49 protein-coding genes (1 of these 49 running past the window's edge) are annotated in these 57671 nt (G+C 57.3%); 23 read left to right on the forward strand and 26 right to left on the reverse strand.

Annotated elements, in window-relative coordinates; all coding sequences use genetic code 11:
* Positions 1 to 497, forward strand: a 497-nt coding sequence (locus BMY49_RS03830) for an ATP-binding protein (RefSeq protein ID WP_244154909.1), incomplete at its 5' end; no start/stop codon positions are given.
* A gap of 52 nt (positions 498 to 549) precedes the next feature.
* On the opposite strand, the gene BMY49_RS03835 is transcribed toward BMY49_RS03830, so the two are convergent.
* From BMY49_RS03835 to BMY49_RS03845, 3 genes are read right to left on the reverse strand one after another with little or no spacing between them, the layout of a single operon-like run.
* Positions 550 to 3747 carry an efflux RND transporter permease subunit gene (locus tag BMY49_RS03835; RefSeq protein ID WP_074210781.1) on the reverse strand — a complete coding sequence of 1066 codons (3198 nt, stop codon included), beginning with the start codon at positions 3745 to 3747 and terminating at the stop codon, positions 550 to 552.
* Positions 3748 to 3761: 14 nt separating this feature from the next.
* Positions 3762 to 5027: an efflux RND transporter periplasmic adaptor subunit gene (locus BMY49_RS03840; RefSeq protein ID WP_089674911.1), complete on the reverse strand. Its 1266-nt coding sequence runs from the start codon at positions 5025 to 5027 to the stop codon at positions 3762 to 3764.
* Between the two features lie 21 nt (positions 5028 to 5048).
* Positions 5049 to 6269: a TolC family protein gene (locus BMY49_RS03845; protein ID WP_089674913.1), complete on the reverse strand. Its 1221-nt coding sequence runs from the start codon at positions 6267 to 6269 to the stop codon at positions 5049 to 5051.
* A gap of 251 nt (positions 6270 to 6520) precedes the next feature.
* On the opposite strand from BMY49_RS03845, the gene BMY49_RS03850 reads away from it, so the two are divergent.
* On the forward strand, positions 6521 to 7351 hold the full coding sequence (locus BMY49_RS03850) for an SIMPL domain-containing protein (protein WP_089674915.1): 831 nt from the start codon (positions 6521 to 6523) through the stop codon (positions 7349 to 7351).
* On the opposite strand, the gene serS is transcribed toward BMY49_RS03850, so the two are convergent.
* Positions 7293 to 8570 carry a serine--tRNA ligase gene (serS, locus tag BMY49_RS03855; RefSeq protein ID WP_089674918.1) on the reverse strand — a complete coding sequence of 426 codons (1278 nt, stop codon included), beginning with the start codon at positions 8568 to 8570 and terminating at the stop codon, positions 7293 to 7295. The two genes, BMY49_RS03850 and serS, sit on opposite strands and share 59 nt — an antisense overlap.
* 241 nt (positions 8571 to 8811) lie before the next feature.
* On the opposite strand from serS, the gene BMY49_RS03860 reads away from it, so the two are divergent.
* The 3 genes from BMY49_RS03860 to ydiJ all read left to right on the forward strand — a co-directional run bounded on the left by BMY49_RS03860 (position 8812) and on the right by ydiJ (position 13957).
* Positions 8812 to 10065: a dicarboxylate/amino acid:cation symporter gene (locus BMY49_RS03860; protein ID WP_044628133.1), complete on the forward strand. Its 1254-nt coding sequence runs from the start codon at positions 8812 to 8814 to the stop codon at positions 10063 to 10065.
* A gap of 111 nt (positions 10066 to 10176) precedes the next feature.
* Complete coding sequence (locus BMY49_RS03865; RefSeq protein WP_054644970.1) at positions 10177 to 10767, forward strand: DUF4202 domain-containing protein; 591 nt, start codon at positions 10177 to 10179, stop codon at positions 10765 to 10767.
* A gap of 88 nt (positions 10768 to 10855) precedes the next feature.
* Positions 10856 to 13957, forward strand: a complete 3102-nt coding sequence (ydiJ, locus tag BMY49_RS03870; protein ID WP_089674920.1) for a D-2-hydroxyglutarate dehydrogenase YdiJ — start codon at positions 10856 to 10858, stop codon at positions 13955 to 13957.
* Positions 13958 to 13999: 42 nt separating this feature from the next.
* On the opposite strand, the gene trpC is transcribed toward ydiJ, so the two are convergent.
* From trpC to BMY49_RS03895, 5 genes are all read right to left on the reverse strand, one after another.
* Positions 14000 to 14803, reverse strand: coding sequence for an indole-3-glycerol phosphate synthase TrpC (trpC, locus tag BMY49_RS03875; protein WP_058577633.1), 804 nt, complete (start codon positions 14801 to 14803; stop codon positions 14000 to 14002).
* Between the two features lie 8 nt (positions 14804 to 14811).
* Entirely contained in the window at positions 14812 to 15831 is a 1020-nt protein-coding gene (gene trpD, locus BMY49_RS03880; RefSeq protein WP_089674922.1) for an anthranilate phosphoribosyltransferase, read from the reverse strand.
* Between the two features lie 36 nt (positions 15832 to 15867).
* Entirely contained in the window at positions 15868 to 16473 is a 606-nt protein-coding gene (locus BMY49_RS03885; protein ID WP_058577632.1) for an anthranilate synthase component II, read from the reverse strand.
* Positions 16474 to 16559: 86 nt separating this feature from the next.
* Positions 16560 to 19376 (reverse strand): formate dehydrogenase subunit alpha, encoded by a 2817-nt coding sequence (gene fdhF, locus BMY49_RS03890; RefSeq protein WP_089674923.1) that lies wholly within the window; start codon positions 19374 to 19376, stop codon positions 16560 to 16562.
* Positions 19373 to 21109 (reverse strand): NAD(P)H-dependent oxidoreductase subunit E, encoded by a 1737-nt coding sequence (locus tag BMY49_RS03895; RefSeq protein ID WP_089674924.1) that lies wholly within the window; start codon positions 21107 to 21109, stop codon positions 19373 to 19375. The genes fdhF and BMY49_RS03895 overlap by 4 nt, the downstream gene beginning before the upstream one ends.
* Positions 21110 to 21400: 291 nt before the next feature.
* Here BMY49_RS03895 and BMY49_RS03900 point away from each other — a divergent pair, with 291 nt between their 5' ends.
* Positions 21401 to 22318: a metal ABC transporter solute-binding protein, Zn/Mn family gene (locus tag BMY49_RS03900; protein ID WP_089674925.1), complete on the forward strand. Its 918-nt coding sequence runs from the start codon at positions 21401 to 21403 to the stop codon at positions 22316 to 22318.
* Positions 22319 to 22321: 3 nt separating this feature from the next.
* Here the strand turns inward: BMY49_RS03900 and BMY49_RS03905 are convergent, their stop codons facing one another.
* Positions 22322 to 22990, reverse strand: coding sequence for a phosphoglycolate phosphatase (locus tag BMY49_RS03905; RefSeq protein ID WP_062359144.1), 669 nt, complete (start codon positions 22988 to 22990; stop codon positions 22322 to 22324).
* A 134-nt stretch (positions 22991 to 23124) separates the two neighbouring features.
* Between BMY49_RS03905 and BMY49_RS03910 the strand changes: the two genes are divergently transcribed.
* Positions 23125 to 24423, forward strand: coding sequence for an NAD(P)/FAD-dependent oxidoreductase (locus BMY49_RS03910; RefSeq protein ID WP_062359145.1), 1299 nt, complete (start codon positions 23125 to 23127; stop codon positions 24421 to 24423).
* 183 nt (positions 24424 to 24606) lie between these two features.
* Here BMY49_RS03910 and rpe read toward each other — a convergent pair whose 3' ends face one another.
* Positions 24607 to 25305: a ribulose-phosphate 3-epimerase gene (gene rpe / locus BMY49_RS03915; protein WP_044628197.1), complete on the reverse strand. Its 699-nt coding sequence runs from the start codon at positions 25303 to 25305 to the stop codon at positions 24607 to 24609.
* A 218-nt stretch (positions 25306 to 25523) separates the two neighbouring features.
* Between rpe and cysP the strand changes: the two genes are divergently transcribed.
* The 5 genes from cysP to BMY49_RS03940 all read left to right on the forward strand — a co-directional run bounded on the left by cysP (position 25524) and on the right by BMY49_RS03940 (position 30076).
* Positions 25524 to 26561, forward strand: a complete 1038-nt coding sequence (cysP, locus tag BMY49_RS03920) for a thiosulfate ABC transporter substrate-binding protein CysP (protein WP_044628198.1) — start codon at positions 25524 to 25526, stop codon at positions 26559 to 26561.
* Positions 26562 to 26570: 9 nt separating this feature from the next.
* Entirely contained in the window at positions 26571 to 27425 is an 855-nt protein-coding gene (gene cysT / locus BMY49_RS03925; protein ID WP_044628199.1) for a sulfate ABC transporter permease subunit CysT, read from the forward strand.
* Positions 27425 to 28252, forward strand: a complete 828-nt coding sequence (gene cysW / locus BMY49_RS03930; protein ID WP_044628200.1) for a sulfate ABC transporter permease subunit CysW — start codon at positions 27425 to 27427, stop codon at positions 28250 to 28252. The genes cysT and cysW overlap by 1 nt, the downstream gene beginning before the upstream one ends.
* Positions 28249 to 29343: a sulfate/molybdate ABC transporter ATP-binding protein gene (locus tag BMY49_RS03935; RefSeq protein ID WP_044628201.1), complete on the forward strand. Its 1095-nt coding sequence runs from the start codon at positions 28249 to 28251 to the stop codon at positions 29341 to 29343. The genes cysW and BMY49_RS03935 overlap by 4 nt, the downstream gene beginning before the upstream one ends.
* 139 nt (positions 29344 to 29482) lie before the next feature.
* Positions 29483 to 30076 carry a YajG family lipoprotein gene (locus BMY49_RS03940; RefSeq protein WP_044628202.1) on the forward strand — a complete coding sequence of 198 codons (594 nt, stop codon included), beginning with the start codon at positions 29483 to 29485 and terminating at the stop codon, positions 30074 to 30076.
* 9 nt (positions 30077 to 30085) lie between these two features.
* Here BMY49_RS03940 and BMY49_RS03945 read toward each other — a convergent pair whose 3' ends face one another.
* From BMY49_RS03945 to BMY49_RS03955, 3 genes are all read right to left on the reverse strand, one after another.
* Positions 30086 to 30718 (reverse strand): thiopurine S-methyltransferase, encoded by a 633-nt coding sequence (locus BMY49_RS03945; protein ID WP_044628259.1) that lies wholly within the window; start codon positions 30716 to 30718, stop codon positions 30086 to 30088.
* Positions 30719 to 30754: 36 nt separating this feature from the next.
* On the reverse strand, positions 30755 to 31390 hold the full coding sequence (locus BMY49_RS03950) for a TIGR04211 family SH3 domain-containing protein (RefSeq protein WP_054644975.1): 636 nt from the start codon (positions 31388 to 31390) through the stop codon (positions 30755 to 30757).
* Positions 31391 to 31475: 85 nt separating this feature from the next.
* Positions 31476 to 31805, reverse strand: a complete 330-nt coding sequence (locus BMY49_RS03955) for a DUF1820 family protein (protein WP_009100748.1) — start codon at positions 31803 to 31805, stop codon at positions 31476 to 31478.
* A 589-nt stretch (positions 31806 to 32394) separates the two neighbouring features.
* On the opposite strand from BMY49_RS03955, the gene BMY49_RS03965 reads away from it, so the two are divergent.
* Complete coding sequence (locus tag BMY49_RS03965; protein ID WP_058577626.1) at positions 32395 to 33147, forward strand: TlyA family RNA methyltransferase; 753 nt, start codon at positions 32395 to 32397, stop codon at positions 33145 to 33147.
* Positions 33148 to 33150: 3 nt separating this feature from the next.
* Here the strand turns inward: BMY49_RS03965 and mscK are convergent, their stop codons facing one another.
* On the reverse strand, positions 33151 to 36471 hold the full coding sequence (gene mscK / locus BMY49_RS03970) for a mechanosensitive channel MscK (protein ID WP_089674926.1): 3321 nt from the start codon (positions 36469 to 36471) through the stop codon (positions 33151 to 33153).
* Positions 36472 to 36669: 198 nt separating this feature from the next.
* Between mscK and BMY49_RS03975 the strand changes: the two genes are divergently transcribed.
* The 4 genes from BMY49_RS03975 (at position 36670) to BMY49_RS03990 (ending at position 38787) form a co-directional block, all read left to right on the forward strand.
* Positions 36670 to 37701 (forward strand): phospholipase A, encoded by a 1032-nt coding sequence (locus BMY49_RS03975; protein WP_089674927.1) that lies wholly within the window; start codon positions 36670 to 36672, stop codon positions 37699 to 37701.
* A 75-nt stretch (positions 37702 to 37776) separates the two neighbouring features.
* Positions 37777 to 38109: a DUF883 family protein gene (locus tag BMY49_RS03980; RefSeq protein WP_044628207.1), complete on the forward strand. Its 333-nt coding sequence runs from the start codon at positions 37777 to 37779 to the stop codon at positions 38107 to 38109.
* Positions 38109 to 38513 carry a phage holin family protein gene (locus tag BMY49_RS03985; RefSeq protein WP_054644976.1) on the forward strand — a complete coding sequence of 135 codons (405 nt, stop codon included), beginning with the start codon at positions 38109 to 38111 and terminating at the stop codon, positions 38511 to 38513. Before BMY49_RS03980 ends, BMY49_RS03985 begins: the two co-directional genes overlap by 1 nt.
* Positions 38488 to 38787: a YqjK family protein gene (locus BMY49_RS03990; protein WP_054640867.1), complete on the forward strand. Its 300-nt coding sequence runs from the start codon at positions 38488 to 38490 to the stop codon at positions 38785 to 38787. Before BMY49_RS03985 ends, BMY49_RS03990 begins: the two co-directional genes overlap by 26 nt.
* Before the next feature lie 88 nt (positions 38788 to 38875).
* Here the strand turns inward: BMY49_RS03990 and BMY49_RS03995 are convergent, their stop codons facing one another.
* Positions 38876 to 40060: a BaiN/RdsA family NAD(P)/FAD-dependent oxidoreductase gene (locus BMY49_RS03995; protein WP_062359149.1), complete on the reverse strand. Its 1185-nt coding sequence runs from the start codon at positions 40058 to 40060 to the stop codon at positions 38876 to 38878.
* Between the two features lie 196 nt (positions 40061 to 40256).
* On the opposite strand from BMY49_RS03995, the gene BMY49_RS04000 reads away from it, so the two are divergent.
* Together BMY49_RS04000 and BMY49_RS04005 are read left to right on the forward strand one after the other, a co-directional pair.
* A complete protein-coding gene (locus tag BMY49_RS04000) occupies positions 40257 to 41324 on the forward strand; it encodes an efflux RND transporter periplasmic adaptor subunit (protein ID WP_054640866.1) in 1068 nt (355 codons plus the stop codon).
* Entirely contained in the window at positions 41324 to 44464 is a 3141-nt protein-coding gene (locus tag BMY49_RS04005) for an efflux RND transporter permease subunit (RefSeq protein WP_089674930.1), read from the forward strand. The genes BMY49_RS04000 and BMY49_RS04005 overlap by 1 nt, the downstream gene beginning before the upstream one ends.
* Positions 44465 to 44532: 68 nt before the next feature.
* Here the strand turns inward: BMY49_RS04005 and BMY49_RS04010 are convergent, their stop codons facing one another.
* On the reverse strand, positions 44533 to 44946 hold the full coding sequence (locus tag BMY49_RS04010; protein ID WP_228168693.1) for a DUF3617 domain-containing protein: 414 nt from the start codon (positions 44944 to 44946) through the stop codon (positions 44533 to 44535).
* A gap of 153 nt (positions 44947 to 45099) precedes the next feature.
* Between BMY49_RS04010 and BMY49_RS04015 the strand changes: the two genes are divergently transcribed.
* Positions 45100 to 45309, forward strand: a complete 210-nt coding sequence (locus tag BMY49_RS04015; RefSeq protein WP_054644977.1) for a CPXCG motif-containing cysteine-rich protein — start codon at positions 45100 to 45102, stop codon at positions 45307 to 45309.
* A 16-nt stretch (positions 45310 to 45325) separates the two neighbouring features.
* Here BMY49_RS04015 and BMY49_RS04020 read toward each other — a convergent pair whose 3' ends face one another.
* The 4 genes from BMY49_RS04020 to BMY49_RS04035 form a co-directional block, all read right to left on the reverse strand.
* Positions 45326 to 46168 (reverse strand): ABC transporter permease subunit, encoded by an 843-nt coding sequence (locus tag BMY49_RS04020; protein WP_089674932.1) that lies wholly within the window; start codon positions 46166 to 46168, stop codon positions 45326 to 45328.
* Complete coding sequence (locus BMY49_RS04025; protein WP_062359153.1) at positions 46165 to 47076, reverse strand: ABC transporter permease subunit; 912 nt, start codon at positions 47074 to 47076, stop codon at positions 46165 to 46167. Before BMY49_RS04025 ends, BMY49_RS04020 begins: the two co-directional genes overlap by 4 nt.
* Positions 47077 to 47107: 31 nt before the next feature.
* The gene (locus tag BMY49_RS04030) at positions 47108 to 48289 is read right to left on the reverse strand and encodes an ABC transporter ATP-binding protein (RefSeq protein ID WP_044628216.1); all 1182 of its coding nucleotides are present in this window, start codon (positions 48287 to 48289) and stop codon (positions 47108 to 47110) included.
* 95 nt (positions 48290 to 48384) lie between these two features.
* Positions 48385 to 49488 carry a polyamine ABC transporter substrate-binding protein gene (locus BMY49_RS04035; protein ID WP_054640865.1) on the reverse strand — a complete coding sequence of 368 codons (1104 nt, stop codon included), beginning with the start codon at positions 49486 to 49488 and terminating at the stop codon, positions 48385 to 48387.
* A gap of 357 nt (positions 49489 to 49845) precedes the next feature.
* On the opposite strand from BMY49_RS04035, the gene ahpC reads away from it, so the two are divergent.
* Positions 49846 to 50409, forward strand: a complete 564-nt coding sequence (gene ahpC, locus BMY49_RS04040) for an alkyl hydroperoxide reductase subunit C (protein ID WP_044628218.1) — start codon at positions 49846 to 49848, stop codon at positions 50407 to 50409.
* Positions 50410 to 50624: 215 nt separating this feature from the next.
* Positions 50625 to 52181 carry an alkyl hydroperoxide reductase subunit F gene (gene ahpF / locus BMY49_RS04045; protein ID WP_062359154.1) on the forward strand — a complete coding sequence of 519 codons (1557 nt, stop codon included), beginning with the start codon at positions 50625 to 50627 and terminating at the stop codon, positions 52179 to 52181.
* Positions 52182 to 52285: 104 nt separating this feature from the next.
* On the opposite strand, the gene BMY49_RS04050 is transcribed toward ahpF, so the two are convergent.
* From BMY49_RS04050 to hemA, 5 genes are read right to left on the reverse strand one after another with little or no spacing between them, the layout of a single operon-like run.
* Positions 52286 to 53041 (reverse strand): HesA/MoeB/ThiF family protein, encoded by a 756-nt coding sequence (locus tag BMY49_RS04050; RefSeq protein WP_089674934.1) that lies wholly within the window; start codon positions 53039 to 53041, stop codon positions 52286 to 52288.
* Between the two features lie 4 nt (positions 53042 to 53045).
* The gene (locus BMY49_RS04055; protein ID WP_089674936.1) at positions 53046 to 53546 is read right to left on the reverse strand and encodes an Lrp/AsnC ligand binding domain-containing protein; all 501 of its coding nucleotides are present in this window, start codon (positions 53544 to 53546) and stop codon (positions 53046 to 53048) included.
* Between the two features lie 30 nt (positions 53547 to 53576).
* Positions 53577 to 54440, reverse strand: coding sequence for a peptide chain release factor N(5)-glutamine methyltransferase (gene prmC, locus BMY49_RS04060; RefSeq protein WP_089674938.1), 864 nt, complete (start codon positions 54438 to 54440; stop codon positions 53577 to 53579).
* On the reverse strand, positions 54440 to 55528 hold the full coding sequence (prfA, locus tag BMY49_RS04065) for a peptide chain release factor 1 (RefSeq protein WP_044628223.1): 1089 nt from the start codon (positions 55526 to 55528) through the stop codon (positions 54440 to 54442). Before prfA ends, prmC begins: the two co-directional genes overlap by 1 nt.
* On the reverse strand, positions 55525 to 56835 hold the full coding sequence (gene hemA / locus BMY49_RS04070) for a glutamyl-tRNA reductase (RefSeq protein ID WP_089674940.1): 1311 nt from the start codon (positions 56833 to 56835) through the stop codon (positions 55525 to 55527). Before hemA ends, prfA begins: the two co-directional genes overlap by 4 nt.
* 228 nt (positions 56836 to 57063) lie before the next feature.
* On the opposite strand from hemA, the gene BMY49_RS04075 reads away from it, so the two are divergent.
* A protein-coding gene (locus tag BMY49_RS04075) for a tetratricopeptide repeat protein (protein ID WP_058577616.1) crosses the window boundary here: on the forward strand, positions 57064 to 57671 show its beginning. The gene runs 1186 nt beyond the window's last position; the window shows 608 of its 1794 coding nt (coding positions 1-608); it begins with the start codon at positions 57064 to 57066; its stop codon lies beyond the right edge, outside the window.

Here is a 57671-nt window from a genome sequence, read left to right on the forward strand (position 1 = left end):
TTGACAAATCCCTGAAATACCGGATGAGCAAAGCAGACATATCAGGCAGACAGATGGGACGGACGTGCATGCCGGTTGAAATCACGGCAAGTGTCATCACCGTTATGGAAAAAATCTTCCCTGACACGGTTTTTCGCCTCCACACCAACTTACCTGAAAACTTCAGCTGGCCAATGGAGCGACAGGATCTTTCAGAGCTACTTGGCAATTTACTCGAAAATGGCGGGAAGTGGTGCCAGACAACCGTCGACGTTACAATCGCCCGCACGTCATCAGGACTCTCCATAGAAGTAGCGGACGATGGCCCCGGAATTTCTCCCGAGGCGGCAGCCACTGTCATGAACAGGGGTACCAGGCTGGATGAAACGGTCGCCGGTTTTGGGCTCGGATTGTCCATCGTGTCCGAGATTGTCGAAGACAACCTCGGACAGATGAACATGGGTACCTCAAAAAACGGAGGAGCCAGCATTGTCATTCTACTGCCACTTCCGGATTAGAAAACCTCCAGAAAGGCAACCGTCGATGACGCAGCGCGGCTTCTCCCATTTTTTACCGTTGGATATCACTCACCTTGGCTCTTGAAAAGCGACCGAACAGAACCGGCAAAACAAAGAGTGTCAGGAAAGTTGCAGTCACGAGACCACCTACAATCACGCTGGCCAATGGCTTCTGGATTTCCGCACCCACGCCCGTCGACAATAGCATCGGTATCAAACCGAGTGCCGAGGTTATTGCTGTCATCAAGACAGGACGCAAACGGGAGACGGCACCTTCAAACACCGCAGTATCCACGTTCAACCCATCCTGTATTCGCTGATTGATGCTTTCGACCATTACGACCCCGTTAAGCACCGCCACACCAAACAGTGTGATAAATCCAACGGAACTGGGCACCGAAAGATACTGGCCGGAGATCCAGAGTGAAAAGACGCCACCAATAACGGCAAGCGGCACGTTGACCAGAATCAACAGCGCTTGACCAACCGAACTGAAAGCAAAGTACAGCAACAGCGCGATCAGGCCCAGAGATACAGGTACCACAATGGTCAATCGCTTCTGAGCTCGTTGCTGGTTTTCAAACTGACCACCAATATCCACCGAATAGCCGGGGGGAAGGTTCACTTCTGTCGCGATGGTATCCTGAATATCGGCAACCACACTGCCCATGTCACGACCCTGCACATTAGACTGAATGACCACACGGCGCTGAACGTCGTCGCGGCGCACCTGGGGCGGGCCGGACTCAATAGACACATCGGCCACATCGCCGAGTCTCACCCAGGCTCCGGAAGGCGCCTGCAACCTGAGATCAGCAATGGCATCCCGGTCTTCCCGGAAACGTTTGGCCAGGCGCACATAGATATCGTACCGCTCATTTCCGTTGATGATCTGGCCCGCGGCGGCACCACCCAGTCCGTCCCGGACGACACTCATCACATCAGACACGGCGAGTCCGTACCGGGAAAGTGCCTGACGGTCTGGCTGAACCACCAACTGCGCTTCACCGGCAATCTGCTCCATGGCCACGTCCCGGGTCCCCTGAACAGTTCGGACCGCCGCTTCGATCTGTTGGCCTTTCTCGGCCAGCACCTTGAGATCCGGGCCAAAGAGTTTGATGGCCAACTGCGCGCGGACACCAGACAACAATTCGTCAACCCGAGTTGCAATAGGCTGAGAAAAGTTAAACAGTAGCCCCGGGTGCTGTTCGAGCTTCGCCTCAAACAGGGCCTGCAATTCATAGCGATTACTGGCGCTGGTCCACTCGGCTGTTGGCTTGAGGCCAATGTAGATTTCGATGTTGTTGACGGGCTCCGGATCGCCGCCTATTTCCGCCCGCCCCGCCCGGGACAGCGCGTAGGTCACCTCTGGAAACTCCATCAGCATGGCCTCCAGTTTCGGCGCCACTTCAAGCGCCGTATCGAGGCTTGATGAAGGGGCCAGGGTCACCCGGAGGTTAATCGTGCCCTCTTCCAGTTCAGGCACGAACTCCGTGCCCAGTCGTGGAACAATCAGCGCCGCCAGTACAACAAGAACCGCCGCCGCGCCAACAACCACGCGGCTATGCTTCAGTGACCAGGCAAGCCCCATGCGATAGAGCTTTTCCAGGGGTTTTAGAATGAAGCTTTCCCGCTCCCGGATACCCTTACGGAACATGTATGACGCCAGCGCGGGTACAACCACCAGAGCGACGATCACAGCGGACACAATGGCCAGCATGATGCTGATCGCCATTGGCTGGAACAGCTTGGCTTCCACACCTTCAAAGCTGAACAGAGGCATGAAAACGACCAGGATAATCGCCGTCGCGAAAAAGATCGGCCGCGCCACTTCCCGGCCCGCTTCCTGCAGTCGAAGTGCAATGCCACGATCATCGTGCGATGCATCCAGCGGATCGGGGTCGCCTTCAGCCAACTCATTCCGGTGGGCGTCATGCTCAGCATCGGGATGGGTCAGATGCTTGAAAATGTTCTCAACCATAACAACAGAGCCATCCACCAGCATGCCAATTGCCACAGCAATACCGCCCAGAGACATCAGGTTGGCCGAGAGACCGAACCAGGCCATGATCATCAGGGCAATACCGATGGAAATCGGTATTGAAAGCAGCACCAGCGTTGTTGCCCGCAGATTCATCAGGAACAGGGCAAGCACAATCGCAATAAACACAAAAGCCAACAAAAGCGCATTGGTCACCGTCTCTACGGCCTTGGTCACCAGATCCGCCTGGTTGTAATAGGGCTCAAAACGAACCCCACTCGGAAGCGCCTGATTTATGCGATCAATGCGGGCCTCGATGCCGTCGATGGTGGCTTTTGTGTTGGCCCCCATTCGTTTGAGTACAATGCCAGAAACCACTTCACCCAGTTGTTCAACCTGACCGGCTTCATCCTTCCGGGTCATGGTTACCGCACCCTGGCGAATTTCAGTGCCCAGCGCTACCTCGGCGACATCGTTCACTGTCACTGTAATGCCATCACTGGTTTTAACGGGCACCTGACGGATCTGCTCGAGCCCCTGCTCGCCATTACCCAGCCAGCCCATACCGCGAATAACCAACTGCTCCTGCCCGCGGCCCATATACCAGCCCCCAACATTGGAGTTGTTGTTCTCCAGGGCTTCCATGACATCGTTCTGTGATAAGTCATAGGACAGCATTCGCGCCGGGTTCAGGTTAACCTGGTACTGGCGGACCTCTCCGCCAAACGACAGGATTTCCGTAACCCCTTCAGCCGGTATCAGCAACAGTTTGACCAGCCAGTCGTGCAAGCTGCGCAATTCCATTGCGTCGTACCCCGAATCCGGGTCCGCTATCAGCAAGTACTGGTAGACCTGGCCAAGACCGGACGTATTCGGCCCCATTTCAGGCACCCCGACCCCGTCCGGAATCAGCTCCCGCGCGGCCTGCAACCGCTCGAAAACCAGTTGGCGCGCGAAATAGATATCCGTGCCCTCTTTAAAGACCACGGTGACACCAGACAACCCGGTTTTGGAGATGGACCGAACCTCCTCAACATCCGGCAACGCATACATCACCGCTTCAATGGGATAGGTGATCAGCTGCTCGACTTCCTCAGCCGCAAGTCCGGGCGCCTCTGTATTAACAGCGACCTGGACGTTTGTAACGTCGGGGAAAGCATCAAGATTCAGTTTTGGTATCTGAAACGCGGCCGTGGCGATAAGCACTGCAAGCGCAATAAGAACCAACAGGCGGTTCTGAACCGCCAAGTCGACTACTCGGTTGAACATAATGGCTCCCGGAATCAGTGGTTGTGCGGATCAAAGCCGCCTTTGGCAATCTCAGAGGCCACAAAAAATGCGCCCCGCAAAACGACTCGTTGGCCCGCAGCCAGGCCGGAAACCTCACGGAGCCCGCCAATTGAGCGGCCCAGTTCCACTTCCACGGGTTCATACTCGCCTTCGGCCTCTTCCACATAGACCGTCCAGTCGCCGTCCGCGCCACGCATCAATGCAGTCTCCGGCACGGCAAGCACCGGCTCGCTGGTCTTAAAACGAAAATACACATCTGCGAACATTCCTGGATGAAAACGATCTTCAGGATTGTCCAGCTCAAGCCTGACAATCCGCGTGCGGGTCACAGGATCAATGGTGTGGGCTTCCTGGGACACCGTTGCCACGCCCACACGACCCGCTGCCCTGACTTCGGCTTCCGCGCCCTTCTCTAGAACAATGTCGGAGCTTGCTGGCAGATGGGCTTCTACCCAAAGCTCACTCTCATCAGCAAGAGTCACCAGCGGCTGGCCAGCCTCAACTCTTTGTCCTTGCTCAAACTCATCGGTCAGTACTGCACCATCCACGCGAGCCCTGAGCATGTATTCACCGAGACTATCCACCCCGCTGGCCTTCAACGCACCAATGTCATCATCGTTCAGCCCGTAAGCAAGCAGAGTCGCCCTTGCTGCTTCAATGTTGGCTTTCGCTGTATTGAACCGCTGATCGCCAACCACGGAACGACCCAGCCCGCTGATTCGCTTCCATTCAGGAAAAGCTTTCCTGTAATCCGCCTGCGCCTGTGCCACCGTCTCACTGAACAGGGTTACCAGCGGCTGGCCCTTGGTTACGTGCTCACCCAGTTCCACGTGACGCCGCAGCACCACTGAGGCAACCCGGGGGGACACGTGATAGCTGGTATAGCCGTTGGTCAGCAGCTCACCGGGAGCGTAGATTTCATAGTCAACGCGCTTGCTCTCAAGGGTTGCTACTTCAATGCCGGCGAGCTCTTTCTGTTTGGCATTGATGCTTGCGGTGGCCGCTTCTTCATGGCCACCGTTCTCGTCTTCGTGGCCGTGCCCCCCTTCCTCTTCATGATCACCTTCCTCCTCATGCTCACCTTCTTCACCATGATCTTCCTTATACTCGCCCTCCTCACCGGTGACTTCCTGATGATCGTCGCCACTGGCAGCATGATCATGACCGGCTTCCTGATGAGCATCTTCCTCTGCCTGTACAAAAGAAAGTGGGGCTGTAAGCAACGTCAATGCGAATACAGAAATCAGAGTTTTTTTCATAATGAATATCCAGTTTCCAGACTAGTATTGGAAGAGGGTGATCAGTTCGCCAGACTGGCTCAAGAGCTCAATCAGACCCAACTGCGCCTGCTTTTCCAGTTCAATACCGGTTTTCAGGCTCTCCGCGCGCTGGCCCAGCGCCTGGAGATACTCAGAGGTGGAGAGGTCGCCGACCTGCCACTGCTTCTCAAGCAAATCAGCACTTCGCTGTACACGCCCCTGGGAGAGTTCTGTCCATCGGCTGAGTTGGGTGTCGTATCGCTTCCAGGAAGCGCGAGCGCCTGCCAGGTCATATTGTTGTTTCCGGTAGAGCGCCTGAAACCGCGCTTCGGCCTCCAGAGCCCGTCGATTCGCGGCCCGGATTTCAGCGCTGTAGTTATTACGGACGTTCAGAGGGATCGAGAATGTCAGGCCAACCAGGTTCTCACCGCCATCACGCCCTCCGCTCAGCCCGACCGTGGGAGATGCCGCCGCTCTGCGACTGACCACCTCGGCTTCGCTCCGCAGCACCTGCCACCTCGCGCGGGCAGCAGCAATTGACGGATGATCCAGCAAATTGTCGTTATCGACCCTGGAAGCAAGAGCCGGCCAAATGTGCCCGGGGATCCCCCCATCCTGAGGCCGCCAATCCGGCAGAAGCTCTCTGACCCGGGCTTGCGCCTGATCAACCGCAGCCTTTGCCTGGGCGAGTTCACTGAGCTGCTGAGAAAGGCTTAAAAAAAGCAACTCTGCATCGGTACTCCCCAGGTCGCCCGCCTGCTGGCGTTGCTCAACCTGCTCCAGCAAGGCATTCAGACGGTGTTGCTGGGATTCCGCAATTTCTTCGGCACGCGTCGCCGCGCGCCACTCGACAAGCGCAAACAGCGACTCGGACGTTTGTGCCAAAACCGCCTCGTTCAAATCAGCTTCAGCGGAAAGCCTGATCAGCTTTGCCTTGTCCTTTAGCGCACCCTGTTGATCAGACCAATCGATCGTTTGTGATAGCCCTGCCACAAAGTTGTTGTCACTGCCCGTTCTGTCTGCTCCAACAGACAGCTCCGGGTTATACAGCGGTTGTTCGCTTGCCTCAGCATCCTGATTCCGGGCTGCCGCCTGCTCTGTCGCCGCCATAACATCCGGATGTTTGCTTATCTGGCCAGTGAGCCAATTTGTCCAATTCACAGTCTCCGCTTGACCGAACAGAGGAATGGACAATAGTACTGAACACAGCAACGCTCTGGGCGAGTGCTTGCTTGCCTTCATCGACTTTCTCCCGAAGGGGTAAATAGCCACAATTCATGGGCGCGAGGCGTCCATGACAAAGTAGGAACAGGCTAGGATAGTAAGTGAAAAGGTTAAAATGAACTTGAATTCGAAGCGTCATCCACAAAAAGCAACTGTTTTCCGTCTACTCTTTGCCAGCGAACTTTATGGCAACCTTTCCTTCCAAACAGCGATACACAATATTAGTTAGCCTACTCTGCTCATTGGCTCTCTTAGCAAGGAAGTGACCTATGAATACAGCAACGCAACACTTTAAACGCCTCCGCTACGGCCTCGTGGGTAGCGCTTTGTTTGCCCTATTGACTACCCCTATGGCTTACGCCGCGCCGCCTGCTCCGCCAAGCCTTCACGTTCAGGCGCAGTCATGGGTGGAAGTTGAACCCGATAAAGCCACGCTCTCTGCACGTTTGTGGGAAAACACCCCAGCGGTTTCAACCTTAGAAGACACCGATAGCGAAGCCCTGGGCAGCGCCCGCGAGCGGCTTGAGCAGCGTGCCAGCGAGCTGATTGCCGCCATGGAAGAGATTGGCATTGAGCAACGCGCCATCAATGCAGGCTCCCTGAACGTGTATCCTGAGCATGTCGCAGGCCCGCGCAACGACAACGGCGAACAAGAGACGCTGATGCGCACCCGCTTAGAACGCCCCTTCAGCGTTGAGCTAACTAATATAGACCAATTAGGCGATGTGCTGGACGCTTTGATTGACGCTGGTGTAAATGCGTTAGATGGTGTGCAGTTTGACCTGCAGGATCGCGACGCCGCCACCGACGAAGCACTGACAAAAGCGTTAGAAAAAGCCCGCCATAAAGCCGACCTTATGGCGAGCACGCTAGATGTCACGCTTGGCCCTGTTCAACACATTGAAGAGACCCAAGCGCCGGTTTTTCAACCCCGCATGATGGCCATGCGCGCCGAAAGTGACGCTATGGGCAGCGGTTCAGCCAGCGACTACCGCCCCGGCACCATTCGCATCGATGCCGGGGTGAACGTCGAGTGGGCGCTTAGAGGGCAAGACGCTCGAGGCCGCCTAGATAGGGCTGCAGGGGAGCCGGAACAGTAATCGACCCATCCGCCTGCTGGTGGTTTTCGAGCACCGCCAGCAGGCAACGCCCTACTGCTAAACCCGAACCATTGAGCGTATGCAGTAGCTGAGGCTTTTTGGAATCAGGGTGGCGGTAACGGGCTTGCATCCGACGCGCCTGGAAATCTTCGCAGTTAGACACAGAGGAGATTTCCCGGTAGGTGTTTTGGCTCGGCAGCCACACTTCCAAATCGTAGGTTTTTGCCGCGCCAAAGCCCATGTCGCCCGTACACAGCGTCACCACCCGATACGGCAACTCAAGCGCCTGCAGAATGGCTTCTGCATGGCCGCGCATCTCTTCCAGCGCTTCATAGCTCTTCTCCGGCTCCACAATTTGCACCATCTCGACTTTATCGAACTGGTGTTGACGAATCATGCCACGGGTATCGCGCCCATAAGCGCCAGCTTCCGAACGGAAACATGGAGTATGCGCCGTGAGCTTCATCGGCAGCGCAGCCAGCTCGACGATCTCATCACGCACGAAGTTGGTCAGCGGTACTTCTGAGGTGGGAATCAAGTGGTACTCCCGCTCGTCGTTCAGCTTGAACAGATCCTCGCCGAACTTGGGCAGCTGGCCCGTACCCATCAGCGAATCGCGATTCACCATGTAAGGCACATAGCACTCTTCATAGCCGTGCTGCTGGGTTTGCGTATCCAGCATAAACTGCGCCAGCGCGCGATGCAGGCGAGCGATGGGCCCGCGCATCACTGCAAAGCGCGCGCCGGTCAGCTTGGCCGCCAGTTCAAAATCGAGATAGCCGGACTTCTTACCCAAATCCACATGGTCCAGCACCTCAAAGTCGAACTCACGCGGCGTGCCCCAGCGGTGCAGCTCCACGTTATCGTCTTCGTTCTTGCCTTCCGGCACGCTCTCATGGGGCAGGTTGGGAATACCGCTAATCGCGTCATCCCACTCAGCCTGTACCTCGGCCAGCTCGCGCTTAGCAGCATCCAAACGGTCACCTAAGTCGCTCACCTCATCCAGCAGCGGCTGGATATCTTCGCCATTGGCTTTGGCCTTACCAATCGCTTTGGAGCGCGTATTCCGCTCGTTCTGCAATTGCTCGGTCTGGGTTTGCAACTCACGACGGCGCGACTCTAGCGCCTGCAGTGCCGCTTTATCGAGTTCGAAGCCCCGGCGGGCCAGTTGTTGCGCAGTTGCATCAAGATCGCCGCGCAGCAGTTTCGGATCGAGCATGAGTTATCCCTTGGCCAGAATTCAGTGAAACACGGCAATCAAAGGCCGTGGCAAAGGGGCCTATTGTAGGCAAAAGCGCGAGTTGGGGCTATGGCAGCGCACCACCATGCTGAACTTAGTCGTTGACGGGTATGCACCATGACCCTTACGCATATCCCCCCTTATTAGCCAAAAGTGATAGAGTGCCCGCCGCTTTAAAGCAAGAATCACTAACAACGGGTTATAGAAAAGGAGAAAGTTTATGCAGGAGACCGCAACGCAAGAAAAATTTGGTTGGTGGCGACGTATCGCTCTATGGCAGAAAATCCTGGCAGGTTTGGCGCTCGGGGTGTTGGCAGGCGCACTGCTCGGCGAAACAGCGAGTGTATTTAAGCCACTGGGCGACATCTTCATCAACGCCATTATGATGCTGATTGTGCCGCTGGTCTTTTCGACGCTGGTGGTGGGTATTACCTCCATGCGCGATCCACAGAAGATGGGCCGTATTGGGGCTCGCACCATTATCCTTTACTTGGTGACCACTGCCTTTGCCATCAGCATTGGCCTTGTGCTCTCTACCCTGCTGCAGCCTGGGGTGGGTGTCGGGCTAAGTTTCGACGCTGAAGTCTCGGCTAACGAAGCACCATCGCTAATGTCGATTCTCATTAATCTCGTGCCGCGCAATCCGATTGATGCCCTGGCTAATGGCAACATTATGCAGATCATTGTGTTTGCCATTGGCTTGGGCATCTCGCTAACGCTTATCGGTGAAAAAGGCGAGCCGGTGATGAAGGTCTTCGATAGCTTCGCGGAAGCCATGTATAAACTCACTGGCCTCGTGATGGCGTTTGCGCCATTCGGGGTGTTTGGTTTGATTGCCCATGTATCGGGCCAGTATGGCTTAGAAATTTTGCTCCCACTCGCCAAACTGATCGGCGTGGTCTATCTCGCCAGCATTTTACATGTGCTTGTTATCTACTCTGGCTTTATTTCTCTGATGGGACGTTTGAACCCGGTGCGCTACTTAAAAGGCAGCCTGGATGCCATCGTGGTGGCGTTTTCTTCTGCTTCCTCAGCAGGCACCCTGCCCGTCTCAATTCGCTGCGCACAGAAAAACCTGGGCGTATCGGAAGGGGTGTCCGGCTTTGTACTGCCCGTAGGCGCCACCATCAATATGGATGGCACCGCACTGTATCAAGGCGTGGTGGTGCTATTTATTGCTCAGATGACCGGCACTGATTTGAGCATGATGGATTACGGCATGATCGTAGCCACCGGCACGCTGGCCTCGATTGGTACTGCAGGCGTTCCTGGTGCAGGCCTGATTATGCTCTCCATCGTGATGGCACAAATTGGCCTACCCCTTGAAGCTATTGCCGTGGTTGCGGGTATTGACCGCATTCTGGATATGGCGCGTACCAGTGTTAACGTCGCAGGCGATCTGATGGTCACCACGCTGGTAGGTAAAAGCGAAGGCGAACTCAACGAAGAAATCTACAACACCAGCCGCTCTTAATAATCGATTAGGCTATCCCTCGCGCCCGCTGCCCTTGGTAGCGGGCGCTTTTTTATACCGAACTACAAGCTGCTAGGATGTCACTCTGACCACTGAACCAAGCGAGCCGATATGTCTTCTGCCTTTGAACACACCCTTGCCGCTATTGATGCGCTCCATGCTCAAGACCCACGGCCAACCACTCTCGCAGATGGCACTTCTCATCCACAAGAGCTTATCTATGCCCAGCGTATGAGCCGGTGGCTAGAGCGACTGCAGGAGGCGCCGAGCGAACTGTTGCGCATTGCCGTGCGCGCCCAGCACCTGCAGCGCTGGCAGCTGCCGCGAAGCGATTACCCAGAAGGCCGTATTGGCTACTTAACTTGGCGGCGGGACCAAAGTGCCCAGGCTGGTGATACCACGGCGGCACTCATGGAAGAGGCGGGCTATTCCCAAGAGGAGGCCAAACGCGTCGCCAGCATGATTCGCAAGCAAGGCCTGGGGCGCGATAGCGATGTGCAAGCCCTGGAAGACTGCGCCTGCCTAGTGTTCTTAGAAAACTACTTCGCCGATTTCTCCCGCAAGGTGGAGCACGACCACATGGTGCGCATTGTGCAAAAGACCTGGGGCAAGATGTCGCCGCAGGCGCATGCGCTAGCCCTGACGCTGCCCATGAACGACGCCTGTGCAACGCTCGTCAAAGAGGCGTTAGACAGCCACTGAGATGCCCCATCAAGATGCACCGCCGCAGTAGCTGCGGTAAAGTAGCGCTATCCCCTACCCGCTTCTAGCAGTGACGGCTTAACCCCCTATGATTGCATCCCTGGATTCTCGCACGGCCCCTTTTGAACGCCTGAACAGCCGCTATGTACGTTTTCTCGACGTCCTCCGCGCCCGCGGGTTTGAAGGCGAAATAGCACCGGATTACGCCAACCGCACCGTGCTGGCGACGGATAACTCGATTTACCAGCGCCTTCCCCAGGCGGCGGTGTTTCCCAAACACGCCGAAGACTTAGAGCGCCTTGCCAAGCTCGCCTCCGAGCTGCCCCACCGGGATATCGTCCTCACCCCGCGGGGCGGCGGCACCGGCACCAACGGCCAGTCGCTGACCGATGGCATCGTGGTGGATGTCTCTCGCCACATGAACCAAATCATTGAGATTGACGTGGAAGCCCGCCGGGTGCGGGTACAGGCAGGCGTGGTCAAAGACCAGCTCAACGCCGCGCTGAAGCCCCACGGGCTGTTTTTCGCCCCTGAACTATCGACATCGAATCGCGCCACCATTGGCGGCATGATCTCCACCGACGCCAGCGGCCAAGGGAGCTGCCAGTACGGCAAAACCCGCCACCACGTGTTAGAGCTGGATACGATTCTGCTCGGCGGGCAGCATTTACACAGCCGCCCGCTGAGCGCCGATGAGGAGCAGCAGGCGTTAGCGCAAGCAGGTGTGCTGGGTAAAGTGCATCAAACCGCCGCGACGATTATCGACCACCAGCGCGAACTGATCGAGGCGACGTTCCCGCCGCTCAACCGCTGCCTGACCGGCTACGACTTGGCCCACCTGCGCGAAGATGGGCGGCTCAACCTGAATAGCCTGCTGTGCGGTTCGGAAGGCTCCCTGGGCTTTTTGAGCGAAGCCGTGCTCAACGTCTTGCCGATTCCCAAGCACTCTACGCTAGTGAATGTTCGCTACCCGAGCTTTATGGCTGCCTTGCGGGATGCCAAGGCGCTGATGACCGCCAGCGCATCGCCCACCTCCATTGAAACCATCGACGACACCGTGCTGCAACTAGCGATGGAAGACTTCGTTTGGGACAGCGTGGCAGAATTTTTCCCGGCGGGCAGCACGCCCATTCAGGGCATCAACCTGATCGAGTTCAACGATGATGACCCCGAACAGCTCGCAGGGCGTGTAAAAGCGTTTACCCAGCACCTGAGCCAGGATGCCACCGTGGAGCGGCTAGGCTACACCCTGGCGGAAGGCCGCCCGCAGATTCAGAAAGTCTACGCCATGCGCAAACGCTCGGTGGGCCTGCTGGGTAACGTGCAGGGGGAGAAACGTCCGCTGCCGTTCGTGGAGGACACCGCCGTTCCGCCGGAACATTTGGCCGACTTCATTACCGAGTTCCGCGCCGCGCTGGATGCACGCAAGCTCTCCTACGGCATGTTTGGCCATGTGGATGCGGGGGTGCTGCACGTTCGCCCGGCGCTGGATATGAAAGACCCCGCCCAGGAAGCGTTGATTCGCGAGATTTCTGATGAAGTCGCTGCGCTCACCCAGAAGTACGGCGGGCTGCTGTGGGGCGAACACGGTAAAGGCGTGCGCTCCGAGTACGGGCCGAAGTTTTTCGGTGAGCTTTACCCCTGCCTGCAGCAGGTCAAGGCGGCGTTCGACCCGCACAACCAGCTCAACCCTGGCAAGATCGCGTCACCTTCTGAAAGTACCACGCTGATTGCGAAGGAGAGTGACCCGGAACTACTCACCGTCGATGGTGTTCCTATGCGCGGCCAGCTCGACCGCACCATTGACGAGCGGGCCTGGCAGGCCTATGACGCAGCGGTGTACTGCAACGGCAACGGCGCTTGCTACAACTACGATGTGGACGACCCCATGTGCCCCTCGTGGAAGGCCACCCGCGACCGCCGCCACTCCCCTAAAGGCCGCGCCAGCTTGATTCGTGAGTGGCTGCGCTTGCAGTCGCAAGCGGGCATCGACGTGGTGGAAGAGTCGCGCAAAAAGAAAGCCGAGCGCACCTGGGGCTTTATCAAAAGCTTCCCCAAGCGGGTGATGAACACTGTTAGCCGCCAGCAGCACCACGACTACTCCCATGAAGTCTACGACGCCATGGCGGGCTGCTTGGCGTGTAAGTCCTGCGCGGGCCAGTGTCCGATCAAAGTCAACGTACCGCAGTTCCGCTCACAGTTTTTAGAGGTGTATCACGGCCGCTATCTGCGCCCGCTACGCGACTACGTGATTGGCGGCACTGAATTTATGCTGCCTGCGTTAACCAAGATGGCTCCGCTGTATAACGCCGCCCTTGGCCAGCGCTGGGTAGAGCAACTCATGCAGAAAGGGCTCGGCATTAGCGACTCCCCCGCGCTATCTCGCGCTAGCGTGAAAAAGCAGCTGCGCGCCTGGGGCGTTGCGGAAGCCACGCCCACATCGCTTGCGCTACTCACCGAGCCGCAGCGGGCCAACAGCGTCGTGATTGTGCAAGACGCCTTCACCACCCACTTTGAAGCCAAGCTGGTGATGGATGTGGTAGAGCTACTATCGCGGCTAAACTTGCGCGTGTTCGTCATGCCGTTTTCCGCCAACGGCAAGCCGCTGCACGTACAGGGCTTTTTGGGTGCATTTGAGCGCACGGCAGAAAAGCAGGCCAAACGCCTTCGCGCGCTTAGTGAGTTCGAGGTGCCCATGGTAGGCATCGACCCAGCCATGACGCTGACCTACCGCCAGGAGTACGTTAAAGCGCTGGGCGGCGATAAGGTGCCGAACGTACTGATGCTGCAGGAGTGGCTAGCCACCCGCGTCAACACCCTCGCCCCCGGCCAGCTAACGCTCAAAGACCCAGGCTTTAAGCTGCTTTCCCACTGCACCGAAAAAACCAACGCGCCGGGCAGCCCGAAAGCGTGGCAGCAGGTGTTTGCGGCGTTTGGTTTAGAGCTTGAGCTGATGGCTACCGGTTGCTGCGGCATGTCCGGTACCTACGGCCATGAGACCCGTAACGTCGCTACCTCCAAAACAATCTACGCTCAGTCGTGGCAGCCCCAGGTCGAAGCAGAGGAGAACAGCGGTAAGCTACTGGCCACCGGCTACTCCTGCCGCAGTCAGGTGAAGCGCTACTCAGCGCAAACCCTGCCCCACCCGCTGCAAGCTCTGCTGACCAGTATCAAACAGGCCAGCCGCTAACGCGGCTGGCCTGCTGGGGCTTGCTGATATCCGTGTGGGCGTTTAGAAAAACAGCCGCTTGAGGGCCAAACCAGGGTCCTCTTCGCGCATAAACGCTTCACCGACCAAAAAGCCATTGACCTCGTGGTCACGCATTAGCTCTACGTCATCACGCGTGTGAATGCCTGACTCGGTGATCACGGTCACGCCTTCAGGGATACGCGGCAGCAGATCCAGAGTGGTATTCAGGCTGGTATCAAAAGTGTGTAGGTTGCGGTTGTTAATACCCACCAGCTTTAGGTCCAGCGCCAGGGCGCGCTCTAGCTCCTCTGCATCGTGAACTTCCACCAGCACATCCATCCCCAATGCGTTGGCCTGCTGGTGCAGGTCGCGCAGCTGAGCGTCATTGAGCGCCGCCACAATCAATAGGATGCAGTCCGCACCGATGGCGCGCGCTTCAGTGACCTGATAACCGTGGGTAATAAAGTCTTTGCGGATCACCGGCAGGTCGCAGGCATCGCGAGCGGCAATCAGGTAATCCTCATGGCCCTGGAAGAAGTCGGCATCGGTGAGCACGGAAAGGCACGCTGCGCCGCCCTGGGCGTAGCTTTTGGCGATATCCGCTGGGTGAAACTCTTCACGCATCACGCCTTTAGAGGGCGAGGCTTTTTTCACCTCGGCGATGACTGCCGCGTCGCCTGCCGCAATACGCTGATTCAATGCTTCAATAAAGCCACGGGGCGCACTCTGCTTCTCCGCTAGCGCTAGCAGATCCGCTTCAGATACTGCTTGCTGACGCTCAGCGACTTCCTGGTCTTTACGGGCCAAAATGCGCGTTAAAATAGTCGGCGTTGCCTGGTCACTCATTGGAAGTTTTACCCTTTAAAGACGCTAGTAAAGTGCGAAAGCTCTCTGAGCTTTTCAAGCGGTAGTTTGGAGGCCTGGGCATCCTGGGCCACCATCACGCCCTCTTTCAAGCTATCGGCCACGCCCGCGCAGTAGAGCGCCGCCCCGGCGTTGAGTGCCACCATATCTGCCGCCGCTCCTTCACCGCTAAGTGCGGCTTTCACCAAACGCAGGCTATCTTCCGCGCTGGATGCTTTAAGGGTGGCGAGGCTTTGGCGCTCGATGCCCAGGGATTCCGGCGTAATGGTGTACTGGGTAATCTCGCCCTCTTTTAGCTCTGCCACCAGAGTGGGCGCTGCCAGAGAGATTTCATCCAGTCCATCTTCAGAATGCACCACCATGACATGGCGGCTACCCAGCTTGCGCAATACCTCGGTCATCAGCGGCACCAGCTCCGCAGAATACACGCCCAACACTTGATTGGGCGCGCTGGCGGGGTTGGTGAGCGGGCCAAGAATATTGAACAGCGTACGCACGCCCATTTCCCGCCGTGGCCCAATGGCATAGCGCATGGCGGGGTGGTGGTTAGGTGCGAACATAAAGCCAACGCCGACCTGCTCAATACAGCGCGCCACTTGTTCAGGCTTGAGGTCGAGATAGATGCCGGCAATATCGAATAAATCGGCGCTGCCAGAAGAAGAGGAAACGCTGCGATTGCCATGTTTAGCCACATGGGCACCGCCAGCGGCGGCCACAAAACTAGACGCCGTGGACACATTAAACAGGTTCGCGCCATCGCCGCCGGTGCCGACGATATCCACCACGTTCTCGGTGTGTAGCTCGACGCGTTTCATTAAATCGCGCATCACCTGGGCGGCGGCGCTAATCTCTTCAGCGCTTTCGCCTTTCATGGCCAGCCCCACCAGCAGGCCGCCAATTTGCGCGTCGGAGGCTTCGCCGGTCATGATTTGGCGCATCAGTGCGTGCATCGCATTGAAAGAGAGGTCTTCGCGGCGCATCACCGCGTTAATTGCGTCTCGCATTTGCATGAGCAGGAAAGCCCCTAAAGCGTATGAATTTGGCGATCAGCCGCGTTGTAAAAAATTGGCCAATAACGCATGGCCCTGGCGCGTGAGTATCGACTCAGGGTGAAACTGTACCCCTTCCACATCAAGGGTACGATGACGAAAGCCCATGATCAGCCCGGGCGTTACGTCATCCTCGGCGGTCCAGGCGGTCACTTCCAAGCAGTCGGGCAGGCTCTCCTGCTCAACCACCAATGAGTGATACCGCGTCACTTCCAGCGGGTTTTCCAGCCCGCTGAACACGCCCTGCCCACGGTGTACCACGGCCGAGGTTTTACCGTGCATCACCTGGGGTGCCCGCACCACTTTGCCGCCGTACACTTGGCCGATGGCCTGATGCCCCAGGCAAACGCCCAAAATAGGCAGTTTGCCCGCAAAATGCTCGATGGCCGCTAGCGAAATGCCCGCCTCGTTGGGCGTACACGGGCCGGGCGAAATCACCAGATGGGTAGGCGCCAGGGCGTGCATTTGCTCCAGGGTAATCTCATCGTTGCGGTAGGTCACCACCTCGGCATTCAGTTCACTAAGGTACTGGACGATGTTAAACGTGAAGCTGTCGTAATTATCCAGCATCAACACCCGTTGCACTGCCTGCGCTTGCGCCATCGCCCCGCTTACTCCATCACATAAATAAAACCGCACAGGCTAGATGATACCCCAACCCAGACGCTCCTTGCAGGGGCAGCACACGCTTAGTGGGGCTGCGACACTGCTGCCCGCTCCAGTCGGCAGGCGGCGTACTTGAACTCGGGTATTTTGCCGTAGGGGTCCAGGGCCGGGTTGGTGAGCAGATTGGCGGCGGCCTCGGCATAGGCAAACGGCACAAACACCATCCCATCGGGGATTTTATCGTCCACTCGGGCGGTCAGCGTAATCGTTCCACGCCGCGTGGTTATGGTGAGCTTCTCGCCCGGCGCCACCCCCAGGCGGTTGAGTTCGCCCGGTGAGAGACTGGCAACCGCCTCTGGCTCTAGGGCGTCGAGGACCTGGGCACGCCGCGTCATGGAGCCCGTATGCCAATGCTCCAACTGGCGACCGGTGGTCAGTACCGTGGGGTAATCATCATCCACCGGCTCGTCCGGCGGTAGCGGGCGCGTGGGGGCGAATTTAGCCAGCCCGCCAGCGCGCGGAAATGTGTCGCTAAAGACCACGTCCTGGCCAGGGGCATCCTCGGCTGGGCAGGGGTACGTGACGGAGTTCTCCCGCGCTAGCCGCTCCCAGCTAATGTGGTTGAACGAGTGCATGCCCTGCTGCATTTCGGCAAACACTTCTTGCGGGTGTTGATAGCGCCAACCCAGCCCAAAGCGGTTAGCGATCTCTTGGATGATCCACCAGTCCGGCTTAGCTTCTCCTGGCAGCGGTAATGCCGCCCTGCCCAGCTGTACTTGGCGGTTAGTGTTGGTCACGGTGCCGTCTTTTTCGGGCCACGCAGAAGCAGGCAGAATCACGTCGGCGAACTGAGCGGTTTCGGTGATAAACAGATCCTGCACCACCAAATGTTCAAGCTTACCCAGCGCGGCGCGGGCGTGGGTAAGATCCGGGTCAGACATCGCTGGGTTTTCACCCACAATGTACATACCGCGCACCTCGCCTGCGTGAATCGCATTCATCACTTCCACCACCGTCAGCCCAGGCTCATCGCTCAGCGGCGTGTTCCATAGCTCTTCAAACGCGGCGCGTAGCTGGCTATCGCCTACTGGCTGGTAGTCCGGCAGCACCATGGGAATCAGCCCCGCATCCGAGGCACCCTGCACGTTATTTTGGCCGCGCAGCGGGTGCAAGCCCGTGCCGGGGCGACCGGTATGGCCGCAGGCCAGTGCCAGCGAAATCAAACAGCGGGCATTGTCGGTACCGTGGGTGTGCTGAGAAATACCCATGCCCCAGAAAATCATCGCTTTCTCGGCGTTGGCGTAGCGGCGCGCCACCTCACGAATAGTGTCGGGGGCTACGCCGCACAGCGCGCTCATGGCGTCCGGTGTGCTGTGAGTCACGCTCTGCTTGAGCGCTTCAAAGCCTTCGGTGTGGGCGTCGATGTAGGCTTGGTTATACAGGCCTTCCTCGATGATCACGTGGAGCAACGCGTTGAACAGCGACACGTCTGCCCCCGGTGTAAAGCGCACACTCATGCTGGCGTAAGCGTCCAGCGACTGCCCGCGAGGGTCGAGAATGATGATCTCAGTACCCCGCTTGGCTGCCTGCTTGAAGAACGTCGCCGCCACGGGGTGATTCACTGCCGGGTTGCAGCCGGTAAGGATCACCACATCAGCCTCCAGCGCCTGCATAAACGAAGCGGTCACCGCGCCAGAGCCTAAGCACTCCATCAGCGCCGCAACGGAGCTGGCATGGCAAAGCCGCGTGCAGTGATCCACGTTATTGCTGCCAAAACCGGTACGCACCAACTTCTGGAACAGCCACGCCTCTTCGTTAGAGCATTTGGCACTGCCAAAGCCCGCCAATGCTTTGGGGCCTTGCGCCTGCTTAATCGCCATTAGGCCACCCGCCGCGATTTCCAGCGCTTCGTCCCAGCTGGCTTCGCGGAAGTGGCTAAATGGATTGGCAGGGTCAAAGGTAGAGTCGAGCGCCTTAGGAATACCCGGTAAGCGTATCAGCGGCTTGGTCAGGCGTGTCGGGTGGCTCACGTAATCAAACCCAAACCGGCCTTTCACGCACAGGCGGTTCTGGTTAGCGGGGCCATTGCGTCCTTCCACATAGGCCAGGGCATCGTCGTTAATATGGTACGTCAGCTGGCAGCCCACCCCGCAGTAGGGGCACACGGAATCCACCTGCCGCTGGCTTTGAGAATCGCCCTGACCTGCGGCATTGACCACGGTGGCGGGCATCAACGCGCCGGTAGGGCACGCCTGCACGCACTCGCCGCAACCAACGCAGGTGCTTTGGCCCATCGGGTCGGCAAAATCGAATACCACGGTGGCGGCGGCGCCCCGCTGCGCCATGCCGATGACATCGTTACTCTGCACCTCGCGGCAGGCGCGCACGCACAGGTTGCAGGTAATGCAGGCGTCCAAGTTAACGTGCATCGCCGGGTGGCTGGTATCTGGCTGGCTCACCTTTGGCGCAGCCGCTGCATGGTTGACGGCTGCTTTACGGCGTGGCGGTAGCCACGACTTAACGGCCGCTTCGTCGACCGCTAACTGGTCGGCTACTTCCCAGAAGTGGCTGGAGCGGTCAGGGCTTTGGGCGCGGCTGGGCTGGTCGGCCATCAGCAGTTCCAATACCGTTTCACGCGCTTGTGTGGCACGGGGCGAGTGGGCGCTGCTTACCACCATGCCGGGTTTGACCTCGCGGATACAGCTTGCAGCCAGCACTCGCTCGCCTTCCACTTCCACCATACAGGCACGGCAGTTGCCATCGGCGCGGTAGCCGGGGGCATCTTTAAAACAGAGGTGGGGAATAGTCTCTCCGGCACGCTTGGCCACCTGCCAAAGGGTTTCTCCGGGGTAGGCAGTGACTTCTTGATCATCCAAGACAATAGTGAACGAAGCGGTCATGGTGCACTCCCTTCAGCGGCATCGCTGACGATAATCTGCTGTTGCGCGAGCGCAGGGCGGAAATCCTTGAGTAGCCCCAATACAGGATTTGGAGCCGCTTGCCCCAGGCCGCAAATCGAGGCGTCCTGCATCACCTGCGCCAGCCGAGTGAGCGCCTGCACATCCCATGTGGGTTGCTCTAGCAAGCTGAGCATTTTCTCGCTGCCTACCCGGCAAGGCGTACACTGCCCGCAGGATTCATCGGCAAAAAAAGCCAGCAGGTTGGTGGCCACCGCCTGAAGATTGTCTTGCTCAGAGAGCACGATAATCGCCGCTGACCCAATAAAACTGCCGTGCGCCTGCAGCGTGTCGAAATCCAGCGGCACATCGGCTTTACTGGCGGGCAGAATGCCACCCGAGGCGCCGCCGGGCAGATAAGCGACCAGCGTATGCCCTTCCGCCATGCCGCCCGCATACTCCTCTATCAACTCGCGCAGCGTGATGCCTGCTGGCGCCAAGTACACGCCGGGCTTGTTCACTCGCCCGGAGACAGAAAAACTGCGCAGGCCTCGTCGACCATTGCGCCCATGCCCAGCAAACCACTCAGCCCCTTTGTGCCAAATGGCAGGAATCCAATAAACGGTTTCAACGTTATTGACCAGCGTGGGGCGGCCCAACAGCCCCTGCTGGGCTACGTAAGGCGGGCGGTGGCGCGGCTTGCCGGGCTTGCCTTCCAAGGACTCGATCAGCGCCGACTCCTCACCGCAGATATAAGCGCCCGCACCCCGGCGCATGATGATGAATCCAGGCGCGACGATGCCCGCCTGCTCAAGCTCCGCAATCGCTTCATGGAGCACGCGGTGCAGGCCGGGGTATTCGTCGCGCAGATAGATATAGAGCGCCTCGGCCTCTATCGCCCAAGCGCTGACCAGCGCGCCCTCAAGAAACTGATGTGGCGCACGCTCTAAGTGATAGCGATCTTTAAACGTCCCCGGCTCGCCCTCATCAGCGTTAATCACGCAGTAGCGCGGCCCGGCGGCTTGGCGCACCGCCTGCCACTTTTTAAACGTAGGGAAGCCCGCGCCTCCCAAGCCTCGCAGGCCCGACGCTTCAAGTGCCTGCAGCACCTCATCAATGCTGATCTTACCGCTGCTCACATGGGCCAGTAACTGATAACCACCTGCCTGCTGATAGGCGTCAAGCCGCTGCCACAAAATCGCTTCAGGATGAAAGTGGCCGGTATCCACCACGGCTTCGACGCCTTCTGCGGTGGCATACAGCACATGGTGATGGCCCACTTCTGCCACCGGCGCGCTATCGCAGCGGCCCATGCAGGGCGCACGAATCACCCGTACACAGTCAGGATCGACGCGGGCTTCCAACGCTTTGTGTAGCGCACTGGCCCCCGCTAATTGGCAGGAAAGAGAATCACAGACGCGAATTGTGGTATCCGGCGGGGGCGCTTGGTGGTCGTGCACCACATCGAAATGGGCATAGAACGTCGCCGTCTCGTACACCGCTGCCATGGGCAGGTTCATATAGGCTGCCAGGGCGCGCAGTTCCACAAGCGATAAGTGGCCGTGGGCATCCTGAATGGCGTGTAGATGCTCTATCAACAGGTCGCGACGCTTCAGGCTTGGCGTCTGGCGCTCATCGCCTAACAGGTCACGCAGCGCCGCCAGTGCGACAGGCGCTACATCACGCCCTTTAGGGTACCCGCGGCGGCGAGAGGACATACCATTTTGAGAGGTCATGACACGCTATCCAGAAAGCTGTTCAAAAGAGTGATTTAAAAAAAGCTACGCTTGTCAAAAGAGGACTAGGCTTAGGGCTAGGCGAACATAGATAGTAGCTATTTTGTCCACCATGTCGTTATTAAGCGGCATTTTTTTAAAGCATAGAGGTTAACAGGCGTGGGTGAAACCACTTCGTTTGCAGGAGTTGGCACTACGCTTTGCTCTAAAGCAAAGCGCGGCAATGGCTCTAGCAACAAAGCAGGACACTCTTTATGATTTGCCGTCATTTTAATAGGTTAGGAGCGTGGTATGGACAAGCGGGCACCCTGGATAATCACGCTCTTATTAGTGGCGACATTCATCACCCCCCAGGCATTCGCGGCCACTTCGATTAAAGTGATAGCGTCGTTTTCGGTCATCGAAGATTTAGTCAAGCGTGTCGCAGGCGATGATATCAGCATCACGACGATTGTACCGGTGGGCGATGATGTTCACCGCTGGGAGCTGACGCCCCCTAACGTACTTGCAGTGGAAGAAGCCGATATTGTGTTTTACAACGGCCACGGGCTAGAGCCATGGATCCGTCATGTAGAAGCGATGGCCAACGAAACGCTAACGCTAATGGCTCTGGCCGAAAGCGCCAACTATGCGCCGCTGACGATTCCAGTGGGTCAGCATAAAGGCAATCCGGACCCCCATATGTGGATGGACCCAAAAGGGGCTGCCGCTTATATCGAGGTAATCACTCACACCCTAAGCGTACGCTATCCCGACAAAGCAGCCGCTTTTCAGGCTCGAGCGGTGCAAGCCAGGGAGGCGCTTGCCCTACTCGACCAGCAGATACAAGAGCGCCTGGAGGGGATTCCACAAACCAATCGTATACTCACTACCAGTGAAGCGGCTTTTGGCTATTTTGCCCACGCTTACGGCTTTGAGTATGCCGCGATTTGGGGCCTAGGCAGCGAGACACTGGGCAGCGCCCAGGCTATGGAAATCATGAGCAAACGCTTAACCGACAAACGTCCGCCCGCGCTGTTTTATGAAAGCACGACACCTTATATCCATATGGATGCCCTAGCGCGAGAGGCTGGTCTTGCGCTAGCAGGCCCGCTCTATGTGGATACGCTGAGTGATAGCGATGGCCCCGCCTACAACTACCCGGCGATGCTGCGCCACAATGCCGAGCTGTTGCATGAAGCGCTGGGAGGTGCCAGGGCCGAGGAGTAGGCGCTAGCTAACCAGCTCGCGAAGCGATGCCACTATCAGGTCCGGGTGGCTCTGCTCGATGGGGTCGCCGTGGTTATAGCCATATGGCAGTGCCACCGTCGTAAAGCCCGCCGCCTTACCCGCCGCGATATCATGGCGAGAGTCCCCCACCATCACGCTCGCCGAGGGGGCAATATCCAGCGTATGGGCAACATGCAGAAGCGGCAACGGGCTGGGTTTTTTCTCGGCCAGCGAGTCGCCGCCCACGGTAGACGTGAACAGCGCCAGCACACCAAAGTGGCTTAAAATAGGCGCAATGAACCGCTCGGGTTTATTGGTAATCAAGGCCAGCACAAAACCCGCCTCATGCAGCGCATGAAGCGCCTCAAAGGCACCCGGGTAGAGTTTGGTTAATGCATTGGGTGCGGCCCCGTAATGGCGCATAAACGCTTCGTAGGCGTTTTGTTGCAACGCTGCCTCCGGTGTGGCGTTGAGTGCCCAGGACAGCGCTCGCTCTACCAGTACCTGTGCGCCGTTGCCGACCCAATCGCGCACCTGATCTTCACTCGGCTGCGCCAGCCCAACTTCTTGCAGCGCCCGCTGCACGCCAACGGCCAAATCGGGCACTGAGTCGATTAACGTGCCGTCTAAATCAAAGGCGATTAACCGCTTTGCTTGCAAAATGGTATGCACGCGTGGCCTCACTTATGTGCTTAGGCTGCTAGTTGGCAACAGTGTCGATTAATTTGATCATCTTACCTACTTAGTTCTTCGTCATACACCGCATAAAGTTCTATGCTGTGGCTATATTTGACAAGGAGAGAGTAATGGCCATTCCCCGAATTGTGATTGTGGGCGGCGGCGCGGGCGGGCTAGCCCTAGCCACCCGTCTTGGACACACGCTAGGTAAAAAAAAGCGCGCTGAGATTGTCCTGCTTGACCGCAACGCCACCCACGTATGGAAGCCGCTGCTGCATGAGCTAGCCACCGGGGTGCTAAACTCCAGCATGGATGAAGTGGATTATCGCGGGCACTCCTCAGCCCACTACTACCGCTACCAGCGCGGCTCGCTCAACGGTCTTGATCGGGAACAGAAGGTCATTCACCTGGCACCTATTGAAGATGAAGATGGCGTGGAGGTACTGCCCGCCCGCCAGCTCACTTATGACTATTTAGTACTGTCACTTGGCAGTATCTCGAATGATTTTGGTACCAAGGGAGTCGCAGAGCACTGCCACTTTATTGACTCTCCCCAGCAGGCCAAAGCCTTCCAGCGGGACATGATCAATACCTTCCTGCGCTATACCGACCCCAAGCTGCGTCAGAACACCCAGCTCACCATTGGCATTGTCGGCGGCGGTGCAACGGGGGTGGAGCTTTCGGCCGAACTGCTCGACGCCTCGCGCCTGCTCAATGCCTACGGCGTCACGGCTGTTGATCACCAAACCATTAGCGTGCATTTGATTGAAGCGGCACCGCGTCTGCTCCCCGGTTTATCTGAGCGCATCAGCCAAACCGTTCAGCAAGAGCTGGAGAGTATGGGGGTCACCGTACATGTGGGCACGGCAATTCAAGAAGCTCAGGAGTATCAGCTGGTCACAGGCGACGGTGAGGTGATCGAAACCGATCTCAACGTATGGGCCGCTGGCATTAAAGCGCCGCCGTTTCTTACTGAGCTGGGCTTAAGCACCAACAAGCGCAACCAGATCAACGTCAAGCAGACACTGCAGAGCGTAGACGACCCGCATATTTTTGCAATGGGCGACTGCGCTTGCTGCCCCCAAGGCGATAATGCAACGGTGCCGCCTCGCGCTCAGGCCGCCCATCAGCAGGCCAAGCTATTGGCTAAAAACCTGGAGCATTGCCTGGAGAAGAAGCCGCTGCGCGAATTTCACTATCGCGATCACGGCTCGCTTGTATCCCTGGCCCGTTACGACGCGGTAGGTAACCTCATGCGCAGCTCCGCCTCTCGCGGGCTTTTTCTGGAGGGCTGGCTGGCGCGCCAAGCCTATGCATCGCTCTACCGCATGCATCAACTCTCTATTCACGGTGCGCCAAAAACCGGGCTTGCCTGGTTGGTGGATAAATTAAACCGCTACCTCAAACCACGCATGAAACTTCACTAAAGACATGCAAAGGGCGGGAGATCTACCCTAATACCATTCAGTTAAGCATAGTTAGCGGTCATGGGAGGGAGCTTCAGCTCGCGACGGGGGCTCTGCTAAGGCGCCTAGCGGCGCCATTCGCCCGCTAAAGCGGCCTCCCACTCAGGCTTACTCAGCATAACGGGTAGGTAAACCCGATAACTATCAGCGAACCTTGGCCAGCTCCGCGCGCATCTGCTGAATCACGCTGTCGTAGCCGTGGGGGTCGCTTGCCTGGTGGGCGTTAAAGATCGCTGAACCCGCTACAAAGGTATCGGCACCGGCGGCGGCGATATCCGCGATATTGTCGACTTTGACGCCACCATCAATCTCCAAGCGAATGGGCAAGCCCGAAGCGTCGATACGCGCACGTGCCTCACGCAGCTTGTTCAGCGTGCCGGGGATAAACGACTGGCCGCCAAAGCCGGGGTTGACGCTCATCAGCAGCACCATATCAACCTTATCCATCACGTAATCAAGATACGAAAGCGGCGTGGCCGGGTTAAACACCAGCCCCGCTTTACAACCACCATCACGAATCAGCTGCAGCGCACGATCAATATGCTCGGATGCTTCGGGGTGAAAGGTAATGTAGCTGGCCCCGGCATCAATAAAATCGCTAATCATGCGATCCACCGGCTTCACCATCAGGTGCACATCAATGGGTGCCGTCACACCATGGTCGCGCAGCGCCTTACATACCATCGGCCCAATAGTCAGGTTCGGCACGTAATGGTTGTCCATGACGTCGAAATGAACCACATCGGCGCCGGCCGCCAGCACGTTATCAACCTCCTCGCCCAGCCGCGCAAAGTTAGCGGAGAGTATCGAAGGGGCAATCAAAAAATCCTGTGCAGCGCTCATGAAGGGGTCCTCAGGTAATAAAAATAAAGGGGCCATCTTACCAGAGCCACACACGAAGCCCTATTACACATGACGGCCATGCAGCACGCTTGCCGTCAGTGCATATCCTTAAACAGATATTTCCAAATAGAATATAAAACACAATTGTAATTCCACAATCCTAGGTTTAACCTTAGCGACATCGCGACTAAATCGCCCCCAGAATTAAGGAGTCTGCAATGACGCTATCCTCTGCATTCCGTACTGGCCTTCGCCGTAGCCTACTGGCCGTTGCCGTTGGCACCGTCGTTTCTGGCATGACCTTCTCCAGCGCCGCCGTCGCCCAGGAGCGCGAGCTACTGAACTCCTCCTATGACATCGCCCGCGAGCTGTTCGCCGCGATTAACCCGGAGTTCCAGGCGTGGTGGGAAGAGGAGCATGGCGAAGAGATCGCTATCAGCCAGTCCCACGGTGGCTCCTCTGCCCAGGCGCGCGCCATTATGCAGGGCCTACGTGCGGACGTAGTGACGTTTAACCAAGTCACCGACGTTCAAGCACTAGCCGATGCAGGCTTGGTGGCTGAGGATTGGCAGGATGCGTTTGAGAACAACGCTTCGCCCTACTACTCCACCACCGCTTTCCTTGTGCGCAAAGGCAACCCGAAAGGCATCGAAAGCTGGGATGACCTCGTTAAAGAAGACGTACAAATGGTCTTCCCGAACCCGAAAACCTCCGGTAACGGCCGCTACACGTACCTGGCTGCCTGGGGCTTCGCCGAGAATGAATTCGACGGCGATGAAGAGAAGATCCAAGACTTCATGCGCACCTTCCTGCGCAACGTAGCGGTGTTCGACACCGGCGGTCGCGGTGCCACAACCAGCTTTATCGAGCGCGGCATTGGCGACGTACTGATCAGCTTTGAGTCTGAAGTGAACAACATCCGCAGCGAATACGGCAGCGATGACTACGAAGTAATCGTCCCGCCGGTGAGCATTCTGGCGGAATTCCCGGTCGCGGTGGTGGGTGAAAACGCCGAACGTAACGGCAACAGCGACTTAGCCCAAAGCTACCTAGAGTATCTCTACAGCGAAGATGCCCAGCGTCAGCTGGCAGGCTTTAACTACCGTGTCCATAACGACACTGTGGTAGAAGAGTTTGCCGACCAGTTCCCCGACACCGAGCTATTTGAAGTCGAAACCGTGTTCGGCAGCTGGGAAGAAGCGATGGAGAACCACTTCGAAGGCGGTGCTCTGCTTGATCAACTGCAACGTCGTTAACGGAACCCCATGAGCCAATTAGCATTTTGGCGATCCGGCAGCACGCGTGTGCTGCCGGGTTTTGGCCTATCTATGGGTATCAGCGTGCTATTTATTTCGCTGGTACTGCTACTCCCCATTACCGGGCTGTTTGGCCAGCTTTCTGAACTAAGCCTGGCCGAGTACTTTGCCATCATCACCGAAGGTCGCGTCGTCGCCAGCTATATGGTCACCATCGGCGCGGCAGCCGTGGCGGCGCTGGTGAACGCAGTGTTTGGCCTACTGCTGGCATGGGTGCTGGTGCGCTATGAATTCCCTGGCAAACGCCTACTCGATGCTTTGATGGATCTGCCTTTTGCCCTGCCCACCGCCGTTGCGGGCATTACTCTGGCGACGCTCTATGCGGGCAATGGCTGGGTCGGCAACATCATCGAGCCCATGGGGCTTCAGGTCGCTTACACCTGGGTGGGGATTGCCCTGGCGATGGCCTTCACCAGTATTCCCTTTGTGGTGCGCACGGTGCAGCCGGTGCTGGAAGATTTGCCTGCCGAAGTGGACGAAGCCGCGATGTCCCTGGGCGCCACCGATGGCGTGGCGTTTCGCCGAGTGATTATGCCGCACCTTTGGCCAGCGCTCGTCACCGGCACCGGGCTTGCCTTCGTACGCTCATTAGGTGAGTTCGGGGCGATTATTTTTATCGCAGGCAATATGCCCTATGAAACCGAAATTACCGCGCTGATGATCTTCGTCAAACTGCAGGAGTATGACTACGCCGGGGCGTCTGCCATTGCCTCGGTGGTGCTGTTTGTCTCGCTGGCGCTGCTGCTCGCCATCAATATCTGGCAGGGCCGCTTTGTGCGTCGTCTGCATGGAGGTAAAGGATAATGCGCCGGATTGGTGATGCGCCTTTAGTGCGGCGCTTATTAATTGGCGCAGCCCTACTGCTGTCTGCGCTATTTCTGCTGCTGCCGCTGGTGGCTATTTTTGCTCAGGCGTTCTCCCAGGGCGTCATGGTATTTTGGGAGAACGTGAGCAATGCGTTCACCCTGCACGCCATTGGCCTTACGTTGGTCATTGCGTTAATGACCATCCCCATTTGCTTGGTATTTGGCGTCGCGCTAGCGTGGCTGGTGACGCGCTTTAGCTTCCCAGGGCGGCGCATTCTGCAAACGCTGATTGATATTCCGTTTGCCGTTTCTCCTGTGGTCGCTGGCTTAATTTATCTACTGCTGTATGGCCGCAACGGCTGGATTGGCGGATGGTTAGATAGCCACGATATTCAGCTGATGTTTGCCTGGCCGGGCATTTTGATGGTCACCATCTTCGTCACCTGCCCGTTTGTGGCGCGTGAATTAATCCCGCTTATGCAGGCCCAAGGCTCACGGGAAGAAGAAGCCGCCGTAACGCTGGGCGCTTCTGGCTGGACAACGTTTTGGCGGGTCACGCTGCCCAACATTCGCTGGGCACTGCTCTACGGCATCATCCTTACCAACGCCCGCGCGGTGGGTGAATTTGGCGCGGTCTCGGTTGTCTCAGGGGCCATTCGTGGGCAAACCAATACGCTACCGCTGCACCTTGAGCAGCTCTATCAGGATTACAACGCCGTGGGTGCGTTTGCGAGCGCCGCCCTGCTGGCCCTGATTGCCCTGTTAACTCTTGCGGCCAAGGCAGGCCTTGAATGGCGCGCATCGCGCCGGGAGGCATACACATGAGTATTCGCTTACAGAATATTGCCAAGCACTTTGCCAACACCCAGGCGCTTGAGCCCATCAACCTGGACATTCACGAAGGTGAATTGGTGGGCTTGCTAGGTCCTTCCGGTTCGGGAAAAACCACCCTGCTGCGTATCATTGCTGGCCTAGAGAACGCCGACCGCTCTCCGCAGCCCGGCAAGATTCTATTTGGCGACCGCGATGTCACCAACGTGCATGTGCGCGACCGCCGCATCGGCTTTGTTTTTCAGCACTACGCCCTGTTTCGCCATATGAGCGTTTATGACAACGTGGCGTTTGGCCTTACGGTGATGCCGAAAAAGCGCCGCCCCTCCAACGGTGAAATTCGGGCGCGAGTCTTCAGGCTCCTTGAGATGGTGCAGCTACAGCACTTAGCCAACCGCTTGCCTGCCCAGCTCTCGGGTGGGCAACAGCAGCGCGTATCGCTGGCTCGCGCACTTGCTGTAGAGCCTGACGTCCTGCTGCTAGACGAGCCGTTTGGCGCCCTGGATGCCAAGGTTCGCCAAGACCTTCGCCGCTGGCTGCGCCGCCTGCACGACGAATTGAACTTTACCAGTGTGTTCGTCACCCACGACCAGGAAGAAGCGCTGGAGCTTTCTGACCGTGTGGTGGTGATGAGTAACGGCCGTATCGAGCAAATCGACACGCCGGATACGCTCTACCGCGCACCGAAGAACCGCTTTGTATTTGAGTTTTTGGGTGATGTGAACCACCTAGAGGGCCGCGTTCGCGATGGCGTGCTGACCTGCGGCGATGCGCACCTCAACGTGGACTTACCCGATGGCGATGAAGAGCTGCTGCTGCGCCCCCATGAGGTGCGCCTGGCGGAAGAACCCAGCGCTGAAAGCCACCTGCCGGTGACGATTACCGCTATCTCCCCGGTCGGTGCCGAAGTACGCGTAGAGCTAGAGGCCGACTGGCTGGCAAAACCGTGGCTAGCCACCGTTCGCCACGCCGATTTCGAGCGACTGCACATGCGCCGGGGGCAGCGCTTGTTTGCTCACCCGCGCCAGTGGCATCGCTTTAAAGAAGACGCTAAAACACCTGAGCAGCAGGCACGAGTGGCTTAGGGACTGCTAGCGCGGCAGGCTAGCACAACGCTATACTGCCGCGATTATTGCAATGCCTTGTTTCTTAACGCTTTGCTTTTTAATACCTTGTTGCGACAGGTATGTTTATCGTTTAACCACAATGATTGCGGAGAGTTTTATGCGTCGGCGTCACTTTTTACGCGCGTCTGGTGCGTTGTTAACCACCCTATTGCTGGCAGGCTGTGCAAGTCCTCAATACCTACAGCTAAACCCCACCCGTAGCGCTAACGTGCCGCAAACCGGCTCGGGTCAGCAAGTGACCGTGGTGGCCGTCGACGCCCGGCCGAGTGAAGTCATTGGTACGCGCACGGGCGGCAACATGTCGACGGCGCAGATTATAGTAAGCAGCCATGAATTGATTCCGCGCCTACAGGCCGAAGCGGAGCGTGCCGCACGCGATATGGGGTTTACCCCTACCCGCGAAGCCGCCCAAGGCCGCCCCAGCCTGACTCTGGAACTTGCCAGCTTGCACTATGGCCGTGGCGACAGCGGGCAGCCGCTAATTGATGAAGCGCGCATTGAAGGGGTTTTCCGGGCCATCGCGCAGAACCAGGGCACGACGTATACCGGGACATATACGTCACGTCGCACCCAAGGTTATGCGCTTAAACCGGGTGAAGATGCCAATACGCGGATGTTGAACGACTTGCTTAGCGATGGCCTAAACCGGGCATTCAGCGACCCAGAGCTGGGTCGGCTTCTCGCCCGTTAAGGGGGATAATTAAACCCGTGGCCCGCGCCGCTCAAGCGCCCAGATGCTTTCACTTCGGCCACGGGCATCGGCGGGCAGGTGCGCTAACCGCTCTATGCGGAAATTGGGCGCCATCAGGCGCTCAATTTCCTCATCCGGCACGCTAAATGGCGGCCCGGCATCGCCATCGGCGTGGGTTAACCCCACCAGCAGCCCTTTCGCTCCCGGTGGCACCAACTGAGCCAAGTGGAAAGCGTAGCGTTCGCGGGTAGCCGGTGGCAGCGCAATCAGCGATGCACGATCGTAAAAAGCCTCCACTTCAGCCGCCTGCTGAATATGCAGGTGAAAGAAGTCACCGCACCAGAGCTCGATGTTACCCTGCCGGCACACCTCAAAGCCTGCCTGAGTATAACGAGAGATACCGCCACTACGCTGGGCCAAAAATTGCTCGATAGCCTCCGGGGCAAGCTCTATGCCCAACACCGGGTGCCCTTGGTCCGCGAGCCAGCGCATATCTAAGCTCTTCCCACATAGCGGCACCAACACCTTGGCTCCAGAGGGCACGCCTAGCGTTGGCCAATACTTCAACAGTGCCGGGTGGGTCTCCTCCAGGTGAAAGCCTATCCGTCCCTCTTGCCAACGCTGCCGCCAGGAATTCTCCATGGACATGCCCTCTTACTATCCTAAAAACCTAACTGTTTAGAACCAGCGGTCACGCTTTTTACGACGGCGCGGCAAGTGCGGCACAATCAGCCCCACCAGCAGGCCAGCGCCCGCCACACCGCCACCGTACATAAAGTAGCGCATCAGCAAGTCTTCCTCTTGAGTGTCCAGACGTGCCTGCAGCGCTCGCACCTGTTGGCGTGACTGCTCTGCCTCGTTATCCAGCTCAAGGTTCCTCGCTTCCAGGTCTGCGATGCGCTGCTCGCGAACATCAAGCGTGGCGGTCATGGAAGAGACCCGCTGCTCCCAGGTATCGTTGATACCGTCAAGCTCTTGGGTCAGCTCTTCCACCTGGGCCTGCAGCTCGGGCAATTGCTGACGAGCACTAGGCGTTTGCTGAAGCTCATTGCTCAAAACCCACACCGTATCGCCGCTATTGCTGCGCACCCGGGTGTAATCACCGCTGGTTTCCAGCACTTCCACCTGCTCGCCTGCATTGAGCGTTCCCACAATGCGATAACCATCTGTCGGCCCACTGCGCACGTAGGTACTTAGCTCATCGCTGACCCAGGCTTGGTTATCGGATTGAGCGAATGCCGCTTGGCTGCTCATGCTTAGCAGCACGCCAACTGCGGCGGCATAACAATTACTGCGAAATTTATCTACTTGCATGACGTCATGTCCTGATCATAAAAACGCGCATGGCCGACGAAGCCACCGCGCGTATCGCTCAAAGCGTTGCGCGTGTCTAAAGCGCTTACCCTTCCCCGCGGGGCGGTAACGGGAAGGGACGAGGAAACTCTGCGACGCGAGCATCACTTTTCACGGCCTTCAGGGGGCCTTCACGCTCTACCTCATCAATCCGCACAATGGCGTTAAGAGGCAGGTAACTACGCTTCACACCCTCAAAGGTTCGCTGCAGTTTTTCCGCTCCTGGATCCACCACCACTCGCGACGCATCGTCAAAGACAAACTCCTCGACTTCAATAAAGCCCCAGAGTTCGCTCTGAAAGATCTCTCTGACGTATAAATCCCAAATTTCACCCTGCTGGTGAACCACCACACGGTAGATCGGCTTGGCCGCCATCTTGGCCTAATCCTCTTGCCACTTGAAGGTAACGTTACCGCGCCTAGCCTACCATACTCCGGGGTTGCCCCTTTAGCAGACATCATCGAAAACGGCGCTTTCCTTATTTGACAGCCTCACAGGCCACTAATTAGCCGGTGGTAGCGCCTATTGTGTATGGTACCCACTGGGGCTTGATCTACTTTAAAGGTGAGGACGCGCATACCATCCGTGATCTTTTAAAACGCCAAGAGGATCTCGACTTCTATGTATAATCCCCGCTACGGCAAGGGTAAGGAGTCTATGTGACAAACCACCAAGAGGTCTCTTCACCTGAAGATGCCAAGTTCAACGAGCTAGCACGTCCGGCAACGGCGAGCGCTTTGGCGAAGCCTCTCTGCCATTTGAGCAGTTCACTTCGCGGCTCTATATCTACCACTACGCCCCTCTAGAAAGAGGCGAGCTGGCCACGGTGACCGATGAAGAACTAGAGCGCGTTAAGGGCTTTCTGCACCGTAGCTGGGGAGCCACACGCTTCCCCTACTGAGCTGCAGGCCGACTAATGGCCCCAGTAATACGGGGCCTCCCAAACACTACAGATACGACCAAGATGATACGACTCGATCAATTACTGGTCAGCCAAGGACTGGCCAGTTCTCGTACCCGTGCCCAACGGCTGATCAAAAACGGGCGCGTTTTTTTAAGCGACGGCACCTTGCTGAGCAAACCCTCTGAAAAATGGCCGACCAATGCCCCACTCCGCGTGGAGGAGGACCCAGAAGAGCGCTATGCCTCACGCGCAGGGCTAAAGCTAGAAGGCGTTCTACAGGCGTTAGCCATGCGCTTAGAGGATAAAGGCGTGCTGGATATTGGCCAGTCCACAGGCGGGTTTACTGACTGCGCGCTGCAATTTGGCGCACGCCATGTAGTAGGCGTGGAAGTCGGCCACGACCAGCTTGCCAGCCACTTACGCAGCGACCCACGAGTAACCTGCCTGGAAGGCCTCAATGCCCGTCATATGAGCACCTCAGAGGCACTTTTGAGCACGCTTGCCGAACGGCCGATTGATCTTGCGGTGATGGATGTATCGTTTATATCCCAGACGCTGATTCTGCCTGAGATTGCCGCCCTACTGCCGCCTAGCGGGCAGCTGCTTTCGCTGGTAAAACCACAGTTTGAGCTAGACCCCGGTGCGCTGGATAAACGCGGCGTCGTGCGCGACCCTCGTCGCTACGCAGAGGTGGAGCAAAAAATACGCACCGCCTGCGAGCAGTGCGGCCTCGTTATCAGTCACTGGCAAGAGAGCCCGATTACCGGCAGCGACGGCAATCGGGAGTTTCTTCTTCTCGCCAGCAAGCCCTAGCGGTTAGCTCAACGAAGCAGGCGGGAGGGTCGGCTTGGACTGCACTTTCACCGACTCCCCTTGCTCAGGATGCAGCCAAACATCCAGCTGTTCAAAGGCGATCTTCACTCCCGCCTCCTTGAACAGCTCATCCACCCGGCAATTCACCTCATCGGCCGCAAACAGGCGGTCTAACAAGTCATTGACGAAAATACGCAGTTCGAAATTGAGGCTGTGAGGCCCATAGCTCAAGCAGAACACCTGCGGCTCCGGGTCATCCAATACGCGTGCGTTCTCATCGGCAGCCTGACGTAACAGTCTATGCACGAGTGGTAAATCCGAACCGTGGGAGACGCCGTAGGTGAGCACCACGCGGGTCACGTTATCGGAGAGCGACCAGTTGATCAGTTGGTCGGTCACGAACGTTTTGTTGGGAATGATGATCTCTTTGCGGTCGAAGTCGGTCACCGTGGTCGCCCGAATGCGAATCCGGCTGACCGTGCCGTGAAGGTTCCCTAGCGTAATGGTGTCGCCGATACGAATGGGGCGCTCGAACAGAATGATCAATCCCGAAATGAAGTTGGCAAAGATCTCTTGCAAGCCAAACCCCAAACCCACACTCAGCGCCGCCACCAGCCACTGCAGCTTGTCCCAAGAGACCCCCAAGGTCGCCAGCGACATAACGATCCCGGTGCCTACGATGGTGTAAGAGAGCAGTGAGCTAATCGCATAAGCGCTGCCCTGCTTGAGCGCCAAGCGAGAGAGCACCATGACTTCGAGTAGTCCTGGCAGGTTCCTCGCCATGATGAACGTGACAGCCACTACCAGCAGCGCCGTAAAAAAATCCGAAATGGAGAGAGCATCATCGACCAGATCGCCTTCGCCCGCGTCCCAAAGCGATACCTGGTCCAAGTAACCCAATACCGAGAGCAGATCCGACCACACCAAATAGAGCAGCGCACTGAAACCAATCAGCAGAATCGGCTTGGAGAGCCGCAGCGACTGAGCGTTGATCTTTTCCATATCCAGCGGCGGCTCTTCGACTACCTCGAGCCCGCCTTCAGCACCCTCTTGTACTTGCGCACGGCGGCGGGCTAACGCACGACGATAAGCTAACCGACGGGCGGCCACTGCCAAACTGCGCACCACCGTCGCCTCAACAACCACCCAAAGCCCCAATAAATAGAGCGTAATGGCAAAGCGTGCCACTAATCTGAGCGCCGTATACTCATATCCCCATGCCACTAACCCAAGCAGCACCAAGGGCACAGCCGCCATCGCCAGACCCAATATCAGCCTAAAAAGCCGCACACCAAAAATCGGCACATGGGCAAGAATAAGCTGCGCCAGCCACCAGGCCATCGCAAGCAGCCCGCTCATGAACAGCGCCATCGCCACCGGGCGCTGAGCCAGCGGTGTTTCCATCTGCTCGGACATGGCCGCAATGGCCACGACCGGTACCAGCGCCATGCCCAGCCCAATCAACAAGCGACGCAGCCGCGCGTTGTACGCCGGTGACCAGGTAAAGTGACGCTCGGCGACGCCGTCGGGCACCAGCAGTCGCCGCCCAAGGGCTACCACAAACCAGCTCAAACCAAGCTGCAGCAGCGCAGGCGCTAACCCCAGCGCAAGGCCACCCTCCGCCGTGTGCAGGGCAACGCCCGCACCCGCCAGTGCTAACGGCCCGGGTAGCGCTAGCAGCGCATTGAGCAACACCGCTTTGGGGGTGTGTAGCTGGGTATCGCTTTTCAAACGACCAATTTGTGAATGAATCAGCGCTAGTCGCTTTTTGATACGCCCGCGCAGCGCAATCAATACCACGCTCAGCAACAGCAGCGGCGCGCCTACTAGCATATCCCAAGAGAGCCCCCGCCAGCGGGTAGGCAGTACCGCGCGCCACTCCCCTTCATGCCACTCCTGCGTGAGATAACTGGGCAGTTGACGTAGCCAGTTCACATCCAACGGGCGGCTGTTGGCCACCCAAAACAGCTGCTCATCAATGGTGGCGCGCAGATCATGAGTAGTGGAGAGCAGCTGCTGATGATTGAGCTGTAGCTCGATGGCTGAACTCAACAGGCTGCCGTAGGCCTGCTCGAGTTGCTCCACCAGCTCACGGCGGGACTGATAAAGCCGCGTCAACGAGTCCACCAGCCCTGGAGTTACCTCGACCCCCGCCTCTTCAAGGCGCTGGGCAGCCAACCGCTCCCCTTGGCGGAGCTGGTCGCGCTGGCGAATAAGATCGAACTGTTTCAAGCGCAGGTCGGCAATCTCATCCTGCAAATCGCGCCGGGGCACTACGGCAGGCAGCGACTGGCGCTGCTCGCGGAGAATACGAGAGAGCAACTGGCTGCCGCGAATGGCTTCCATCTGCTCATTGAGGCTGCGCTGCAGCTGGCGAACATGCTCTAACTGACGCTGCGCCTCGATGTTTTCACGCACAATGCCATTGGCACGGTCCGTCGCCCGCAGCAGCTCCAGGCTTAGCGTTTGATTGACCTGCTGAGCATTCAGCACGACGGGATGACCTTCCGCGATGAGCGGGTCATTTTTGGCGGCGTCGGCGATGGCCTGCTCAGACTGAAGGCGTCGCTGGCGGTCGATCACGCCCTGCAGCAGGCTAAGCTGCTGCTCTTGCTGATCGATCTGCAGGGCCAGCAGGTCACGGCGCTGTTGAGCCAGTTCACGCAGGCGGCTGTTGGTACTTAATTCACGCTGGTTCAGGCTGACCTCTTGCTCTGCCAGCGCTCGCTCTAAGCGCCACTGGATGAGCTGTGCATCCTCGCGAGCCGAAAGCTGACGATCCGCCAGCAGCGCAGCCCGAGTATCATGCTCACGGCGTAGCGTTTCCGCGCGCTGTAGCGCATCGGAAATGGCCTGCTGTGCCCGTTCGGGTAGCGTCTGAGCAGCTAACAGCTGGGAGTTCACCTCTGCCATCTGGCTCTGCAGTTGCTGCAGCTCCATCACAGCATCAGCCTGCTCGGCTTCTAATACCTCTAACGGCATATCACTGAGGTGATTGACCGAAAGCTGTTGGCTCTCCTCTTCGGCATCATTAAGCTCGCGCTCTAAACGCAGCAATAACTCTGGTGCCTGATTCACCCGCTGCTCTAACGCCTGCTGGCGCTCTTCGATGGCCTTGAGGCGCTCATAGGCCTGCAGTGCTGCGGTCAGCGCCGCCTGGTCACGCTTTTGGTCGGCGGTTAATTCGGCATCTAGCGACTCAATGGCCGCCAAGCGCTCAGTTAGCTCTGCTTCAGGAGGGACGCGCTCAACCGCAATAGTTTGAGCGGTTGCGGGACTGGCCAGCATCGCTACCATGTATAGGCAGCAAATGACGGCTTTCATGGCATTTCTCACCACGTTACTTATGCCTCATTGACATGTAAGCCCGCCGAATCGGGCAAGATTCCCATTGTCGGGGGTTAGCAGTCGTTGCGCAATCCAGTTAGCTAGCGGGATATCGACAGTTGACTTGTACGAGCGGCATGTATAGAAACGACGCTGGCACCTCTTTCCTTATTCCTTAATTTGTGAGCCACGTTGATGGTTATCCAAAAACTGTTGTTAACCGGCCTAGTGGTGGTGGTAAGTGCTGATATGCTCAGCCAGAGCGCCCAGGCCGACACCCAAGAAGAGATTGAAGCGCGTATTCGTGCACTGAATACCGAGCTTTATCAACTGCGCCAGCAACTGCAGCAAATTGACTCACCTGAGGAAGCAGCCCAAGGCGTTCCTCCCAAGCAGTTGCCGGAAGAAGTTGCTCTGGAGGACCTGAGTGATCGTCGCCAGTGGGAGCAGGAGTCGTCGCGTAACCCGTTTTCCATCACCACCCACCGTACCAATTACCTGTTTCCGGTGAGCTATAACACTAACCAGGACGCCAACAACTTTCGTGAAGTGACCGATGCGTCCGGGCCTAACAATAACGAAGTGAAGTTCCAGTTCAGCGCCAAGTTCAATCTGGCGGAAGACATCTTTGGCAACGTTGGCGACGTCTATTTTGCCTACACTCAGCGAAGCTGGTGGCAGGCCTACAACACTGACGCCTCCTCCCCTTTCCGGGAAACCAACTACGAGCCTGAGGTTTTTATCGACTTCGACAACGCCTGGAGCGCGCTGGGCTGGGTAAATACTCGCAACCGGATCTCTTTTATTCACCAATCCAATGGTCGTTCCGACCCGCTTTCGCGTAGCTGGAATCGTGTCTATCTGGAGAGCACCTTCCAGAGCGGTGACTGGGCGTTAACGCTGGCTCCTCACTGGCGCGTACCTGAGTCTGAAAGCGATGACAACAACCCGGATATCGAGCGTTTTGTCGGCTATGGAGATATTCGTCTTGCCAAGCGTTTACAAAATAACCATGAATTCGCGGGGCAACTGCGTGGCAATCCAAGCACGGGTAACTACGGCACCCAGGTTGACTATAGTTGGCCAGCGTTTAACGGTGTGCGCGCCCATGTACAGTACTACTATGGCTACGGTGAAAGCATGATTGATTACGATAATCGCGTGCACCGTTTAAGCCTTGGTTTTAGTCTTAACCCACTATTTAGCGCCACCGGGCTGAACCGTTAAACGACAAGGGTTGTCTATCAGGTGGCGGCTGCTATGCTGAAGTCGTCACTCATTTACTCGTCAAAGGAAGACATCATGGCAAAACGTAATACAGATACCTCCGCACGCGCTGACCAGCTGAAAGAAGACCTGCGCCATCTCAGCGAAACAGTCGAAGAGCTGGTGAACGCAACCTCCAAAGACGCCAGCAGCGAAATGCGCGATCTGCGTGAGCGTGCCGAGCGACGTTTAAAAGATACTCGTACTCGCCTAGAAGCCCGCGGAGAACGTTTCTACGAAGACACCCGCGAAACGCTCTCCGAACAGGCAGCGTGTTGTGACCGTTATGTCCATGAAAACCCCTGGACCAGCATCGGTATTGGCGCCGCTGCTGGCCTTGTCGTTGGTATGCTGCTCGGGCGTCGCTAATGGCTTTGGGTCCCACCCAACGCGTCTTTTCTGCCGCCAAACGCCTGCTGAAATCACTGGTAGCTAACAGTGAAACTCGCCTGCGTTTGGCGGTTTTAGAGCTAGAAGAGGAGCGCGCGCGTTTACTGGTTTTGCTGTTACTTGCGGGTGCCAGTCTACTGCTCCTGCTATTAGGCGTTGCCACGCTTACGGCGCTGGTGGTGGTTCTCTTCTGGGATACTTATCGATTAACGGCAATTAGCGTCAGTGCTGGTGTGCTCATCGCGTTAAGCATACTGCTAGCGGTGATTGCTATGCGTCAGGCCAAGCGCCATACACTGCTAAAAGAGACGTTAAAGCAGCTTGCCGCCGACCGTGCACTGCTGGAGGTGAATGAGGATGACTCGTCACAACAGCGTCGTTAAACCACCTAGCCGGGCAGAACGCAAAGCAGCTCTACTGGCGGAACTGGAGCAACAGCGTATCGATATCTTAGTCGATAGCGACACGCTGCTACGCGCTTCGTCACCGCTGGATAGCCACTGGAAAAGCTTTAAGCTGCCTCTTTACGCTATTGGTGGCATCGCTGCTCTGCGCATTGCGCGCCACCCTGGTGGTGCCATGGCGGCGGGTCGTAAAGTGCTCGCAGGCTATATGCTGTTTAGGAAATTGAAGCTATTGGCCAAAGTGGCGACGTAATCAACCGATCGCCACGATGCTTTTATAGTGCCTATTAAAAAGCCGCTGCGGCTCGACGCAGCGGCTTTTTAGTCTGCGTTAGGGCAGCTTAGCACGCTTGACCACAGGCTACGCCGCTCGCCCACGCCCATTGAAAGTTATAGCCACCCAGCTGCCCCGTAACATCCAGCACTTCACCAATGAAGCGCAGTTGCGGCAGATCCTTCACCTCAAAGGTTTTCGATGAGATGGCGTCGGTATTCACGCCGCCCATGGTCACTTCTGCTGTACGCCACCCTTCCGTGCCCGCCGGTTTTAGCTGCCACTGATTAAGCCGCTGGGCCCAAGCATCGAGCGCTTCGTTGCTGTATTGCGCCAGCGGGCTGGCCAAGTGAGAGTCGGGATACCACTCCAGCAGCGCTTGGGCAAAGCGTTTGGGGAAACGCTCGCCTAGCCAGGTCGACAACAGCCTTTTGGGGGTTTCCTGGCGCGCATGGCGCAACGCGTCAGCCACGTCTTCGCCCGGCAAGAGGTCGATGGAGATTGCGCTACCCGGCTCCCATACGCTGGAAATTTGTAGCATAGAAGGGCCGGATAGCCCTCGATGGGTAAACAGCATCGGCTCGACAAAGCGCTTCTCTTTGCAGCTCACTGCCGTGGGCACGCTAACGCCAGAAAGCCCCGCCGCCCGCTCTTTCCAGCTATCGCTTAGGGTAAATGGCACTAGGCCGGGGCGCGTGGGCAGCACCTCTAAGCCAAACTGGCGGGCAATATCGTACCCAAAGCCGGTCGCCCCCATGGTAGGAATGGAAAGCCCTCCGGTCGCCACGACCACCACCCCTGCATCAATCGTGCCCAGAGACGTGGCCAACCGCATGCCCTCGCCCTGCCGCTCCAGCCGAGAAACGGATGTGCTCAGTTTAATCTCCGCCCCGGCCCACTCACACTCGGCCAAGAGTACCCGCACAATCTCTTTGGCGGAATCTGCGCAAAATAGCTGCCCTGGCGCTTTTTCCACATACTCAACGCCATGGGTTTCTACCAGCGATACAAAGTGTTCTGGGCGATAACGTTTTAATGCAGAAATGCAAAAATAAGGATTTTCAGAGTAAAAGTGTCCAGGCGCTGTATCAAGATTGGTAAAGTTACAGCGGCCTCCCCCAGACATAAGAATTTTTTTACCCGCTTTGTTCGCATGGTCGACCACCAAAACGCGTCGCCCGGCATAGCCAGCCTGTGCCGCGCACATTAAACCAGCGGCACCTGCGCCAATGACTACGACGTCGTAGACCATAACTGAGGCTCCCAGAGTGAAAAGGCGGGCATTTTAACAGGTAAGAAGCGCCAAACTACTGTACATTTTAAAAACTCATGTACAAGAAGCGCACAAGATACTGCCTATTCGCCTCAACATTCGCCCCAACAATGTTGCAGGTAATGACTTACTATCATCGCCGATTGCGGAATATTTCAATAATACTGAGACACTTATGATCGCTTTTAAACGCTCCTTTTGCTGCCTCGTGCTACTCCTTGGATGGGCTTCTATTGCCAGCGCACAATCAAAGCCGCCTGTGATTGGTTATTACGTTGAGACAGAGACCTGGTCCGACCCGCTGGAAGCACTAGGCACCTTACGTGCTGATGAAAGCGTGACCTTATCGGCCACCGTAACCGACACCATTGCAGAGATTAACTTCGATGATGGCGAGCAGGTAGAGCGCGGTCGTTTACTGGTTCGTTTGGAAGACGCCGAAGAGCAAGCTCTACTAAGAGCCGCCCAGGCCATTACCGATGAGCGGCGAAACGCTTCTGACCGCGCTTCGCAGCTGCAGCAGCGCAACTTAGCGGCTAGAGCAGACGTAGAAGACACTCAATCCCAGCTGCGCCAAGCACAAGCCGATGCCCAAGCCCTGGAAGCTAGACTGGAAAATTACCGGATACACGCGCCGTTTAGCGGCCGCGTAGGATTTCGTGACGTCAGTGTGGGCACCCTCGTCACCCCCGGCATGGCGTTGGTGACGCTAGATAAGCTAGATGTAATGAAACTCGATTTTACCGTACCAGCGGTATTTTTGGGGCGGCTATCCGCCGGGTTAAGTCTTAGTGCCACCACAGCGGCGTACCCAGACGAGGTATTTCGCGGCGACGTTGCCAGCATTGGCACAAGGATTGACCCGGTATCCCGTAGCGTTAGCGTGCGTGCCGAGTTGGCCAATCCTGATTTAAAGCTGCGCCCTGGCATGCTGATGGAAGTCATCGTGCAGCAGCGCGTACGCGATGCGTTAGTGCTGCCTGAAGCCGCGATTCAGCCTAGCGGCAACCGCCACTTTGTGATGGTGATTCAACAGCAGGAGAATGCGCCACGCTTAGAGCGCCGAGAAGTAGCTATCGGCGAGCGCCGCAGCGGGGAAGTAGAAGTACTAGAAGGCATTAGCGAAGGCGATTTGGTGGTGATTCATGGTCTGCAGCTAGCCCGTGAGGGTCAAGAAGTTCGCCTGCTAGGCGTTGCCGACGACAGCACGGACATTCGCTCGCTGCTGGAGGCTGACCGCTAATGCGTTTATCCGATATTTCCGTTCAGCGGCCAGTGCTGGCCATGGTAATTGCCGCACTGATTATTGCTTTTGGCTTGCTGGCCCTTAACCGCTTGCCGCTGCAAGAGTACCCCACGGTTGACCCGCCTATTGTCAGTATTGATACCCGCTACCCCGGTGCCTCGGCCAGCGTGGTAGAAACACGCATTACCCAAGTATTAGAAGACCGCATTGCCGGGGTGGAGGGCATCGAGCTGATCACCTCCCAAAGCGAGGATGGCCGCTCGCGGATCGAGATCGAGTTCGCCATCACTATGGATATCAACGCTGCGGCGAACGATATCCGCGACCGCATTTCAGGCGCACTGCGCAACCTGCCGGACGACGCCGACAATCCTGAAGTCACTAAAGCCGACAGCAGCGAAGAGATTGTTGTTTGGCTAAGCCTCTCGGGGGCAGACTACTCGATTGCTGAGCTGACCGACTACGCCAACCGCTTTCTCGTCGATAGCCTTTCAGTACAGCCGGGCGTTGCCCGAGTACGCGTGGGCGGCGGCCAGGATTACGCCATGCGTGTATGGCTGGACCGTAACGCATTAGCAGCCCGTGGCCTCACCGTGGGCGATGTGGAGGACGCTCTACGTGCTGAAAACGTCGAGCTGCCTGCGGGTTCTATCGAATCCGATGACCGCCAGTTTATTGTCCGCTTGCCGCGCAGTTTCGCCACTGCTGAAGACTTTCAAGGCTTAGCGCTTGCCCAAAGCAATAACGGCTATCTAGTGCGCTTATCGGATGTCGCCCGGGTGGAAGTAGGCTCTGTGGAAGACCGCTCCGTTTTCCGAGCCAACGGCGTGCCTATGGTGGGGCTGGGGATGATCATGCAGTCCACCGCCAACGTGATTGAGCTTTCTGAGGCAGTGCAAGAAGAGCTTGGGCGGCTACAAGGCACCCTGCCCGAGGGGATGTCGCTCACACTGAACTATGATGCCTCGGTGTTCGTTTCCGGTGCTATTGAACAGGTAGTCATGACTCTCTTTATCGCCATGGGACTCGTAGTGGTGGTCATCTTTCTGTTCCTGGGCAATCTTCGCACTACCCTTGTGCCTGCCGTTACAGTACCTATTGCCGTGATTGGCGCATTTACAGCACTGGCAGCCATGAATTTTTCCATCAACTTGCTGACGCTGCTCGCATTGGTGCTGGCCATCGGGCTGATTGTTGATGATGCCATTGTGGTGCTCGAAAATATCAACCGACGCATGCACGACTATGGCGAGACGCCGCTAGTCGCCGCCTTTCGCGGCACGCGGCAAATCGCCTTTGCGGTGATCGCCACCACCCTAGTGTTAGTCGCCGTCTTTGTGCCACTGAGCATGCTGCAAGGCGATATTGGTCGGCTGTTCTCGGAGTTCGCCCTCACCATGGCAGCAGCAGTGGTCGTCTCTACCCTGCTCGCATTGACCCTAACGCCCATGATGGCGTCTAAAATCCTCAAACCCGGCATGCACGATAGCCGCATTGGGCAAGGCGTGCAGTGGCTGCTGGACGGCACCAAACGCCGCTACCAGCGAGCCTTAGAAGCCGTACTAACGGCCAAATGGCTGGTCGTGGCCCTGTTTGCCCTACTCATTGCCGGAACGGCGTGGCTCGCCACAGCGCTGCCCAATGAATACACTCCGCAAGAAGATCGCGGTAACTTTATCGTGCTGGTCAACGGCCCGGAAGGAGCCACGTTCGACTACATGATGGACTACATGGATGAGATCGAAGCGCGGCTCACCCCCTTTGTAGAGAGCGGCGAGCTTGAGCGCGTGGTGGTTCGTGCCCCGCGTGGCTTCGGTAATATCGAAAACTTCAACAGCGGCTTTATCATCGTCAATATGGCGGACTGGGGCAGCCGTCGCAGCGCCTGGGAGATTATGGCCGATGTGCGCCAGCAGCTCAGCTCGCTCCCTGGCGTCCAAGCCTTCCCGGTGATGCGCCAGGGCTTTGGTCAGCGCACTCAGAAGCCGGTGCAGTTTGTGTTGGGCGGCGGCACTTACGAAGACCTAGCCCGCTGGCGTGACCGGCTGATTAATCATGTGCGGGAAAACAACCCACGTTTGACGGCCATCGAGAGCAACTACGACGAAACCCAGCCGCAGCTGCGGGTCGATATCGATTACGAGCGTGCCGCCTCGCTAGGTGTGACCGTGACCGAGATTGGCCGCACGCTGGAAGTGCTGCTGGGTGGCCGTAACGTTACCCGCTATGTGGACGACGGCGAAGAGTACGATGTGATTGTGGAAGGCGACCGTAGTCGCCAAAACAGCCCGCGCGCGCTGGATAACATTCAGGTGCGCTCAGCACGCACAGGGGAGCTCATTCCGCTGGCAAGCCTGGTCACGCTGTCTGATTTTGCCGGCGCCAGCACGCTGAACCGCTTTGACCGCGTGCGCGCCATTACCATTGAAGCGAACCTCGCCGATGGCTACCCGCTGGGCGAAGCGCTGGCATACCTGCAAGACACCGCCGATACCATTCTGCCGGAAGAAGTACAAACTAACGTGGCGGGACCATCCCGGGATTTCCAGCAGGCGAGCGGTGCGACGATGTTCCTGCTGGTGCTGGGTGCCGTGGTGGTATTCCTGGTACTGGCCGCCCAGTTCGAAAGCCTCATCCACCCGTTTGTGATTATGCTCACGGTGCCGCTAGCCATGAGCGGAGCGCTGCTTGCACTGCTGCTCAGCGGTCAGTCGCTGAATATATATAGCCAGGTGGGCTTGGTACTGCTGATTGGTTTGGCGGCCAAAAACGGCATTCTCATTGTCGAATTCGCTAACCAGTTGCGGGATGAAGGGCAGGCATTTCGCTCAGCGCTGATTGAGGCCTCGGTGACCCGCCTACGCCCCATCTTGATGACCGCCGTGACCACCATGGCCGGTGCTATTCCGCTGATTATCTCCAGCGGGCCAGGGGCGGAGTCGCGCTTGGTGATCGGCACGGTGATTATGGCCGGTGTCGGCGCCGCTACCGTCTTCACACTGTTTGTGGTGCCCGTGGCGTACGACCTGCTGGCCCGCCACTCTGGCTCGCCTGGAGCAGTGAAGCGCCAGCTCGAAGAGGAGATCGCCAACGCGCCTACGGCTCAACATACGCCGCTTGATACGCCAGAGCGATAACGCATCCCCAAAAACACTAAGGGCGCCAACGAGGCGCCCTTAGTGTTTAAACGTCACAACGGCTGTACTTATTCGCAATCGCCGATACGCTCACCTTCAATCACGGTGTTCATAGTCAGCTCACCCATGGGAGACTGAGTCAGAATATCCACAGTGCCTTCAATTTGCTCGCCCATAAAGCGCATTTCGCCGTCGATGGTCGCTTCGCCACCCTCAGCGCGGCATACCATGCTGTAGGAGAGGCCGTCGGCACTCATATCCTGGTTGAGCAGTTCGCAGCCCTCTTCCTCTTCAATAAAACCAAAATCAGCACCCTCTAGCTCTTCCTGGGTAATGCACTGACGCTCGGTTTCCGTTTGATCGGGAATCTGCATATCGCCGCTGACGCTAGTCACGCTGACAAACTCCCACTCGCCGGGCGTAACATTAGGTGTTTCCGCCTGGGCAACCATCGGGAAGGCCGCTAAGGCCGCAACTGCCATGTACCGTTTCATCATCGCTTTTATCTCGCTAGGTGGTTCGGGAAAACTCGTCATTATCCTACCTGATTCGTTGATCAGGTGCCTGCTTGCAAACAGCACTGCTACACTAAGCTGTCAATGACATTGAGTGTAACGCTGAAAAGGGCAACAACCATGCACGACGACGCACTAATTAATCATGATTTCCACTGCCCTTACTGTGATACGCCACTCACCTTTGTGATCGATACCTCTCAGGGTAGCCACGACACCTGGGAAGATTGCCATCAGTGCTGCGCGCCCATCCAGCTACAGGTCATTGTGTCACCAATGACCGGAGAGCTAGACGCCGTCATCACTGGACGTGACGACGACGTGCTGTAGCGTTGGATTAAAAAGCTTAAACCCCCTCCCCTTGCTGTATCACTGACTGGCGCTTGGCCTCGCTGCGGCGCATGAAGTACCACGCCAGAAGTGTCGCCAACGATACGGTCAGAATAATCAGCGTCGCCAGCGCGTTGATCTTCGGCGACACGCCCATCCGCACCGAGGAAAACACCACCATCGGTAGCGTATTGGCCCCCGGCCCAGAGACAAAGCTGGTAATCACCAAGTCATCCAACGACAGCGTAAAGGCCAGCAGCCAGCCTGCAGCGAGGGCGGGTGCAATGACCGGTAGCGTGACGAAGAAGAAGGTTTTGACCGGCGGAGAGCCTAAATCCATCGCCGCCTCTTCAATAGAGCGGTCCACTTCCCGCAACCTAGCCGCCACCACCACCGCCACGTAGGCGCTACAGAACGTAGTGTGGGCAATCCAAATAGTGGCCATGCCACGGTCGGCGGGCCAGCCGATCAGCTGCGCCATTTGCACAAATAGCAGTAGCAGCGAAAGGCCGGTAATCACTTCCGGCATCACCAGCGGCGCGGTCACCATGCTGGAGAGCGCCGTTTTGCCGCGAAAGTGGCCGTAGCGCGTCATGACGAAGGCAGCGACCGTGCCTAGGCACACCGCCATACTGGCGGCAAAGAAAGCAATCTCCAGGCTGGTCCAAACCGCTGAGAGAATCTGCTGGTCACGGAACAGCTCGCCGTACCACTGGGTGGAAAATCCGGCCCATACCGTCACTAAGCGGGATTCGTTGAACGAATAAACCACCAGCACGACCATGGGCAGATAGAGAAACAGCAAACCCAACACCAGCATCACGGTGGTAAAACTTGGGCGTCGACGCGATCTCATCATTCTTCAAGCTCCCGTGACTGGTAACGGTGAAACCACACAATGGGGACAAGCAACAGCAGCAGCATGACCATGGCGAGCGCTGACGCGACCGGCCAGTCGCGGTTAAGGAAGAACTCTTCCCACAGCACCTTACCAATCATCAAGGTATCCGGGCCGCCCAGTAGCTCAGGAATCACAAACTCCCCAACCGCAGGAATAAACACCAGCATTGAGCCTGCGATAATGCCCCCCATCGAGAGCGGCAGCGTCACCTTTAAAAAGGTATTGAGCTTACGCGACCCAAGATCCGAGGCCGCTTCCAGCAGCGAGTTATCCAAACGCGTCAGGTGGGCATACAACGGCAGTACCATAAACGGTAGGTAGGCGTAGACAATGCCCACAATTACCGAAAACTGGGTATTCATCATCCGCAGCGGTGAATCAATCACCCCCAACCCCATCAATAGGTTATTGATTAGGCCACTATTGCTAAGAATACCCATCCAGGCGTATACCCGAATCAGAAACGAGGTCCACGACGGTAGCATGACCAACAGCAGTAGAATCAGCTGCAAGCGCCCTGGGGCACGGGCCATGGCGTAGGCCATCGGATAGCCAATCAGCAAACACACCACTGTCGCCACAAATGCGGTTTTAATCGACCCCCAGTACGCGGCGACATAGAGCGAATCCGACAACAAAAACAGATAGTTGCCTAGGTTCAAAAAGATGTTCAGCGTTTGATCGGCATACTCTACCAGCGGCCCGTAGGGAGGAATGGCAATGGCCGATTCAGAAAGGCTGATCTTAAGCACCAGCGCAAAGGGCAGTAGGAAAAATAGCGTCAGCCACACCAGCGGGAACGCAATCACGGCGCGTCGGCCTAAATGCAACCGCTTGATAAAGCCTGCAATGCGAGATGGCATCATAATGGGCAATCTCCTGTCAGCCACCTGGGCATTAGCGGTTCAGCACGATAGCGCTATGATTTTCCCAATAAACGTACACGCTATCCTCCCAGGTTGGACGGTCGCCGCGCCGCTCGGTGTTGGCCATGCTCACTTTAATCATCTGCCCGGAAGCAGTGCGCACGTAGTAAAGTGAATAGCCGCCCAAGTAGGCGATATCATCCACCTTGCCCGCTTCCCAGTTGTACTCTGACGACGGCTGCTCACGGGTTAGCCAGATTTTCTCAGGGCGCAGCGCCGCCCACACCCGGCGGTCTACTGCCTGGGTGGTAATGCCGTGGTCGATATAGATCGGCCGTGAGAGCGCAGGTGACTCAATGCGGCAGTGGTCAGCGGCGTCCTCAATGATCTCACCCTCAAACAAGTTCACTGTACCGACGAACTCGGCCACCATCCGGCTGGCAGGGCTTTCATAAATATCCACCGGCGAGCCAACCTGCTCAATCCAGCCATCCGCCATGATCGCCACACGGTCGGCCATGGTCATGGCCTCTTCCTGGTCGTGGGTCACCATGATGCAGGTCACACCCACCTGCTCAATGATCTCGACCACTTCCAGCTGCATTTCGGTGCGCAGCTTTTTATCCAGCGCGCCCATGGGCTCATCGAGCAGCAGCAGCTTGGGCCGTTTGGCAAGCGAGCGCGCCAAGGCGACCCGCTGGCGCTGACCGCCAGAAAGCTGGTGGGGTTTACGCTTAGCGAAGCGCTCCATATGCACCAGTTTGAGCATCTGGGCAACCCGCGCTTCAATTTCAGCTTTAGGCAGCTTGTCCTGCTTTAATCCAAAGGCAATATTCTGCGCCACGGTCATGTGCGGAAATAGCGCATAGGACTGGAACATCATATTGATGGGCCGCTTGTGTGGCGGCATCTCAGTGATGTTTTCGCCACTCAGCAAAATGCGCCCTTCGCTGGGCGCCTCAAAACCGGCAAGCATGCGCAGTAGGGTAGATTTACCCGAGCCAGACCCACCTAGCAGGGCAAAAATCTCGCCGCGCTTTACCTGCAAATTCACATCATCGACGGCAAGCGCATCATCAAACCGCTTGCTCAAGCGCTTAACCTCTAAAACGATATCCTCGGCAAATCGAGGTGCTTTCCCCTGAGAGCGCACAGGCGGGGGAATGGCAGACGAAGAGGATGAAGAATCGTTCGACAGGGGCGTAGTGACCATTCGCCACTCCCATCAAAAGGCCCGGTTAACCGGGCGATAAAAGACAAACAGCGAGCCGAGCAGCTACCCGGCTCGCCGTCAGGCGATGATTAGAATTAACGGCCAGACTTAACGCGGTTCCAGGTGCGCGTACGGGCACGCAGGATATCCTGGGGTTTTTCTACCTGGACATACAGGTTCTGCATGACCTCGGTTTCCGGGTAGACGGCCGGATCGTTAATCAGCTCATCTGAGAGGTACTCGTTCGCCGCCAGGTTGGGGTTGGCATAGCGCACGTACTCGCTGATCTCAGCAGCAATTTCAGGGTCGAGGATAAAATTAATAAACGCGTGGGCGTTTTCGGGATTCGGAGCATCTGCCGGAATCGCCATCATATCAAACCACAGCGCAGCGCCCTCTTTCGGGATGCTGTAGCCAATGGTGAAATCACGGCCCGCTTCTTCCGCACGCGCGGCAGCCTGGAAGATATCACCAGAGTAGCCTGCCGCCACGCAGATATCACCGTTGGCAAGGTCAGACACATAGCGCGAAGAGTGGAAGTAGGTAATGTTATCGCGCACTTTGGAGATTAGCTCACCGGCAGCCTCAATGTCCTCAACGCTTTCATTGAGCGGATCAAGGCCAAGATAGACCATCGCGGGCGACAGCATTTCATCGCCAGAATCGAGCATCGCAAGGCCACAGCCTGCTTCACTCAGCTGAGTGGTAATTTCCGGGTCAAACAGTAGCGCCCAGCTATTTAACGGTGCGTCGTCACCCAAAATTTCGGTGACGCGCTCAACGTTATAGCCAATGCCGTTGGTGCCCCACATATAAGGAACCGAGTATTCGCTACCCTGATCGATGGTTTCCAGATTAGCCATCAGCTCTGGGTTAAGGTTATCCAAATTGGGCAGCAGCTCATGGTTAAGCGGCTGAAAAACGCCTGCTTTCAACTGGCGGGTGAAGTAGTAGGTCGAAGGCACGACCACATCGTAGCCGGAACGGCCGGAGAGCAGGGCCGCATCAAGAATTTCGTTACTATCGTAAACGTCGTAGGTCACTTCTATACCGGTGCGCTCGGTAAACTTCTCCAGCGTTTCCGGAGCAATATAGTCTGACCAGTTATATACCCGCACTTCATCAGCGTGGGCAGCAGCGGCCGCTACGGCAAAAGAGATGGCCGTAACGGCCCCTGAAAGTTTTTTAATGTTCCCCACTTACCTGCTCCTTATCTCGAAAGTCTACATCACCCAAAAGCCATGTACTGCAACCGGCTGTCGCTGGCTGGCTGGTTAGCCACCGATGCAACTAGCGCCAGCTGAAAACAGCTTAGGCGATTATCGCAACCGTGCGAATTTTGCGGTGCAGTGCCATCTACCGCAAGAGCCACCGAAAAATTCTTGTATTCAGCTCCCTATGCCCCCACTTTCCACCTGCGCGAAAGGTAGCAAAAAGTTTCATAGCCAACACCTATTGGAAAGATTCAGTTTTCCAATTTTAGCTATTGGTCGCAGTCCGCTACCATGAGCAGCAACTTTTTCTACTGCCACTCACCTATTATGGAGACGTTCTGAATGTCTTTGATTAACACTGAAGTAAAACCGTTTAAAGCCACAGCTTACCTGAACGGCGAATTTATCGATGTCACTGAAGCGGACCTGAAAGGTCAGTGGTCCATTTTCTTCTTCTACCCGGCCGACTTCACCTTCGTTTGCCCGACTGAGCTGGGCGACCTGGCTGACAACTACGAAGCCTTCAAGAAGCTGGGCGTTGAAATTTACAGCGTATCTACCGACACCCACTTTACTCACAAAGCATGGCACGACAGCTCTGAAACCATCGGCAAGCTGCAGTACCCGATGATTGCTGACCCGACCCTGCAAATTTCTCGCAACTTCGAAGTGCTGATCGAAGAAGCCGGTCTGGCCGAGCGCGGTACTTTCGTCGTTGACCCGGATGGTAAAATCCAGATTGTCGAAATCAACGCTGGCAATATCGGCCGTAACGCTGAAGAGCTGCTGCGTAAAGTGAAAGCTGCTCAGTACGTTCGTGCAAACCCGAACGAAGTATGCCCGGCTAAATGGAAAGAAGGCGAAGAGACACTTGCTCCGTCTCTGGACCTCGTAGGCAAAATCTAAATTGCCTACCGCTGCCGCTTAGGGTTCGAATCACATTAAGTTGAATCCCTACAGGCAGCGCAACACCCGGGCACTTGGCCCGGGTGTTTCGTTTAAGCACCCGTGTAACCGCACCCCCTGTTTTCCCTAGCGCTTTTACCGACTGCCCTACTGATCCGGCAGCGGGCGTTTTAGGTTGAGAACAACTTACTGCTGACTGCGAGGAAGCCACTGTCATGCTGGACGCCAATTTAAAAAATCAGTTGAAAGCTTACCTGGAAAAAGTGACTCAACCGTTCGAGATCGTTGCGTCCCTCGATGACGGTGCCAAGTCACGCGAATTACTGGGCCTGTTGGAAGATATCAGCAGCCTCACCGATAAAATTACCCTGCATACCGACGGGCAAGATAGCCGTACCCCGTCGTTTGCGATTAACCGCCCCGGCGAAGAGACCGGTGTGGTGTTTGCAGGCATCCCCATGGGCCACGAGTTCACCTCGCTGGTACTGGCACTGCTGCAAGTCGGTGGTCACCCACCAAAGACCTCTCAAGAGCTGTTAGATCAAATCAAGGATCTCGACGGCGAGATGCTGTTTGAGACCTACTACTCGCTCTCCTGCCAGAACTGCCCGGATGTAGTTCAGGCGCTGAACCTGATGGCGATCTTCAACCCGAACGTGCGTCATGTCGCTATCGACGGTGCGCTGTTCCAGGATGAAGTCGAATCGCGCGAAATCATGTCCGTGCCCAGCATCTACTTAAACGGCAAGCCGTTTGACCAGGGCCGCATGACCCTTGAGCAGATTCTGGCCAAAGTGGACACTGGCGCTGCCGAGCGTGAAGCCAAGAAGCTGAGTGAAAAAGCTGCCTTCGATACGCTGGTGATTGGCGGCGGCCCAGCAGGTGCAGCGGCAGCCATCTACTCCGCACGTAAAGGCATTAACACCGGTGTTGCCGCCGAGCGCTTTGGTGGCCAGGTATCCGACACCATGGGTATTGAGAACTTTATCTCTGTTACCCACACCGAAGGCCCCAAGCTGGTCAGCGCACTTGAAGAGCACGTTAAAGAGTACGAAGTCGACGTGATGAATCTGCAACGTGCTACGTCGTTCAAAGCAGCAGAAGCCGAAGGCGGCCTGCATGAGGTCACGTTTGAGTCTGGCGCGAAGCTGAAGAGCAAAACTCTGGTACTGGCCACCGGTGCCCGCTGGCGTGAAATGAACGTGCCCGGCGAGCAAGAGTACCGCAACAAAGGTGTTGCCTACTGCCCCCACTGCGACGGCCCGCTGTTCAAAGGCAAGCGTGTCGCGGTGATTGGTGGCGGTAACTCCGGCGTTGAAGCCGCTATCGACTTGGCTGGCATCGTCGGCCACGTAACGCTGGTTGAGTTTATGGGTGAAATGCGCGCCGACGCGGTACTGCAGAAGAAGCTGAAGAGCCTGCCTAACGTCGACATCGTGCTAAATGCCCAAACCACCGAAGTGACAGGCGACGGCAGCCGCGTTAACGGCCTGACTTACAAAGACCGCAACACCGATGAAGTGAAGAGCATCGCGTTGGAAGGCATCTTTGTACAGATTGGCCTGGTGCCTAACACCGAGTGGCTGAAAGGCTCGCCAATTGAAATGTCACCCCGTGGCGAGATCATCGTCGATGCCCACGGTATGACCTCGGTGCCCGGTGTGTTCGCCGCTGGCGATGTTACCACAGTGCCCTACAAGCAGATCATTATTGCGATGGGTGAAGGTGCCAAAGCGTCACTGGGTGCCTTCGATTATCTGATTCGTAACTAATCTGCTAGATGACTGGCTGATAGGGCGGCAGCGCCGCCCTACTGAGTTCGTTCCCTTTGACGTGAAGACCGTGACGTCGCGCCCGCCTCCCTGCGGGCTTTTTTTTATGCGCGGGCGCTACACACCGGGCAAGCCGGATCTCTAGGCACTTGAAAATGGCGCCACTGGCCGCTTAAGCCATCAAACGTAGATAACCCCTGATGCGCACTCCCTGCACCGCTTAGCAGCTTAAATGCCTCTACCGCCTGGAAGCAGCCAATTAGCCCCACTAGCGGGGCCATGACACCGCTCTCTGCACAGCTCAGTGCCTCATCCTCACTATCCCCTGGCGGGTATAAACAGGCGTAGCAGGGGCACGCGTCATCACGCGGGTCAAACACTGCCAACTGGCCCGAAAAACGAATCGCCGCGCCGGAAATCAGCGGCACACCTGCCTGCTGAGAAGCCGCATTGATGGCATAGCGGCTGGAAAAACGGTCGGTGCAGTCCAGCACTACATCAGCCGAGGCCACCAGGGCGGTGAGCGCTTCGCCTTCTACATGCTGCTCAAGGGCCACAACGTGGCACTCTGGGTTAAGCGCCTGCATGCTCTCCTTCGCGGAGCGCGCTTTGTTCACCCCCAGGCTGGCCTGCTGATGGGCAATTTGGCGCTGCAGGTTGGAAAGCTCCACATGGTCGGCATCAGCGATAGTGATGGTGCCTACACCCGCCGCCGCCAAATAGAGCGCTACCGGCGAGCCAAGCCCGCCGGCACCGATAATCAGCGCATGGGCAGCGTGCAAGCGTTCCTGCCCTTCAATGTCCACCTCAGGCAGCATGATTTGGCGGCTATAGCGCAGCAGCGCCTGATCGTCCATCATCGCGTTACTTATCCTCAAATTCCTCAAAGTCGGGGATGTGCAGGCTGAAGCTCTCCTTCACCTCCTCCATCACTACGTAGCTTTTCGACTCTTTCACCCCTGGCAGGGTTAAGACCACATCCCCCAATAGTTGGCGATAAGCGGCCATTTCCGGGATGCGGCATTTCAGGATGTAGTCGAACTGCCCGGACACCAGGTGGCACTCCTGAATCTGCGGCAGCTTCTCCACCGCGCGCCGAAATTCATCGAATACCGCAGGCGACTGGGTCTCCAGGCTGATCTCGACGAACACCAGCAGGTTCGCCTTCAGGGCGCGAGGGTCCAGAATGGCCTGGTAGCCACGAATGATACCGGCACGCTCCAGGCGCTTGACCCGCTCCAGACAAGGGGTTGTGGATAACCCAACTTCTGCGGCGAGATCCACGTAGGAAATACGCGCATTTTCCTGCAAACAGCGAAGGATCTTGAGGTCGATACGGTCCAGCGTTCTATTTTTTGGTTTCATGGCAGGATCCAATACTGATGAATCAGGCAGTTATTCGAGGTGCCCCAGGGTAACCCGTTCATGGCCGCCCATGTCTTGCACGCTTTCAACGCTTTGATAGCCCGCCAGCTTTAGCGCTTGGCGCACACTGGGAGCCTGCTGATAGCCGTGCTCCAGCGCCAGCCAGCCGCCGGGCGAGAGAAATGCCTGCGCGGTGGTAATCAAGTGCAGCAGATCCGCCATACCGTCGGCCTCGGCCACCAGCGCCGAGCGTGGCTCAAAGCGCACATCGCCTTGGCCCAAATGCGGGTCATCGGCGGCAATATAGGGCGGATTACTGACAATGATCTCAAATGTTGAACCAGGTGAAGACGCACTAGGAGAAGAAAGCGTGAAAGCGCTGAACCAATCGCTGACCAGAAACGTGGCGTTAGTGATATTAAGTGTACGGGCATTGTCAGCCGCCAGCGCCACCGCCTCTGGGCGAACATCCACCCCGACCACCTGCCAATCCGGCTTTTCACTGGCAAAGGCCAGCGCGATAGCCCCGGTGCCCGTACCCAGGTCAAGCAGCCTGCCGGTTGGCGTGCCTGCACGCGCTAGCGCGGTCTCTACTAGAGTTTCGGTATCGGGACGGGGAATCAGCGTGGTAGACGAGGTAGCCAACGGCAGCCCCCAAAACTCACGCTCTCCGGTTAAATAGGCCACCGGCTGGCCCTGGGCGCGGGCGGCAATTAGCGCGTCAAAGCGGGCATGCTCCCAAGTCGGGCATTCGCTATCGCCCCAGGTATAGAGCCATGTGCGGCTGCGGCCAGTAGCGAACTCCATCAGCACCTCGGCATCTATTCGAGGCGATGGCGAACCTGCCAGCTGCAGCCGCTGGGCGGCGCTCTTCAGAAGGGCGTCGAATGTCATTAAGCGTCCTGCAGCGCCGAGAGCTGTTCCGCTTGGTACTCGTGAATCAGCGGCTCGATCACGTCGTCCAACTGCTCGCCGCTCACCACTTCGGTCAGCTTATATAGCGTGAGGTTAATGCGGTGATCGGTAATGCGCCCCTGAGGGAAGTTGTAAGTGCGGATACGCTCACTGCGGTCACCAGAGCCTACCAACGAGCGGCGGGCATCGGCCTGCTCCTGGCGCTGGGAATCCACCGCGTTACGCTTGAGCTTGGCGGCCAGCAGCGACATCGCTTTGGCGCGGTTCTTATGCTGGCTACGCTCTTCCTGACACTCCACCACCACGCCGGTAGGCAGGTGGGTAATACGGATCGCGGAATCTGTGGTGTTAACGTGCTGACCACCGGCACCGCTTGAACGGTAGGTATCAACCCGCAAATCCGCAGGGTTAATATCAATATCCCCCACCTCATCCACTTCAGGCATCACCGCAACGGTACAAGCGGAGGTGTGGATTCGGCCCTGGGATTCGGTCGCCGGTACGCGCTGCACCCGATGAGCGCCAGACTCGAACTTGAGGCGGGCATAGACGCCGTCGCCCTTCACGCGGGAAATGACTTCTTTATAACCGCCCTGCTCGCCGTGGCTAGCGCTAACAATTTCTACGCGCCAGCCGCGCTTTTCCGCATAGCGGGAGTACATGCGGAAGAGATCACCCGCAAAGATGGCCGCTTCATCACCACCCGTGCCCGCGCGCACTTCCAAAAAGACACCGCGACCGTCGTCCGGGTCTTTCGGAATCAGCAGGCGCTTGAGCTCAACGTCGAGCGCTTCCAACTGCTCGCGGCCGTCGAGAATTTCCATCTCCGCCAGCTCGCGCATCTCCGGGTCACTGTCGCGGCTTAGCTGCTCGGCTTCGGCAATGCTGTTTTCCACCTCAAGGTAGCGCTTCCAAGCGGCGACCAGCTCTTCCAGCTCCGAGTACTCGCGAGAGTAGTCGCGGAAGCGCTGCTGGTCGTTGATCACCTCAGGATCTGACAGCAGCATGGCCAGCTCTTCAAACCGGTCGGAGAAGCTGTCTAAACGTTGGCGCAAAGTCTCTTTCATGCGGGCGTATCATCCTTCTGGCGTTTTGCCGGGGGCGCAGGCTGCTCAAAGGCGGGCTTCGGTGGCAGCAACAGGCGCGGTGCGGCGCTAAGCAAATCGTGGTTTTCCTGAGAGGCCGCTTCGCGAATGGTGAGCGTTGGCTGATGCATTAGGCGGCTGGCCAGCTGATGCGCTAGGCGCTCAACCACTTTGGCCGGGTCTTCGCCTTTTGCCAAACGCTCAAGCGCCTGATCCCGCGCCTGATCGCGCAGCGCCTCACCGTGGCGGCGATAGTCGCGAATTACCTCACCGCCATTACGAATACGCCGCTCATGCTGCCAGCTACCCACGCCGTGCTCAATGAGCGACTCGGCCTGGTCGGCTGCCACTTGGCGATGGCGACGATTCTCTTCGATCACCTCTTCCAGGTCATCGACGGTATACAGGAACACATCCGCCAGCTCACCCACTTCTGGCTCGATATCCCGGGGTACGGCGATATCGACCATAAACACGGGACGATGGCGACGCTTCTTCAGCGCCCGCTCGACCATCCCTTTGCCCAATATAGGCAGCGGAGATGCGGTAGAGGAGATAACAATATCGGCATGCTCTAAGGCATCAGGAATCTCCGGCAGCGTAATCGCCGTACCGCCCAGCGACGATGAAACCTGCTCGGCCCGCTCCCGGGTACGATTCGCCACGGTGAGCTGACGGACACCAGCTTCATGAAGATGGCGCGCCACTAGCTCGATGGTCTCACCTGCGCCAATCAGTAACGCGTTGGCGCGGCTGAAATCATCGAAAATGCGGCTGGCCATGCTGACGGCAGCATAGGCAACGGACACCGGATTTTTACCGATGCCGGTTTCGGTGCGTACCTGCTTAGCCACGGCGAAGGTGTGCTGAAAAAGACGCTCCAGCTCGCCACCCAGGCCCTTGGCCTGACGCGCTTGCTGATAAGCATCTTTTAACTGGCCCAGTATTTGCGGCTCACCCAACACCATGGAGTCCAACCCCACGGCCACGCGCATCAAATGACGAGCAGCGTCGTTGTCGTGGTAGTGGTAGGCGCAGCGGGCGAGCTCTTCAACGCGTAAATTATGAAAACGACCCAGCCAGTCCAGCACAATCTGCTCACCGGCGGCATCCGTCACACAGTAGAGTTCCGTGCGATTACACGTCGAAAGCACCGCCGCTTCGCTAATGTGTGGCAGGCTACGCAGTTCAGCCAACGCGCTTTCCAGCTGCGCCGGCGTAAAGGCCACCTGCTCACGCACAGCCACGGTGGCAGTACGATGATTGATTCCCAGGGCAAGAAGCGTCATGGGTTATGCGTCTTCGCTAGTGGATCGGTCGTCACTTCACTGTCGGTCATGGTTTCTTGGCTTGTTAATACAAGTCTAAGAGAGCAGCTCATCAAGTGAATTGCGCTGACTCGGCTCTTTTTCAAGGTGGGACATTCTATCACAGCCGAGCATCTTCTGGCGCACACCACTTTGCCGCAGGCAACCAAGCCGCTATGCTGAACACTCGGCCACTTGATCGAGATACGCATGCCCCATCGCGCAACACTACTGGGTATTCCCTGTTCGTTTTCGGGTTTTCCACTTTTGCCCTTGGCCGCCACGCTGATACTGAGCGGCTGCCAGCTGTCACCCTCTCTTTTTGACGGTGAAACCAACGCTCATGTTGAAGACCCAATGGTGACGGCACCGCCTATTACCAGCGGGCTGGATGCCGCTGGGTTACGTACCCTGCTAACCGCAGAGCTGGCCGGACAACGCGGCGATTACCGCTATGCGGGCCAGGGATATCTTGAGGCCGCCCAGCGCTACACGTCACCAGGGCTGGCCGAACGGGCCACGTTCGCCGCACGCTTTGGTAATGATGCCGCACTAATGGAAGCCGCCGCGCTGCGCTGGCGTGAATTAGACCCTCGGGCAGAAACACCCAACCGCCTGCTTGCCTCACTATCACTCCAACGGGGCGACTGGCTGGATAGCCTAGAGCAGCGGCTAGCCATTGCTGAATCAGGCGGCAATGGTGAAATTGCCCCCTTCGCTGAAATCGCCGTCGCCGAAGAGGCACCGCTTAACCTGTTAGCACAGCAGCTACGCAGCTATCTTTCACAGCCGGAGGTTTCCCAGCGCGAGTTTCACAG

It is taken from the genome of Vreelandella aquamarina, assembly GCF_900110265.1.
Taxonomy (GTDB): domain Bacteria; phylum Pseudomonadota; class Gammaproteobacteria; order Pseudomonadales; family Halomonadaceae; genus Vreelandella; species Vreelandella aquamarina.

Excerpts from the sequence above, each read along its gene's own strand:
- BMY49_RS03835 (WP_074210781.1), bottom strand. The coding sequence starts at position 3,747 with ATGTTCAACCGAGTAGTCGACTTGGCGGTTCAGAACCGCCTGTTGGTT.
- BMY49_RS03840 (WP_089674911.1), bottom strand. The coding sequence starts at position 5,027 with ATGAAAAAAACTCTGATTTCTGTATTCGCATTGACGTTGCTTACAGCC.
- BMY49_RS03845 (WP_089674913.1), bottom strand. The coding sequence starts at position 6,269 with ATGAAGGCAAGCAAGCACTCGCCCAGAGCGTTGCTGTGTTCAGTACTA.
- BMY49_RS03850 (WP_089674915.1), top strand. The coding sequence starts at position 6,521 with ATGAATACAGCAACGCAACACTTTAAACGCCTCCGCTACGGCCTCGTG.
- serS (WP_089674918.1), bottom strand. The coding sequence starts at position 8,570 with ATGCTCGATCCGAAACTGCTGCGCGGCGATCTTGATGCAACTGCGCAA.
- BMY49_RS03860 (WP_044628133.1), top strand. The coding sequence starts at position 8,812 with ATGCAGGAGACCGCAACGCAAGAAAAATTTGGTTGGTGGCGACGTATC.
- BMY49_RS03865 (WP_054644970.1), top strand. The coding sequence starts at position 10,177 with ATGTCTTCTGCCTTTGAACACACCCTTGCCGCTATTGATGCGCTCCAT.
- ydiJ (WP_089674920.1), top strand. The coding sequence starts at position 10,856 with ATGATTGCATCCCTGGATTCTCGCACGGCCCCTTTTGAACGCCTGAAC.
- trpC (WP_058577633.1), bottom strand. The coding sequence starts at position 14,803 with ATGAGTGACCAGGCAACGCCGACTATTTTAACGCGCATTTTGGCCCGT.
- trpD (WP_089674922.1), bottom strand. The coding sequence starts at position 15,831 with ATGCAAATGCGAGACGCAATTAACGCGGTGATGCGCCGCGAAGACCTC.
- BMY49_RS03885 (WP_058577632.1), bottom strand. The coding sequence starts at position 16,473 with ATGGCGCAAGCGCAGGCAGTGCAACGGGTGTTGATGCTGGATAATTAC.
- fdhF (WP_089674923.1), bottom strand. The coding sequence starts at position 19,376 with ATGACCGCTTCGTTCACTATTGTCTTGGATGATCAAGAAGTCACTGCC.
- BMY49_RS03895 (WP_089674924.1), bottom strand. The coding sequence starts at position 21,109 with ATGACCTCTCAAAATGGTATGTCCTCTCGCCGCCGCGGGTACCCTAAA.
- BMY49_RS03900 (WP_089674925.1), top strand. The coding sequence starts at position 21,401 with ATGGACAAGCGGGCACCCTGGATAATCACGCTCTTATTAGTGGCGACA.
- BMY49_RS03910 (WP_062359145.1), top strand. The coding sequence starts at position 23,125 with ATGGCCATTCCCCGAATTGTGATTGTGGGCGGCGGCGCGGGCGGGCTA.
- rpe (WP_044628197.1), bottom strand. The coding sequence starts at position 25,305 with ATGAGCGCTGCACAGGATTTTTTGATTGCCCCTTCGATACTCTCCGCT.
- cysP (WP_044628198.1), top strand. The coding sequence starts at position 25,524 with ATGACGCTATCCTCTGCATTCCGTACTGGCCTTCGCCGTAGCCTACTG.
- cysT (WP_044628199.1), top strand. The coding sequence starts at position 26,571 with ATGAGCCAATTAGCATTTTGGCGATCCGGCAGCACGCGTGTGCTGCCG.
- cysW (WP_044628200.1), top strand. The coding sequence starts at position 27,425 with ATGCGCCGGATTGGTGATGCGCCTTTAGTGCGGCGCTTATTAATTGGC.
- BMY49_RS03935 (WP_044628201.1), top strand. The coding sequence starts at position 28,249 with ATGAGTATTCGCTTACAGAATATTGCCAAGCACTTTGCCAACACCCAG.
- BMY49_RS03940 (WP_044628202.1), top strand. The coding sequence starts at position 29,483 with ATGCGTCGGCGTCACTTTTTACGCGCGTCTGGTGCGTTGTTAACCACC.
- BMY49_RS03945 (WP_044628259.1), bottom strand. The coding sequence starts at position 30,718 with ATGGAGAATTCCTGGCGGCAGCGTTGGCAAGAGGGACGGATAGGCTTT.
- BMY49_RS03950 (WP_054644975.1), bottom strand. The coding sequence starts at position 31,390 with ATGCAAGTAGATAAATTTCGCAGTAATTGTTATGCCGCCGCAGTTGGC.
- BMY49_RS03955 (WP_009100748.1), bottom strand. The coding sequence starts at position 31,805 with ATGGCGGCCAAGCCGATCTACCGTGTGGTGGTTCACCAGCAGGGTGAA.
- BMY49_RS03965 (WP_058577626.1), top strand. The coding sequence starts at position 32,395 with ATGATACGACTCGATCAATTACTGGTCAGCCAAGGACTGGCCAGTTCT.
- mscK (WP_089674926.1), bottom strand. The coding sequence starts at position 36,471 with ATGAAAGCCGTCATTTGCTGCCTATACATGGTAGCGATGCTGGCCAGT.
- BMY49_RS03975 (WP_089674927.1), top strand. The coding sequence starts at position 36,670 with ATGGTTATCCAAAAACTGTTGTTAACCGGCCTAGTGGTGGTGGTAAGT.
- BMY49_RS03980 (WP_044628207.1), top strand. The coding sequence starts at position 37,777 with ATGGCAAAACGTAATACAGATACCTCCGCACGCGCTGACCAGCTGAAA.
- BMY49_RS03985 (WP_054644976.1), top strand. The coding sequence starts at position 38,109 with ATGGCTTTGGGTCCCACCCAACGCGTCTTTTCTGCCGCCAAACGCCTG.
- BMY49_RS03990 (WP_054640867.1), top strand. The coding sequence starts at position 38,488 with ATGACTCGTCACAACAGCGTCGTTAAACCACCTAGCCGGGCAGAACGC.
- BMY49_RS03995 (WP_062359149.1), bottom strand. The coding sequence starts at position 40,060 with ATGGTCTACGACGTCGTAGTCATTGGCGCAGGTGCCGCTGGTTTAATG.
- BMY49_RS04000 (WP_054640866.1), top strand. The coding sequence starts at position 40,257 with ATGATCGCTTTTAAACGCTCCTTTTGCTGCCTCGTGCTACTCCTTGGA.
- BMY49_RS04005 (WP_089674930.1), top strand. The coding sequence starts at position 41,324 with ATGCGTTTATCCGATATTTCCGTTCAGCGGCCAGTGCTGGCCATGGTA.
- BMY49_RS04010 (WP_228168693.1), bottom strand. The coding sequence starts at position 44,946 with ATGGCAGTTGCGGCCTTAGCGGCCTTCCCGATGGTTGCCCAGGCGGAA.
- BMY49_RS04015 (WP_054644977.1), top strand. The coding sequence starts at position 45,100 with ATGCACGACGACGCACTAATTAATCATGATTTCCACTGCCCTTACTGT.
- BMY49_RS04020 (WP_089674932.1), bottom strand. The coding sequence starts at position 46,168 with ATGATGAGATCGCGTCGACGCCCAAGTTTTACCACCGTGATGCTGGTG.
- BMY49_RS04025 (WP_062359153.1), bottom strand. The coding sequence starts at position 47,076 with ATGATGCCATCTCGCATTGCAGGCTTTATCAAGCGGTTGCATTTAGGC.
- BMY49_RS04030 (WP_044628216.1), bottom strand. The coding sequence starts at position 48,289 with ATGGTCACTACGCCCCTGTCGAACGATTCTTCATCCTCTTCGTCTGCC.
- ahpC (WP_044628218.1), top strand. The coding sequence starts at position 49,846 with ATGTCTTTGATTAACACTGAAGTAAAACCGTTTAAAGCCACAGCTTAC.
- ahpF (WP_062359154.1), top strand. The coding sequence starts at position 50,625 with ATGCTGGACGCCAATTTAAAAAATCAGTTGAAAGCTTACCTGGAAAAA.
- BMY49_RS04050 (WP_089674934.1), bottom strand. The coding sequence starts at position 53,041 with ATGATGGACGATCAGGCGCTGCTGCGCTATAGCCGCCAAATCATGCTG.
- BMY49_RS04055 (WP_089674936.1), bottom strand. The coding sequence starts at position 53,546 with ATGAAACCAAAAAATAGAACGCTGGACCGTATCGACCTCAAGATCCTT.
- prmC (WP_089674938.1), bottom strand. The coding sequence starts at position 54,440 with ATGACATTCGACGCCCTTCTGAAGAGCGCCGCCCAGCGGCTGCAGCTG.
- prfA (WP_044628223.1), bottom strand. The coding sequence starts at position 55,528 with ATGAAAGAGACTTTGCGCCAACGTTTAGACAGCTTCTCCGACCGGTTT.
- hemA (WP_089674940.1), bottom strand. The coding sequence starts at position 56,835 with ATGACGCTTCTTGCCCTGGGAATCAATCATCGTACTGCCACCGTGGCT.